Below are 57,671 nucleotides of genomic sequence, written 5' to 3'. Positions count from 1 at the left end.
TGCTTGTTTCGACAGGGCTTGACTGGCCAGAACCGCTTTGTCCAAACGGCAACTGGCGCGCCGCTAAGTGCCGGAAACGAATTTCAATATCCCATCCTTCCAAGGAAATACGCCGACTGATGTACAAACTGAAACCCGATAAGGTATAAAACGGGGCAATCAATACCATGGCAGTGTAAGATAAACTGTTAGCCAGCAATTCTACAAACTGTTCTTCCGACTCAATAAAACCCAACCAGTTAAAATCCACTTCTTCGGGAATAAACATATAGATCATTCCCACGGCTCCCAGCAATAGGGCCGCTTCCAAATGAATACAAACCGCTGTCAACCAGGTTGCGGCATTGCTGGATTCAATATGCAATACCCGTAAGCGCTGCCGTCTGGGGGTTCCTTTTAAACCTTCTAATAAGGTCACCGGCATATCAAAGGAACGACTAAAACTAAAGCGGCGCCAAGTAAGCCAGGCCAGGCTGTCTTTCCAGGCAAAAGACCACATGGCTCGAAGCGCGGCAGGAACGGTTACGGTTTCTCCAAACAAAGAACGACTGGCCATATACAATGGAACCCGATCCCAAATGGGTTTAAGCCACCAGGTAATCGTAATACCGATCCATAAGGAGTCATAAAACAACACAGTTAACAATACAAATACCGGTAAACTGGGTAACAGCCAAGCTAAGACCAAAGCACGATACTGTTTGCGCGCCAGCAACACACCCAGATCCAATGCTTCCCAGGCATTACGCTCCCGAGCAATAATACCGATGCGACTAAGATCCATGGCGCGAACCCCGGCCGGCGAAAACACAGTAAATGATCACCAGCAACCACAGCAGCGCACCCACGCCGTATTTAACTTGTGCAGGCAGTAACGAACTGGAGGACCAGAACGCTTCGAGAAAAGCGGCAATCACCAGAAACAAGGCCGCGCCATACATGATTTTTACCGCGTCCATGGACGCGAGTTTTAAAGACGTCATACGCGTATACTGGCCCGGCTGGATCAGCGAATAACCCAACTTAAGCCCCGCGGCCCCGCAAAATACAATGGCGGTCAATTCAAAGGCACCATGTCCAATCACAAACGGATAAAATGTGGAAACAAAACCCAATTGGGTCAAATGCCCTGATACACCGCCTAAAACAACTCCATTAAAAAGCAGAAAAAATATAGACCCCAAACCAAAAAACACGCCGCCGGCAAAAGTGCGAAAACCAATTCCGATATTATTCTTAATATAAAAACCAAACATCATCAGATCAGTATCCGATTCTCTTTCGCGCCCCACGATTTTCGCTGTGGGATCATACATGCGCTCCATGGATTGCACTTCACTATAAGCCATGGCACTGTAAATCATTTCTTCTTTCTGGTAGCACAGCAGCCCAAAGATCAAGGCAGGCCCGAGAAACAGTGCCAATGAGATGTAGACAAACGCTTTATTTCGACGTAATACTTGAGGAAATCCCGCGGCAAGAAAGTGCACCCAGCGATAACGAAACCGACCGGGACGTCGATATAAGTGATGGTGACCACGCATCACCAGTTGATTTAAATACTCCACCAAACCCGGTGTATAGCGTCTTTGCTTAGCCAGGGCCAAATCGTGACAGGCTTGGCGATACAGTTGCGGTAACTGTTCGGAACCTTGATGAGACTCCCGTGCAAACTTAGTTTTAGATAACTCTTTTAACAGCCTGTCCAGTTCCTCCCAGTGATGGCGGCAACTGTCTTCAAAATTCTGCTGTCTCATTTCGCCCCCAGCAACCAGGCTCCGATACCGTGAACCGTTTTGACGGCAGCCTCGTTCTCTTGCTTGATCACATCTTTTAAAATCTGTGCCAGTTCTTCCTGCCGGGCTTGAGTTAATTGCTTATGGCGCTGGGCAAAGTTTATAAAAGCAATCTGATCATCCAGTTCAAGAGCCACAGGTGCCATCACGGGCTCATGGTCCGGCAGTTTTTCCGCTTTTTTCAGTGGGCGTCGGTGAATCACAATGGTACCCGCGGCCAAATCCCCCAACCGTTGAAAGTTACGCCCCATACTCATGGCAACCAAACCAATAAGATAAGCAAACGGCATAAAATCCGCAGCCCTAAGCAGGTTTCGCGTCACGGAAGCACCCCAGGTCACCGGGGTCAGGTCTTCATTTACCACTGCCAGCTTCAGGCTGCGTTTGCCCGGTGTCTGGCCGCGGTAGAATACCTCGAAAAAGACAGGATAAAACCATTCCAGCAAAAAAGTCACTACTAAAAAAACACCCATGCCCATTTTGCCGAAGAACGCCAACACAATGAACAAACCAAATAAAATCAAACTGCGATAGAACACATCGATCGCATAAGCCAACACCCGGGGCACCGGCCCGGCTAACTGCGCTTCCAGGTCAATGCCTTCGGGTGTTTCAACAAAATAAGCCGTATCTACGGTTTCACGTTCCAAAAGTCATGTCCAAAATGCACCGGGCATTTTATGCAGCGTTGGCCGCCTCAATGCCGAAAATGTTTCTGTACACCACTCCAAATGCGATCAACATGAGTGGTACGGTCCAGATGAGCCCAATAAACAGTGGAATCACGCTGATGACGACAATTATCCAGACTAACAGACCCAATCCAACAAAACGGAACCAACACTTTGATACCGCTTTACGCGACGCTTCCAGTGCCTGCCAAGGGCTCAAACCTTTTTCCACCACCAAGGGCACCGCCAGGTAATACGCCACCATCAGATAAATACCCGGCAGAACGAGCAATATTAAGCCAATCGCAATCATGATATACATGATCAGTGCAGTGATTGCCAATGGTAAGGTTTTGTGGAAATAAGATACCACTTCCGTTGGCGACACGGCGACACCCGCAGCCATTTTGAGCCCCATCATAAACAATCCGGCACCCAAGGGTAATGACACCACAGTTACAATGACCTGGTTCAAAAATGCCCCAACAATCACGTCCGATGCAATGGGCTCTCCCGGTACCAATTCGGTTGCAAACCCCAAGGCTCCCAGAACAACAGGCACCAGGAATGTAACCGGTAAAACAACCACAAGGTAAAGAATTGCAGCCAAAAAAACGGTCAGCTTGTTTCCTTTGGTCTTTGCCCAAGCTTCATTAAGAATGTCATTGATAAAAAACTGAAACTGACCTGTAACGCCTCGCTCCAATGAACCGTATCCCTCGGTGGAAGGCGCTTCTGTCAACTGGGCCTCGGGCGCTTTGTAAATATCACTCATTGCAAACCTCCACTAACTTAATTGGCACGGGTTATAGCGTTCCTGATTGGGACATGACGGGAATAGCAATAGCCAAAACCATCCCGACGATCATGATTCCGGTTAATACCAGGGCCCAAACAGACCATTTTTTCTGCACACGGTTAAAATGTTCCAGACTGTCCCAGCGCTTATTTTTCCAGGCCCACTCCCTGCCTTTGATTCCCAATACAATTGCAACCACAAAGCCAATATAAGGAAGGAATGCCAATAAGCCGACCCAGGTTTTGTTGCCGATGGCCCAAATCCAGTTGAGTAAAAACGCTCCCCAACTCCAGCCCTTAACTCCAGGAGGACATTCGATAGCACCGCCCATACCGGAGTTGTTCTCGGTGTCAGTCATTAATTCTGCATCGGGTGTTTTGTACACGTCATTCATTTGTTTTTCCTCTGGCGAGTTTGTGATAACGGGCAAATAGCCATCAGGAACAGGACGTTACCACAGGCCCTGGAGATCACCTAGCAAGCCGTTTCTAAATGGTTATATTCACGTTTTAGCCGTGAACTGGTACTCCAAACCCATCTGAAATTTGTTTATTCCAAAAGATGGGTTCTTTTGGGTTTGTGCCATTAGCGGGTGGAAATTCTGTAAACTTTAGTTCAAATTCCAGTCGCCTACAGAATCGGAACCGATCAATATTTAGACAGCAAATAGGATTGGAACCATAACACGGAAGGATACGCCGAGATCCAGATCCAAAAAAACCGATTCAAACCAAACAAACAGGCATTAGCAAAGTGAAACACAGCGGCAATGCCCAAAGCCAGAATCATTGCCGGTCGAAACAATAAGGCCAAAGGAAACAACAATTCAAAACCCATGACACACCAAGACATGCCCCACAGCAAACGCGGCTGGGTGCTCCAATCTCTAAGGGACTCACTGACCGGGTAAGTTGAAAATCGAAACACGTCGACTAAGGCCAGGCCACTGCGCCAATCCGGGTTGAGCACTTTTACCCAACCGGAAACAAAATACGACAGGCTCAGTTGCACAGCCAAGTAAGCCAGTGCCAGCTGCTGCCAATAAACCCCAGGTGCCCAATAAGCTGCACACAAGCAACTCAAAAGGAGTAAGCTCATACGATCGGAGCCGCCGTTGTAGGGTCCTTGGAAGCGATGCAAAACCAACAAGCTCAGAACTAAGAGCAGAACACTAACCCAAGGGGTATGAACCCCTATCAGTAGCAACAGAGCCAAAACCAAGCGGGGAAAAAACAAGTAGCGTACGTTGCGGCAAGACTTTAAGTGTTCCAAGCTCTGCAAGCTAAACGCAAAACCCATTAACAGTTCGGTGGCACGCAGACTGTCCTCAAAGCTCATATCTCCGCCTCCAAAGCTTGCTCAAATATTCGCCAACGCTTTAGGCAGAGACATATAAGCCACTTCCTGTAGCAATTCTTGTCCCTGCCGGGACAAAAGCAACAAACGAAAGCGGATATGGCTTACACCCTGCTGTTTTGGATAGAGCAAGGTATGGTCCCTTTTTAATCGATACAAAATTTCCGCTTCACTGTGTGCTGGATTCACCCCGGCTAACAGTCGCTCGGCACAACTAACCACGAATAAGGTTTCATTCCACTTTGGGTTCCAAATCACGCGCCATAACATCGGAATTGGACTCACGTGCTTGGGTTGAGGTCGATAAGGTTGCCAGTGCGGTTGGGGCTCGCTTGCATTGCAGAGCAAGGCGTATTCTAACCGTGGTGACGGCGCAATTTGATCAAAAAACCGCCAAGAAGGTATCAAGGCTGGGAACAACAGTTTTAGTGAGTGCAACATGGCATCCGAGTCCGGTTTATCAGCCCATCCTGGCTGTATTGATTGTGATTCAAGAAATATTCCACAACCGACTTACGCTCCCGGAACCAAAAACCAAACCCGCCGGAGGCGCAAAAACCCTCCCTGAGGCAAGGCCGCTGATCGCCTCTCGCTTCCTGTGGCTAATGCGAATGGCTATAATCCATGAAACAACGCCATTACTGGCAATTCGGAGAAAAACATGTTCTGGACGACCAAACCAACACCGGAAAGCTATTTGGATGAGATAGACAAACTGCACATCAAAAAACCGGTTACATTGGAACAGTTAGACAGCATCTATCACAATACGGTACAGCGTGCCCTTACCGACATGCATTGGTACCAAAAACGGCAACGGCGCTGGCGCACCGGGTCACGTCTGATTCGAGGCGTGGTTTTTTTAATGTTATTGGTAGGCGCTGTGATTCCGTTGCTGCAACCGGACAAAGCTCAAAACGGCTATATCGCCCTGGTCATTGCCGGATTGAGTTTTAGTCTCGACAAGATTTTTCTGGTTTCGCAAACCTGGGTCCGCTATATGTCAGCAGAAATGGCCATCAAAACCCTGATCCTGGAATTTCGCTATGACTTTCTTATCACCCGGGCAGGATTAGACGACAACCGCGCCGATAGCTTATCGGAAACCATATTGGCCGGTTTTAAAACGTTTTTGCTCAAGGTGCATCAGGTGGTAACCGATGAGACCAACGCATGGTCCATGCAGTTGGATACAGCTCTGAAAATGTTGGGTGATACCATGAAGAAGCAAACCGAACTCAGCGAACAAAAAATGAAAACCCTGGAACAAATGGAACCGAAGCTGAGCGTGACGCCATCCAAAGGCAAGTCCAACGAAAGAAAAAAATCGAGCCCGGCTAAGCTGCTCGATACCATCGACCACAATTGAATGGTAACGGGAAAATGGCTATTAAGAAAAATCCGCATTTAAATGCGGGTAGAAAGGAACAAACGGTGAAGCTGAATGATACAGGAGCCTGAGTCATGAGAACCGCATTTGCACTGGCTTTTCTAGTGGTTTTGTACCTTTCTTTGGTATTTGAAACCGGGGTTTTTTATCATGCAACACAAAGGGTACTGGACTGGCTCAACCAACCACAAGGCAGTGGGTACATGGGCTGGTATATAATGCTAAGCTTGGGGGCCGGATTTTTATTTAAAATAACTTATTTCGACACACTGAAACTAAATCGCGTCACACGTCAATTGCTTGAACGCATCAAAACCCATGGAGCTACTGCGGAGAAAATGGAAAATTCCGGCTATGGCAATGTGCGATTGAGAGCAAACATCATATTCCAGGATTCCGGATTCCTGTTCACTATAAAACAGACCACCGGAAATACGGACAATGATGTATTGTTTTCCAGAAAGTTTCTCGACTGGAATTCCCTGCAACAGTTTATTGCGCGTGAAACCAGTTTTAATCTACACGATTTTATGCATGGTATAGAACCGCAAAACGGTGTTTAATGCCGCTATCACCAGCTCCATAAGCTGTCTGTCCCGGACCCTGTGCCAACGTTAAACGGCTCAACTAAAATCTCCGCTTACACGGTAGAATAACCACAGAAACCCATACACTCGATTAGAATCTTTCTAAAGCACTTCGTTCCGCGTACTCGGGAGCCTGGGGAAGACTGTTACAGTGTTATTAACATCACCGGCTGGTTGGCAATGACTTTAACGTTATTACAATTACGATAAACACGGATATCGAATATCACTATAGTATATAATTCCCTGGCACCTACCCAAGGTGCCTTGTTTCAAAGGCTGTTTCAATCCGGGCCCAATAGAGGTTAGAATATTGACACATCTGTAACATTTTTGTGGGAGAGATATCGTGTTCAGTAGGTTTTGCCGCATCGCTTTTGTTTTGTTACTAATATTAAATGTCAACATAGCCCACAGTGCACCCGAAGGAAAGACAACGACTAAGCAGTTCGTGGTTGGCTTCGCTCAAGATACCTTGAGTATTGACTGGCGCGCACGACAGGTAAATGAAGTAAAGCAAGCTTTGGCAACCCATCCCAATGTACAATTTATTGTTAAAGATGCCGGTGGGCATACCGAACAACAAATACGGGATGTAGAGAGCCTGGTCAATGAAGGCATCGATCTGCTCATAACCAGCCCAAGGGACGCACAGTCGCTGGCGCCTATTATCTCTAAAACTTATCTCAAGGGAATTCCAGTTATTTTGCTGTCTCGCAAAGTGAACACGGAAGACTACACCACTTTCATTGGCCCGGACGATGTCGCCATCGGTGTCAAAGCAGCACGACGGCTTGCCAACAAACTCAACGGAAAGGGAAAAATCATAATGTTGAGCGGGATTCCGACGACCACCACCGCAATGGAACGTGCCATAGGATTTCGTAACGGATTAATTGCTTTCCCAGGCTTACAAATCGTTGCTGAAAAATACGCCAACTATCAACGCTCCGATGCAATACAGGCTATGGAAGGCATCATTGAATCGGGTGTACGCTTTGACGCCATCTATGCCCAAAGCGACAGCATGGCAACCGGCGCTCGAATGGCGCTGCTTCAAGCCGGGATTAAACCAAGCAGTAAACAGATTATCGGCGGTGATTATATAAAGGAAGCCAGACAAGCCATACGCATCGGCGAACAGGACGCTACATTCACCTATCCCACGGGGGGTAAAGAAGGGGCACTATTTGCTTTAAAGATATTGAACGGTAAAAAAGTACCCAAGCACGTCGCCTTGCCCTCCGTAATAGTGGACAAATCCAACGTGGATTCTATTGAACCCATTTTCTGATTTAGCTTGTTCTATACTTAAGCCGGTATCGGCCTGAAATCAAAAGTTAATGATGGACGGCTTTTTGCAAAGTTCGCTGTCCCCCGGCAGAATTGGCCAAAAACCGACTTCAGGATGAAACTATGGACGTGCCAGCTAACGTATTGATCCGTATTATTATTTTATGGAAAATTCTAACGCTCGGATTGATAACCGGGCCACTGCAAGCATCAGAAAAACAATTCATCATTGGTTTTGCCCAAGACACCATGAGTAATGACTGGCGTATCCAACAAGTCAAAGATGTGGAACAAGAATTGGCAAAGCATTCCAAAATCCGCTTCATCGCGACGGACGCACAGGGCCAAACAGCAAAACAAATATTGGATATTGAAACCCTGGTCAAGAAGGGTATTGACCTCTTGATTACCAGCCCGAAAGACGCCTACGCCCTGACACCGATCGTTGCAGAAACCTACAAAAAAGGGATTCCTGTCATTCTATTGGATCGGCGCATCAACGGCGACCTTTACACCACGTTTATTGGCCCGGACAATATGGCCATTGGCGAGCTCGCGGCAAAACGAATAGCCACCCGGCTCAAAGGCAAGGGCCGTATCATAATGCTGGGAGGAATCCCCACGGCAACTCCGACGATAGAACGCAGTTTGGGATTTAAAAACGGACTGTTGGCCTACCCGGGATTAAACATTGTCGCAGAGAAAACCGCAAACTATTTGCGTGCCGACGCCATTCAAGCCATGGAAGAAATAATCCATTCAAACATTCAGTTTGATGCCATTTACTCACACAGTGACAGCATGGCCACCGGTGCCCGTATGGCATTGTCACAGGCGGGTATCGCTACAAAAAATATTTGCATCATAGGTATCGACTATATCGAAGAAGCCCGCCAAGCCATCCGTGCAGGAGAACAGGACTCGTCCTTTACCTACCCTACGGGAGGCAAAGAGGGCGCCGTATTTGCCCTGCGAATATTAAACGGGATGCCGGTTCCCAAGCATATCCCCATCGCTTCGATCATGGTGGAAAAATCCAATGTGGATAAAGTAAAACCCATATTCTAATCTGAAAATATCCACACAAGAGCCCATTAATGCCTCTACTAAACCTCAACAAACTTAACAATAAACTGCTATTGTTTTGGTCCGGCTCTTTGCTCCTATCCCTTTTGCTTATTGGCCTTTTGTTTCGATACATGCTCACGGAGTTGTATAGCAGTAACGCATCTCGATATATCACTCAAGCCTATATTTCCCTGCAGGAACAAATAGCCAATCGCATGGAGCAAACCAAAGACGTGGCCGCAATTTTTGCCTCTCGTTCTGAGCTGATCGCTTCGATGAATATGATCAACAAATACGAAGACCGCAACAACTACCAGGCCATACTTTTCGATGTAGAAAAAAGTCGCATCGCCCGTGAAAGCGGTCGACTCATCCAATCAAATAACATTGAACATGTTTTCATACAAAACGAGCATGCCGGCTTGGTGACCCTGGCAACGAAAACCTCCAGCGGTGACAACCATACCAAGGGCGCCGGCATCCATCTATACCATTCAAGCTATGACAGAGGTGAATTGAAATTTCTTCATACACAAAAAGAAAGCGGCACATTTACCCTCGCCTCGTACCCAAATTCCGCCATCACTATATCTGAACTCATTCGTATACCCTCTAAACCCCGTGCGCGTTTGTTTGTTGCAAACAATACCCTGCATATTGAAAGTTTGACACCCATTACTCAATCTAACCAGGGAGGAATCGTCGGCTGGATTCACTTGGTAGACACCCTGGATGAGGAATTTTTCAACAGTGTCATGCAAAGATATAAACTGGAGTATTTCATTAAATTACCTGGTGGAGAATCCAGCGGCAACCCAAGACTGCAGACCGCAGAACAGCACAACATACCGTTGCTAACCATTTCCACAAAAACAACGCCGCAATGGTATACAGAAAATATTAACAATTTCTTCACCGGCTCCACCCGGCTGCCATTGGACTCCGGTGAGACTGTATTGCTATCCATAGGAGTCAAAAACGAATCCCTGACATCGACTATCGAGCTGTTTTCCAAAGCCATGTGGCTGGCCGTGTTCTTTATTGTGTTTATATTGGCACCGATCGGTTATCTCTTTCTGCGCCGCTTTGTCTCCTCCCCTGTAGATAGTCTGGTCAACAGCATTAAATCGCTAAGCAAGGATACTGTAGACCTGAACCTAAAAGATGCTGAACAGGATGAGCTGTCTTTCCTAGCCGCTTCCGTACAATCCATGAGCCAGGCGATCAAGGAGCGGGAGGACGCTTTACAATACAGCGAGGCGAGAGTTCGAATATTATTGAACTCAACCGCAGAAGCCATCTACGGGATAGACACCAACGGGCTATGTACCTTTGCCAACCCCGCATGTGCTAAACTACTGGGGTTTCAATCCACGCAACAACTGCTTGGCCAATATATGCATCAATTGGCACACCATAGCGACACCAACGGTCGGGCTGTTGCATTTAAAGAATCTCATATCTATTTAACACTGAGCCGGGGAACAGGTACCCATTCCGACAAAGAAGTTCTGTGGCATCGCGACGGAACGTGTTTTCCTGCGGAGTATTGGTCATTCCCAATTTATGAAGATAAAAACATCAGCGGCGCGGTTGTAACTTTTATTGACATTACGGAACGCAAGCGAAACGAAAAAGAACTGAGCAACTACCGGGAAAACCTGGAAGAACTGGTAAATCAACGCACGCAGGAATTGATCGTTGCCCGCGACCAAGCGACCGAGGCGTCGCGAACCAAATCCGAATTCCTTGCCAATGTGAGCCATGAATTGCGTACGCCGCTAAACTCCATTATCGGCTTTACCGCAATTATTCAAGATGGCATGACCGGACCGGTGACTGAGGAACAATCCCGACAACTGGCTATGGTGTATTCCAGCGCCAAACACCTATTGGGACTAATTAACGACATTCTCAATTTGTCCAAAGTCGAAGCCGGCAAACTCAGTTTGTACAATGAAACCTTTGAGTTGCAAACATTACTGGAAGAGTTATTAAAATCTGTAGAACCCATGGCCGGAGTCAAGAACCTTAAACTCATCATCGAAATCCAAGATGCACCAAAATCCTTGTACAGCGACCGAGTAAAGCTGCATCAAATATTGCTCAACTTGGTGAGCAATGCCATCAAATTCACTGAAAAAGGTACCATAACCATTCGTTGCCTGTTGGCCCAAGCAAGCCCCAGGGAATTACTTATTGAAGTCATCGACACCGGTATTGGCATGGACGAAGAAAACCAACAACGCATTTTCGAAGCGTTTCAGCAAATTGATGGCAGCGATTCCCGGCGCTATGATGGCACCGGCTTGGGATTAACAATCAGTAAAAGTTACGTTGCTCTGATGCAAGGCACTATATCCGTAAGCAGCCAACTCGGAGCCGGCAGCTGTTTCAGCGTTCGCCTACCCATCGCAAAACCCCAAAAAGTCACCACCCCAAAAACCAATCAAACGGTCACACTACAGTAGCTCTATTTTGCCGCCTGATGGCACTTGTTACAATTGTCTTTAGGGGCAAAAGCGGGTTTGCCATTATGACAAGAAAAACAAAATTTCGTACCTGCTTCATGATCTGTCAGTTTAATTTGTGTAGTACCCTTTTTCATCTGGAACAGGACAGGATGGCATTTCTCGCAAGTAATACCTTTACCCGCATGACTGTCACCCTTAAAGGTTACTTTTCCCATTGGACTTTTGACAAACTCCACATTCATACCTTGAGGTACCGCAATTACCGAAGAACCGAACGCGAAGAAAACGGATACCATCAGCAGGGTGATAAGCTGTTTCATAGCAATCTCCTTTTCTCAATTAACACCGGACTCATGACAAACTTTACAATCCAACAAATCTCTGTGGCTGGTATGCATAAACTGTTTAAAATTTTCTCGCGCATGATTCATCTGCCTATGGCAGGCAAGACAGCTAACCAAATCCATAGTCTCCACAGTTGGGTGAGACGGCGAAAACAAGTGGCGCTGTTGATGACAGCTCAAACACAAGCCAGCTATCCCATTTTTCCTGGCCGAATCCGTGGTTTTGGGCAGACCGTGAGCCACTCCACGATGACAATCAACGCAGGATTTTTCCCCGCCACTGTCCATGGCGCGTGCATGAGCTTTACGAGCATGTAACCCCTGTTTTGCGGCAAGCATGCTTTCATAATTATGGCACAAAGTACACGGTTTCGAACCGTTGCGACGCAACTGCGACCAGACTTTTTCAGCCATGGCTGCACGTTTGCCTTCATATTTTTCCGTTGTATCGATACGGCCTAACATATGGTAATAAACCTCGGTAATCTTGGAGAACTTCGCCAACAATTTGGCAGGATAAGTCTGAGGCAAGTGGCACTGATGACACGCCGCCACAACACCACTGCGATTGGAATAATGTGGTGATTGCACATACTCCTTATAAGCCGTTTGCATCTCGTGACAATTCAAACAAAAATCGTTGGCACTGGTATATTCCATAACCTGATGTGTTCCGACTACAATAATCAACATCGCTGCCGCGCCAAAGAGCAGGCAGACAATTCGGCCTTTGATTTTCGAAAGAGTCAACATTTTCCCGATGGACTCAGCATCAAACCATACTCGCGGCACAGAACGTGAGCCAAAGCAGGTTTACAATCATTATTCCAATGGATGACTTTATTGCGACCGGCATGCACTTGGCTTTGACATACCAGGAACGAATACAGGCGGACACATAAAAGCTTAATGGCAGCAACAACACCGGGAAAAGTAGCGCAACTATGGGCAAGGAACCGTTCCCCACAGCAAAAAGAACAAAGGTCAATGCCAGCAAATTTGACGCCGTATACAATTTGGCACTGAACTTCACCCCGTACCTCACTGCTAAAGTTCGTTTACCGTGTTCGGCATCCGCCTGCATATCCGGTATACTATTGATCAATAGCACATTCGCCACCCACAATCCTGCCGGGACAGCCAGTAGCAATATTTCCCCGGAAAATTGCCCTGTTTGCAGCCATGCAGCTCCCACCACGGGAAGTATGCCGACGGCTACTGCCACGGCCACCTCCCCTAGCCCCAGACCTGCCAGATTGATCCTGGGGTCGGAATGCCCCAAACCAATCAAAAGACCCGCCAGGCCAAAAAACAAAACAATGATTCCTTTGTAAAAAACCAAAATACCCCCAACCACGCAGGCCGTGAGAAGCAATGCCGCGGCCCAATACTGCATTTGAGACAGACTGAGGATGTGTTCTTGAATCACACGGGAACCACCGGTAAAAGGCGCAATAAACTCTCTATTGGCCTGATCCGAACCATTGATCTCATCGCAAACATCATTGTACACATTGACGGCAGCGTTCACACAAACAACTGCCAGTATGGCCAGCAAAAACACGGAAACATTAATCGTTCCCAATTGTTGATACGCCAAAGCGGTTCCTAACAACAAAGGCATAAGCGGCGCTATGAAAAAGTGCGGTCGGGTAGCCAGTAAGTAATCGTGAATGGTTGAATGATGATGACTATGATGCGGAATACTCGTATGCATAACAACCTCGCAATCGTTTTATGACTCACGTTTCTCGGTTTCGTTTACATGCAATCCTGCGTTTCTCAGCAACATAAATACCTGTGCAACAGTTGCCAACAAACATAGCGAAGCAAGCAAACCCAATAGATAATCCGGGTGAGTTAAACGTTGCAGTATAATTTCACGCAAGGAACTCAACCCTACACTCATATCATGTACACCCGCATGTGCCCAAATCGCCGGACTGTAAACTCCAACGCTTATGAACACCACGAGTTTACGAATCCACCCGGTAACTCTCCAATTTTCCATAACGGCTCCTTTATCCGTCACATCACCTTTAGCCGCATAAGTTCCTGCCCTTGCGGATCACTAATATGTACGGCACAGGCAATGCACGGATCAAAACTATGTATTGTGCGTAGAATTTCCAATGGCTGCTTTACATCGTATAGCTTATGCCCAACCAAAGCCGCTTCATACGGACCCGGCTGCCCCAAAGCATCTCTGGGACCGGCGTTCCAGGTGCTGGGAACCACGGCTTGATAGTTGTCAATTTTACCATCCTTGATTACGACCCAATGGGCCAACGCACCCCTGGGCGCTTCCGTGTAACCCGCGCCCTTTGCTTCACTCGGCCATGTGGATGGGTCCCAATATTGTTCGTTAAAGGTTCTTAAATCTCCCCCTTTGATATTTGATATCAGCTGATCCAACCAGGATTGCATAGCATCTCCAATAATTTTGGTTTCCAAGGTACGTGCAGCCGTTCGACCCAGGGTGGAAAACAAGGCACTCACGGGAATGTCTAATGTTTTTAAGGTCCGGTTCACCAACTCCCGTGTGGCATCGTGTCCCGTGGCATATAGCGTCAACACCCGCGCCAGGGGCCCCACCTCCATCGGTTTACCGCGCCAGCGAGGCGCCTTTAACCAAGAATAGGATTTGTCTGTATCCAGAAATTCATACGGGGGAATAGGCCCGTCGTATTTCAGCTGGGTTTCTCCCACATAAGGATGCAAGGGCTTTTCCTTACCTGCACTGTAGTCATACCATGACCTGGCGACATATTCATGAACCTGTTCCGTATCATTGAGGTCCACGGGATACACTGTAGTTAAATCTCGATTCAGAATGGCGCCGCGAGGTATCAGCAACTTGTCCAGCTCATCCGTGCCACCCAAAGGAAAGTCGCCATAACACAGAAAGTTACCCGTCCCTTCCCCTATTGCACCCCAGTCTTTGTAAAAACCTGCAATTGCCAAAGTATCGGGCACATATACCTGATCCACAAAACTGCGCATATTGTCTATGACATTTTGCATTTCCTGTAGGCCGTTTTGATTTAACGCTGTTGCATCCGCACCGGCGAGTTCGCCACTGTCTGCAACAGGAGCATTAATACTAATCGCGGTGGGTGAACCGCCGACAACAAAATTGGGATGAGGATTTTTTCCACCCAAGATCGTATGCAATTGCACCACATTGCGCTGCCACTGCAAGGCCTCCAGATAGTGCGCCACTGCCATCAGGTTTGCTTCCGGCGGTAACTTGTACGCCGGATGGCCCCAATAACCATTGGCAAATATGCCGAGTTGCCCACTTTCCACGAAAGTTTTGAGTGTTTTCTGAGTATCTGCAAAGTATCCCGGTGAGGATTTGGGGTATGCCGGACTGACCGTTTGCGCCAAACTGGAAGTGGCTGCGGGATCGGCTTTTAAGGCAGATACCACGTCAACCCAATCTAAGGCATGCAAATGATAGAAATGCATGACATGATCGTGCACAAACTGGGCAGCTATCATTAAGTTACGTATCAGCTGTGCATTTCCAGGTATGCTATAGTTTAAGGCATTTTCTACTGCCCTAATAGAAGCCATACCGTGTACCAAAGTGCACACACCGCAAAACCGTTGCGTAAAAGCCCAGGCATCGCGCGGATCCCTTCCTTTCAGAATAATCTCAATACCCCGAACCATCGTACCGGAAGACCACGCCTCGGTAATGGTTCCCGCATCGCTGCGGGCTTCAATACGTAAGTGACCTTCAATTCGGGTTATGGGGTCCACCACTATACGTTCGCTCATGGTTACTCTCCACGTGTTACTGTCACGTCGTCGCGTTTTATCTGAGCGGCGATAATTTCGGTCAAGCCAGTCACTTGTATGTTGTCCATGTGATAGTACTCCAATCCATCTTCCAACATATTGCGGCAGTTGGAACAAGCAGTTACTACTCTATCAACATTCATCGGCTCCAACTGTTTTCGCTTACGGTTAAAAGCCACCAAACGCAAGGTCTTCGCCCGTTCATTGACACCCACACCACCACCGCCACCGCAACACCAGTTAAAAGTACCGTGGTCTTCCATTTCAACAAAGTTTTCCGCCACCTGCTGCAACAATTTACGCGGTTCCTGATTAATACCTCCCCTGCGTGCCAGCTGACAAGGATCATGAAAAGTCAAACGCCCCGATTCCCTGGTATGAGTGAGCAACTTACCTTCGTCTTGCAACTGAGATAAAACCTCCAGGATATGTTTCACCTCAAAAGGAAAGGATCTTCCCAACAAATTGGGACCCTCCCAACGCAAAGCCATATAGGCATGACCGCATTCCGGACTTATCACCGTTTGCACCTGCAGCCTCTCGGCCTCTGCCACAATGCGTTGTAATATCTGTGCCGCCAGATCACTGGAACCCATATGCAATGCAGCATTGGTGGCTTCAAAACAAGTAGAGCTCAAGGTCCAGCTCACCCCTGCTCGTTGGAATATCAAGGCTACGGATGACAGAAATTCCGGGAACTGAGCTACCTCAGCCGAAGACAGCAATAAAAGGTATTGCGCACCCTTTTGATCCTGAGGAATGGACCGACCCGTTTCCCGCTCTATGTGAACCACTTGTGCTTTTAAAGTTTGTGGCGTTACGCCCATGGGGCTGCCCTTGTCCAAGGTATTTTTTACACTATGTTTTAAATCTGAAGGGACGTAACCTGATGCGGCCATTGCTTCTCGCATTTTTCGCAACATATAGACAATATCATTTCCCATGGGACATACCAGAGAGCAACGACCACACAAAGTGCAACTATCATAAACCAGTGGTTCCCAACGCCGCAGATCCTCATCGTTGACCGCCCGACTCAATCCCAAGGCCTTAAACACTTTCCCCCAAAAGGTATACTCCTGCCACCACACCTTGCGCATCAACTCCAGTTTTCGTATCGGGGTATACAGTGGGTTTTGAGTTTCGGTATAAAACATACAAGCATCGGCACACATACCACAGTGTGTGCAACTGCTAAAGAAGCTGGCCACGGGACTGTCTATTTGTTCAATCAGAGTATGAACTGCCGGGTTGGTGTTCATGTTTTTACTCCCCTATACCCACCCAGGGCACCGTTATACCAACGCGATACAAACAAGGTAACCATATGGGTCAATTTGGTAAAAGGAATTACAACGAGAAGCATCTCAACGCTGGCTAAATGCAACACCATGGCCGCGGTATAGGAAATTCCCATAGGATGCATTAAGGCAAACCCGGTAAGCAGTGGCAGCACGGTTAAAATCCAGGCCAGGATATCCTGATAATTTGTCAATGCGCGAACCACCGGATCCAATATTCGATGAATTAGAATGGCAAACAGGGCGGTTATACTCACCAAGGTAGCCACATCAACAGCAAACGGTGGCAATGCCGGCCAGGATACGTGCAAAATACTTTTGAAAACCAGGATGTGTTGCTGCAGAAAAAATACGGCCAACAACAATCCTATATGAAAGGTGTAACCACTGATTAAAGTAAAATATCCACGGTGGGTCATGCCGGGATGAAAAATAGAACGTCTCACAATGCATAACAGGCCTTGCATAAGATACGGTTGGCGCGGCACAGACAAATCGCGACTTTTACCACTGCTGATAATGCGAATGACCCGGTATACCAGCCCAGCTAAAAAAATTACTAAAGCCCACTTTAGGCCTGGTCCACGTAACCACATGAGCCACTCAAGTCCGCTCATGGTTTTTCCTCCAAAGCTGCGACCGTCACTTTTTCATGTGTCTGCAAATGTTTGTTGCGCTTGTGGCGGTCATAAACACCATAGGCCCCGCCGATCGCCGCTCCACCTGCCACCGCAGCTAACGCTATTTTGCTTAACGGTGTACCCGGCTGAGCCAAGGGTTGGTAAAATCTGCCCATGTCCCAAAAATCCGGTTCCGAGCAACCTAAACAGGGATGCCCGGATTGGATAGGAAAACTAACGCCATTGTTCCACTTGCTGGTGGCGCAAGCATTGTGTGTCACCGGGCCACGGCAGCCTAACTCGTACAAACACCATCCTTTTCGGGCGCCCTCATCATCAAAGGTCTTGGCAAACTTCCCTTGATCGTAAAAGGGGCGCCGGTAACATCGGTCGTGGATGGTATCACCATAGAAAGAAATGGGTCGATGCAACTTATCCAAGGGCGGTATGGTTCCAAATGTCAGATAGTGCGCCAACACCCCGGTAATCACTACCGGTATGGGAGGACAACCTGGCACGTTAATAATTGGCTTATTTTTTACTAAATGTGTGACCGGTACCGCCCCGGTAGGATTCGGGCTTGCGTGAGGCAAACCGCCAAATGCGGCGCAGGTTCCCACTGCAACGATGGCAGCGGCTCCGGCGGCCACCTCACTTAGCATTTGCATATTCGTTATACCGGCGATGGTAGAATACACACCGCCGTCTTTGGTGGGTATGGCGCCATCAACAATGAGTAAATATTTTCCATAAGCCTCTGCCATGGCCTTGGTTCTGGCTTGCTCTGCTGCCGTACCGGCAGCGGCTTGAAGAGTATGGTGGTAATCCAGGGATACTGCATTTAAAATCAGGTTCTCCACGGAAGGTTTGTTAGAGCGGGTTAGGGATTCGGTACAGCCAGTGCATTCTTGAAACGACAACCAAATAACCGATGGTCTTCTGGTCTGTCCTAACGCTTTGGCAATGGCCGGCGCCATACTCGGAGGCAAAGACATAAGTCCGGCCATGGTGACACAAAATTTCAAGAAAGCCCGACGCGATACACCCTGATTCCGGAGAATTTCCGCTATGGTGAGATTGGACATATGTTATCCTCCGCTCGTTCAGCTCAGGAATATGTGTACGGCCGACTAACTGCAAACACCAGAATGCAGTTTCGTTAATGACTCCTGCACATCCATAAGTTGGGTTTCGACAATTTCCGGTACCAGTGCCATTTCCAGTAATTCTGATACCAAACCTCCGCCAGGCTCATAGTGGCGCACCCACCATACCCCGGATACGGCCGTTTCCAGAATGGCCGTTTTACCCAACACACCAATATCCACGCGCACCTCACCCTCGCCCAGAATTTGCTGCAGCACCTGCCTATCATTTGGTGTTAGTGGTAAATGCGTGAGGTCAATACAGTGGGTTACTCGCAGATCCAGCAACGACTGCAATGCCCGAGTAATCTCCTGTAACAACGATTGAATCCAAGGTGAATATACGGGAACGGTGGTCTCGTGAATGGTCAATCCGGGGGGGTATGTTGTTGCCATTTAATCGCTCCACGATATCCTTGCACTCTTTGTTGACCCTTTTGTCCTTATTTTGTCCTTATTTTTTCCCTGCTATTGCTGCCAATACTTTACCAGTTTAATAACCGAATTCACCGCAGCGGGTAATGCCTCCTGCAGCACCCCACTCAATTTTTCGCTCCAGTCAATGACAGCAGGCTGAATTCCCACTAACGCTCTTTTTTCAGGCATTCGGTTGGTCAGCCGCAACACGTCAAACATATCCAGCAGGCTGAGATCATGAACACTACGATGGCTGCATTGGTTAAGAAATCGATCGATCTCTTCACCTATGAATGTTTTATGGTTACCGGGTTGTTGCTGCAGTTGCGCAGCATCGAGCACAATGAGTTGCTCGTGTGTGGCTACGGCTTCCGCCAAAGTAAAACTGAGGGTTCCACCATCCACACAATGAATATGTTTCGGACAAGTGGGAAGACTTTCCAGGTAGCGCACAGCATGAACACCGACGCCTTCGTCCGCCAGTAATGTGTTGCCGATCCCGAGTACCAGGGTACTCATAACACACCACACCCTTCAATAAATCGGTTTGCCAAGTATAACAACCCTACTGTGCACATTGATTGCTCATATGCACACTATTATAAGTGTAAACCAAACCTACAATTTGTAATTGATTTTAGTCAAGGGAGTCGTCAGCCGTTTGACCACCGCCGCTTAGTTCCGATAAAAATGCGCCCGGACAATTTCTTCCTGCTCCTGTTCCTCCAGCGCACCCAGCAGTTCACGCAACCCTTGTTTCATTTCCGGAATAATTACATTTTCCAACGCCCTGGCGCGACGTTCGGTGCGACTGTACTCCTGCATTAAACGATAGAGGTTCCCTGAAACGCCCGCAAGAACACAAGCTTGATGCACTAACCGGGTAAAGACTTCGGTACAATGCTCCGCCTCAGGTGAGAGATGATTTTGGGCCTTTTGGTAATCCCTTTGGGATAATAGCAAACGAGTTTGTGTCAGAGTTATACCAATGAATGGCAACCTGTCCAATTCAACCCGGGCATCTTCCAAATAGTCAGCGGGATAAACCTCCGTTCCCTGCAAGCCATGGCGCTTCACACATTGCAGCAATGCCAGTTCCGCCTGCTCCCGGCTGATATCGTAGTGCTGACGTAATTGTTCATAGTGCTTCATTTGCCGCAGCAATTCAGCGGCCAATAGTAAGCGTTTTTCATCTAAAAAATCGTATGCCTCCAGTACAACCTGCTGCTCACGACGTAGTTCCATGACTTCCGACAGGGTCGCCGCTCTATCCCGTTGTGGCATGTTGCGCCTCCCTGCCGCGGATATACCGGTCAATCTGCGAGTCACTCAAGCGGGTTAATTCAGTGATGGGGATGGTCTGCAATAAACGCCAACCCAAATCCATACTTTGTTCCAGGGACCGGGCTTGTTCCTGTTTGATAAACTCCATCTCAAACTGTTCTCCAAACGCCAAATACAGTCGATCGGTATCGGACAGACCTTCTTCACCCATCACACTGGCAAGCAAACGCACATGCACCGAACGTGCAAAAGAAGCGTACAATTGATTGGCCAAAGCTCCATGATCGGCGTGGGTAAAACCTTTACCGGTGCCATCTTTCATCAAACGCGACAAACTGGGCAATACCTTGACCGGCGGAAATACATTGCGTCGATCCAGTTCTCTATCCAAAACAATTTGGCCTTCGGTAATGTAACCGCTGAGATCCGGTATAGGGTGGGTAATATCATCTGCCGGCATGGTCAAAATCGGTAATTGAGTCAGCGTACCGGATATCCCCTTAATGCAACCGGCCCGCTCGAAGATTGCCGCCAAATCCGAATACATATACCCCGGATAACCCTTACGGCCCGGTACTTCGCCATGACTGCTGGAAACTTCCCGCAGTGCTTCACAATAATTAGTCATGTCGGTCATAATGACCAAAACATGCATATCAAGGGAATATGCCAGATACTCCGCGGCAGTTAATGCATAACGAGGCGCCAATAGCCTCTGGGTACTGGAATCAGACGCCAAATTTAGAAATAACACCGTGCGTTCCAATGCGCCGCTGTTTTCCATAGATTTTCGAAACTGATCCGAAACATCATGAGAAACACCGATGGCGGTAAAAATAACAGCAAACCTACCGGCAGCCTCACCTCGCAATCGGGCATATTGGGCTATCTGAGTCGCCATACGATCATGGGGTAGTCCGCTGGCGGAGAAAATCGGTAACTTTTGTCCTCGAACCAAACTGTTGAGTAAATCGATGGAAGATATACCGGTTTCGATAAAATCCGTCGGTTTTCTGCGTGCCACCGGATTGATTGGCAAGCCGTCAATACGCAATCTCTGTTGTGCGGAAATGGGAGGCCCCTGATCCAAGGGACGACCCACCCCGTCCAAAACTCGCCCCAATATGTCCGGTCCAATATTAAAATGCAATGGCTCTCCTTCAAACCGCACCCGAATATTGTGCAAGGACAAACCCGTTGTCGACTCCAGAACCTCTATGATCAAGTGCTCATGATCCAGGGACGCCACCCTTCCCAAACGACGGTGACCATCATCTCCGATCACTTCTACCGCATCATTCAATCCGGCATCCACAGTGCGTTTCAGAAACAACAATGGCCCATCAATTTTTTCCACTGTATTGCTGCTGTACACTTCACTCTTCATGGGACGATTCCTGTTGCGGCAGGGTATTTACAGTATTGTCGCCGGCAACCTCCCGGTCGTATTCCCTGCGACTCATTAGTTGTGAAAACACCCTTTCCATTTCGTTGTTCAAGAGACCAAAGCCCGGCAAATCATCCTCTCCGATTTCCTCGCCCATTCGACGAATGCGCCTCAATATAGGAAGAGAATGAATGCTCTCCATGCTCACCTGCTGTTGCACCGCGTTGGATGAAAGCTCAATGAAGCGACTCAATAACTGCATCATTAGTACTTGTCGTTCCGGCGAACAATAACGATCTTTTTCTGAAAAAGCGGACTGACGTAAAAAAGCTTCATTGACCAGATCGGCACATAAGAGAACATGTTGTTGGCGCGGTGGCAGAGCGTCGACTCCCACAATACGCGCCATTCGTTCCAAATGGGTTTGTTCCTCCAACAAAGTCAAAAACTGCTTTCTTTGAACCAACCACTGGGAATGATTGTGTTGTGTCCAAAAGGATTCCAGGTCCTCCACATCTCCGGAGTAGGACTGTAGTGGATGAATGGCTGGGTAAAACCGCGATTGGGCACGAACCGAATCCAACACCCAAAACACTCTAACGTAGCGCTTAGTGTGGGTGGTTACCGGCTCTGAAAAATCACCGGAGGGGGGACTGACGGCTCCAATCAATGTCACCGAACCCACTTTTCCGCACAATGCTCTCACATGCGCCGCTCGTTCATAAAAATCCGCCAGCCGGCTACTGAGATAAGCCGGATACCCCGACTCACTGGGTATTTCACCCAGGCGCCCGGAAACCTCTCTTAGTGCCTCCGCCCAACGGCTGGTGGAATCTGCCATCAGCGCCACCCGCAATCCCTGATCTCGAAAATATTCCGCGACTGTTACCGCGGTATAAACACTGGCTTCACGAGCTGCGACAGGCATATTGGATGTATTGGCAATAATCACCGTACGCTCCATCAATGAACGACCGGTACGTGGGTCTGTCAAGTTCGGTAGATCCTCCAGCACACCGGCCATTTCATTACCCCGCTCACCGCACCCGACGTAGACGATAATGTCGGCGTCACACCATTTGGCGAGGGTTTCCTGTAATACGGTTTTGCCGGTACCGAAACCTCCCGGCATGGCGGCACGCCCACCACAAGCCAGTGGAAATATGGAATCCAAAATTCTTTGCCCGGTAAACAGTGGACCCCAAGTGGCTATTCGCTTAGTCACTGGACGGGGCTTACGAATCGGCCAAAGGTGACTCATGCTAACACTATGCTCCAATCCATCCACATTTTTTATTCGGCAAACTTCGGCATCATCCGCATAGGAACCGGCTTTTGCTATACTGACAACTTCACCGCACACATCAGGTGGAAGCAAACAGCGCTGTGGAAATCGTCCCGTCTCCCTGGTCATACCAAATATGGCTCCATTTTGCAGTTTCTCACCCAAACCGACTCTGGCTTCAAACTCAAAATGTAAACTGGTTTGCCGGTACATGCCTCTGCGTACAAATCTCTTTGTATTCCCAAGGGGTCGCAACAATCCATCATAGATATTCCCCAACAAACCCGGCCCTAGTTTTACAGCCAGCGGCGAGCCGCTTCCCACAAGCGCATCACCAGGACGTAAGCCGGTGGTATCCTCATACAACTGCACGACAATTTCATCATTGTGGAGTCGAATCACTTCACCCAGTATTTGGTGCTCCCCTACATAAACCGCCTCATTGATATGAAAGGGTAGATCTGTGTTCGCCCGCAACACAGGACCGCTGATCCAGCGAAGGGTCGCTTTGTTTTCTACGGTGGAATGTCTTTTGCCAGAGTCAAAGTGTTCCATCATAAAATCTCATTTCCAGCTATAAACCTATATTCTGCCGATACACAGCGAGAATCTGCGCTTCGATCTGCAGCCGTGATGCCAACAAACCTTGTAGGCTGCCATCCACGCCGGCTCCATGCCCATGAATTATGAGACCTGCCTGCAAAGTTGCCACTTCTTCAATCTGCGGTTCTGTACCTGTTAAACTTAGAACGGTTTTACTGACATGCGTACGTTCCTGAGAGTGAAAACCCGGAGCAAACTGCATGAGCCACTGAGTAGACAATAAGCTGTTGGCCGCAGTATGCACTACAGCATCAATCCATTGTTGTCGACTTTGTTCCTGTTGCCAACGTTGTATTAGCGCGCCGGGAAGTAGGGCCCACACTCTTTCCAGTACCCGGGCAACCGTGGCGTATTCCTGGTGTTTTCGAATTCTAAGCTGCTTGGTCATAATTCGGGCCGACTCGGATTTCAAGAAATCTCGACTGTTGCGAATTTCTTCTTTAAGGCGTGCTCTTGCAGTTTCATACGCTTTGGAAATAACCGCTCTCGCTTCTACCGTATCCTGCTCAATGCGTTCCTGGCAAAGCTTGTTCTGATAAGTCTCCACAACTTCCATAAGGCGCATCATCTGTGCCTCCACAATACTGGAGGGAACAGATCGGTGCGGCTCTTTCTTCCGGTTCATTCCAATACTCCTAAACGACTTCTGAGCTGAGATAACAAGTCGAACCCACTTTGCAAAGAACGAATTTCGGGCAACATTACAACCGGCGGATAAAGTCTGCTAAGATAGCCCTGTAGTTCTGCCTCCGTCAGCTGCATCGCCATGGTTTCACTTAACATCACCAGGGATGCGTTGTCGCAGGCCCATGCCAGGGTTTGAGCCACGTCCTCACTTTTTGGCGTGCGAATCCGTACCCCTGCTAAACGGAAACCCGCTGCACTGATTTCATCGCCTATATATACCGGAGCCGGCATTACAGCACCCGATTCAAAATCAGAATAGAAATAATGAGCCCATAGATGGCAATCCCTTCCGCCAATCCCACAAAGATCATTACTCTGCCAAACAATTCCGGTTTTTCCGCTAATGCACCTATGGCAGCACTACCTACTGCTGCCACCGCGTAACCGGCCCCCAGTGCCGCCAATGCAGTGGACAGCGCCGCAGCCAGGAAACCCCACTTGACAATGTCGGGATCCATGGGCGCCGTCCCATGTGCAGTTGTTTCCTGAGAAAACACCGGCCCCACCCACAGAAACACCATCAGCAGCGTCGCCAACAATCCGACAATGACGCTTAACACGATGATCACTCTATTTGATTTCATGCTTTTCTCCTGCTGATTTATCAACGTGATGTAACGGCGCTCTCAAAGGCTGAAACAAGCGGCCGCTGCCACGTAAAAACCGAATAAAGAATTCAAACAGAACCAAACGGGTAGTTTGTATTGAAACCACCAACCCTTCCAGAACAATGATAAAAATATTCCCTATCACAGCGATCATTGCGGCAAATAAACTGTTATCGACGATCTGCATCAACACGATAACCGCCACTGACAATCCGGCATGAGCCAATGCAAAAGCACCTACACGAATAAAGGACACGGTATTGATAATGAGTTGGAACATACTTTCCAGCAATTGGCCCACTGCAGTTGCCAGAGTTTTTAATACAGCAGTTGTCGCTACAATCACACTACCCGAAAAATACCATACCGCACTGACGACAAAGAACCAGGCCGCTGAATCATTAACAAATGACGCCAGTGCACTTAAATACATAAACACCACTGCAGCTTCCACCAATAGCCAGCGACGCATTTCACCACGCCAATAGGATTGAATTCCGTTCAACATCAAACCGATTAAAAGAATTGCTATACCGCCCCCCAGGGGTACGAATAAGACCAACAACGGTTCATGCACCGGACTGACCCACAGGGGCTCGATCCATCCTTCAAAGGCGAACACACTGCCAAACGCAAAACCAAACAGCATTGAAACCAAACCACAGGGAATCAACATTTTAATGACCGGATACTGCTTTTGAAAAAATACACCAATCAAAAATAGCACTACACCATGCCCGACATCCCCGAACATATATCCAAACAGAACGGGAACCATCAGGGCGACCAGCATTGAAGGATCCAATTCATTTTCACCGGGAGTACCAATCAAAGCCGCAAATATTTCAAAAGGTTTGGACCAACGAGGATTACGCATTACCATCGGAGCCTGCAGATCTTGTGGCGGCTGCGGGTAATGAACTACCGCTCGAACCGACAATTGTTCCAGAATTCTGTGGATTTCATTCTCACTGACATCGCTGGTCCACCCCGTAATCCAAGCGAAGTTTTCAGATACCGGTAAACTGGTAATATGAGTTATAAACCATTCAATTTGTCGAATGTTACCCAAAGTTTCCCGCAATTGATGTTCTTGCGCCACAGAAACCAAGCGGCTATTCAGACTTTCTATCTTGGCTGTAATATCCAAAAACCGTTGTTGAATCTGCTCCATTACCTGCTCCCCGCCCCCGTGTAGCCAATTCGGCAGCACTACGGCTCTTCCTTTGTTAAGCAGCATATCTCTTTGCAGCGACTCCATATTCTCTTCACTCCCAACCGCAAGAAGAAATAAGCGAGTTGGCGACTTTGCCCTGACTGACAGCACCGCCGGCGGTAAATGACTGAGATGTGTTTGCGCAGGCAAGACATACAATCTTGCTCTAAGGCTTGGGCCGGCTTTAGCCAGTAAACCAAAATCCAGCCTGTTTCCACTACCCTCTTTGGAATGGCTCAAGCCTTGAGATTGTTGCCAAACCTGAAGCATCTGATTTAACAGGTTCAACTCCGTTTGCTCGTTCTCCAGCTGTTCCAGTTGCGCAATCAATGCCTCGGCATCTTGCGTCCAGATACGCAGTGTTTTCAAGGCTTGATCCATACGTTCACCAATCTCCCCAGGGACCTCCGTTGGGTACAGGTCCTGAGCCGGCCAGTAAAGCTGATAACGTCTGGCCAGACGATTGTATTCCTCCATACGGTCGCGCAAGTCCGGAATCGCTGCATGGCGGGTTATTTCACTGGTGATTTCCAATTGTACCTTGCCGCTTCTAGCCAACGCGTCAACCACCTTGAGCAAGTCCTCTTTTGCCACCAAAATCTCAAACCAACGCGTTGAAGTGGAACGCAAACTCATAAGTGTTCCTTGATATGTGCGAACAAACTTCGGGACACAATATCACCGCGCAGCCGTTCCAAATCAGCCGCAACCAGCGCTAAATGTATAAATAGCGCAACCGGCTGAAAAGTGTATCGATGAAACATATGCGTCAGTTGTTTGAACAACGCCTCTCGTACGGACCCTGCTTGTGCAGGGTCGGATTGCGCAAAATGCTCCTTGTGTTCCTGCAACACATTAACGAATGCTTGAACCCCCTCATTACTTCGGCTATCGAGCTGCGGCATAAGGTCGTACCAGTGGTATAGCCAGGCCTGAGTTAGTGTCATTCCGCCCTGCCACCCTTCTAACAAAGGGCGAAATGGCAAGTGACTCAATGCTTCGATTCTTTTGTCCATGGTGACGCTCCCGGCCGCTTGCAAATCCGACTGGTTCAGCATCCATTGTGGAGCGGTCCGTCCATCCAGCAAGAACTGCACAGAGGGTATTTCGGTGAGTACGCACACCCAGAGTACAGCATCTCTCCAGACAGGTATCCAACGGGCAAGTTGTTCAACATAGTACTTGTATTGATTAAGCAAGGCCGATTCCATAACGTGAGCAGGATCACCGGCATGCAGTGCCAATACCCAGGGCCTGAGTACCGTTTTTCTCGCACTCAATAAATACACCGACAAATCCGTTTGCGCCTGCAATTGTCGCCATACCGTTTCATCGGGTCGCATACCCTGCCTTGCATACAAACGGCTTTGAACATACGCGTATTTTGCAGGCGGGTTCATGATTTCCAGCCGGTTTTGCCTGGGGTACTCAGAAGCTCGGCAATGACCTGAGTCACCCGAGTTAGTACTTGTTCGTCCACGGATAAAGCGGGATCCTGAAGCTCCCCCCTTTGATGTTTGATCTGCGTTTTCGCATCAGTGACAGCGCGACGGCAACGTTGGTGCACCCAACTAATCCGGGCACCGGCCCTGGCGGCAATAACATTGGCCTGTCGACGCGACTGTTCCAGATTCTGCTGCGATTTCAGATAGCAATCGCGGACAATTTGCTCAGCTTCACGTTCAGCCAACAAGACGCGATTGATGGCCTGCTCCACACTCAAGTCAGTATTGTCCGTCAGCGCAGTTCCTTGACTATTTGTAGAGGTCGGATTTGTCAGGGTGGAACTTATTTGGATAGTGGTAGACAATGGATTGGTTACGGATGGCTTCGTTGGATCCGATTCCCCGGGCGATGCGTTCTCATGCATCTGCTTAGTCGTATTTGATTGATCCGCCATAACCGCTGCTCCCAATTCACGTTCAACATATCCTCGGCAAAGGATCATCCTCCAGTTCTTCGAGAAACCGCTCACCCCCTAAAGTGGTGATTAATCTGACATGATGAGAATTCGAGTCTATGGTCCCAATAATTTGCGCGGATTCGCCCTGAGGTAACTCACGCCACAAGTTTAGCGCCGTAGCCGCGCTTGTCGCTGCAACAACCGCCACGACACGACCTTCGCAGGCAAGGTACAAGGGGTCGTATCCTAAAATTTCGCAAACCGCGCTAACCGACTCATGGACGGGTATGGCTGATTGCTGAAGCTGCATCCCCAAGCCGGTGCCTTTCTGGATTTCATGCAGCACCGTAGCCAAACCACCTCGTGTAGGATCTCGCATGAAACGTAATCCGGGTAACGAAATCAGTGTTTCGCACAGCGGCAGTACATTGGCACAATCGGAGCGTACATCACCGCTCAAACCAAACTGTTCTCGCGCCAACATTATGGCGGTACCATGATCGCCTACCGGACCACTGACCAATATGCTGTCCCCGTCACGTATATTGTTCATTCCCAGGCACGAACCCGGAATGCGCGTACCTATACCCGCCGTGCTTAAATACAAACCTCCTGCCTGCCCACGAGGCACCACCTTGGTATCGCCACACGCAATCATCACACCGCTTTGCACCGCCGCTTGAGCCATGGATTGCAACACACGCTGTAACAACACCAGTTCCAGTCCCTCTTCAATAATAACGGACAAACTCAAATACTTTGGTCTGGCACCGGCCACTGCCAAATCATTTACCGTTCCGTATACCGCCAGGGTTCCAATATCACCCCCGGGGAATTCCAAGGGCTGTACTGTAAACCCATCAACAGTCATCATCACGCTACCCTGAATATCCGGCAGGCCAACCGCATCTGCGTCCGTGGCTAACACCGGGTTATGCAACACCGCAGCAAACACCTCCTCAATAAGTTGCCGCATATGCCGACCACCATTTCCGTGCGCCAGACTGATACGGGTCATTCTCCCCCCTCTGCAGCATCGTACTGCTTACGCCTTGCCTGTAGCCATAATCCATTGAGTTCCACAATTTGACCAAAGCTCAATCCGGCATCATTCAACGGCACCTGCTCCGGCAGATAACAACGGAAACCCTGCTCCCGTAACAAGCGCAAAGTCAGTTCAGTTAACAAACGATTCTGAAACACACCACCGCTTAAACCCACTGCAAACTCACCTCCCTGGCGACGCACCGCTAAGGCTTGCGCCACGATCGACATCCCCAGGGATTCATGAAAACTGCGCGCCCGGTCCGCCGGAGCGATGGACTCATCCATCAATAGAGGTAATAAGGGGCGCCAATCCGTCTGGAATAGACCGCCGCAATGATGCAACGGCAGGTGTAGCGCCTGCCCCCGGCCTTGTCGCGCCAGGTTTTCCAGCAGCATAGGTGCTTGTGCTTCATAGCTCGCATCTTGCACCAATCCCAGCAAGGCGGCAGCCGCATCAAACAATCGTCCCACCGCGCTGCTCTGAGGACAGTTAAGCTTTCGTTGCCAGGCTTCATAAGCTAACCCCACGTCCGTGTGATTACGCCACGTTAACCCGGCTTCCCAACACAGCGATGCGGCACTACGCCAGGGTTGCCGTGCCGCTTTGTCACCTCCGGGCAGATAAAAAGGTTTAATTGAACCTACGCGCTGCCACGCACCCGGCTCGCCTAACAAAGCTTCCCCACCCCATAAGGCGGTGTCTTCTCCCAAGCCGACACCATCCCAGGTAAAAATCAACCAACGCGATTCCGCTGCAAACTCGCCGGCCAATTGAGCTGCATGGGAGTGGTGGTGATACACGGATTGAACCGGCAATCCGCTGTTTTTCGCCCATCGGTGACTGGCATAGCCCGGGTGTGCGTCACACACGACTATCTCCGCATCAACGTGATATAGACGTTGCAGCTCGGTTATGGTTTGTTGAAACACCTCCATACTTCGAACTGAACTCAAATCACCGATGTGCGGAGAAATGAGTGCCCGCCGTCCCCATGCCAAAGCAATAGTGTTTTTACTGTGTCCTCCCACAGCTAACACCACCTGATCCAGATGAAAAGGAAGATCCAATTCCAGTGGTGTGTTACCTCGCCCCAGACGAATCGGTCTGGGTTTTTTATCAATCACGCAATACACCGGATCATCCGCCGGTCTTTGAATAGGGCGATTGTGATGCAAACAGGCATCGCAGACACTGCCCAACAACTTTTCCACCTGGAGATTTTCAGTAATAACAGGCTCACCACTAAGATTGGCCGATGTAGCCACCAAAGGGCCGCCAAACTGCTGCAACAGCAAGTAATGCAGGGGACTGTAGGGCAACATAAGCCCCACCGTTTCCAAGCCGGGAGCAATATATTTGGAAAGCCCACTGCATGACGCTTTTTGTACCAGCACAATAGGTCGGGAGATTCCCAGTAAACACTGACTCTCTACCGCAGTTACCGTAACGTGAGCCGAAAGCTGCTGCGGTAGCAGCATCACAGCCAAGGGTTTGTCCGGTCTGGGTTTGCGCTCTCGCAATGATTGCACCGCACGATCATTACGGGCATCACACATGAGGTGGTAACCACCTACTCCCTTAACCGCAACCGTTTTCCCTTGGTTAAAGGCCTCTATGCACTGACCCAATGCATGATCCCGGCGGCCTACAAGAGGAAAAACCGAATCCTTAACCGCGAACTCGATATGCGGCCCACATTGAGGACAGGCAATAGGTTCGGCATGATACCGTCGCTGCATGGGATCAAGGTATTCCCGTTGACAGAATTCGCACAAAGCAAACGCGTCCATGGTGGTATTGCAGCGATCGTAGGGCAAATCCCGAATCAGAGTATAGCGAGGACCGCAATTGGTACAGTTAATAAACGGATAGAGATAGCGGCGGTCGTGAGGATTGTACAGCTCACCCAAGCAGTCTTCACATAAAGGCAAATCCGGTACAATACCAATATCCGGGGACTGGGTAACCCGGCTGGCTCGAATGCTGAACGAATCAAATCGCTCAAGTCGTACCTGCCGGCTGCTGCAAATGTTTGCTCGTGCATGGTATGGTGCATCGCTGAGTAAATGGCGATGAAAACTTTTCAAGATACGTGCACTGGCCTCCGCATGAATGGCAACCTGCCCCATGCGATTTTCTACCCAACCGTTAACACCGTAACGCCGTGCCAAACGGTAGACAAAAGGCCGAAAACCCACCCCCTGCACATGCCCGTTCAGCAGCGTGAATCTGGCACACAACGGTTCGGAGACAGTCATGCAGATACCTCCGGCAAATCCGTCGGAGCTGTTTCTCTCACACCACCGCTCCACCAGATACGACAGGCGCCTTCGTCGGATACCATACACGGGCCTACCGGGCTACCGGGACGGCAGGCCTTTGCGTACAAGCGGCATTGGTTGGGGGCAATTTGACCCAGCACCACTCGAGCACAATCGCAACCCGGAGGCATTTGCCCGGCGCGGCGGCGCATACCACAGTCGTCGTCGGCGTATAGACGCTGCAAATAGTTGCGGAAACGAATTCTGGCGTCGAAGTGCTCATAGGCTTTTTGCAGACAAAACCCGGAACGGGAAATAGTTCCTACACCGCGCCAATTGGCATCCTTAACCGCCATCACCTGATACAAAATATGTTGCGCTTTGACATTGCCATGCGCACTCACCACCTCTGCATAACAGTTGTCCAGCATGGGTCGCCCTGCTTGGATCTGACGCAAGCAGCTGTAAAAACCGGCCAATAAACTTTCCGGAGAAAAACCGGCAACCGCACTGGCAATACCGTACTGGCGCGAAACAAAATCCCATTCCTGGGCTCCCATCACTGTTGCGACATGTCCGGGGGCAATTAATGCGTCGAATCCCGACCTTCCCGATTGTAACAACATTGACACGGCGGGCCAGGTGAGACGGCCGGATAATAGTACCGTTAAATTATCCGGCGCACCGGCACACAACATAGCGGCCACCGGAGCCATGGTGGTTTCAAAACCGGCTGCGAAAAACACCACTTCCATACCCGGATTGTGACTTGCAACGCTCAAGGCTTCCATGGGAGAAGCAATGGGTTGGATCCTGGCCCCGGCGGCTTTGGCTTGTTCCAAGGATCGACACTGACCTTTGGGTACGTTGACTGGTACACGTAACATGTCACCAAACGCCAATAAAATTATTTCCTGATGCAAAGCCAGTTGAATCGCATCATAAATATCTTCTTCCGGACAAATACAGACAGGACACCCCGGCCCCGGTATCAGCTGTATTGTTTTCGGCAGTACAGACCGCAAGCCCGCCATGGTAATGGCCCGCTCATGCCCCCCACACACATTCATGATACGTAGGGTCTGAGGCAATTGAAGTTGCCTTATTCGTTCCAACCAAAGCGACGCATTAGTCATACATCACCCGGTATCTACCACCTCAACACGGCGTTTCTCATGCTCCGAAGCGTGAGCAGCAACATGAGAGTGTTGATATACTCTCGGTAAAAAACCGCTTTTTTGGTTCACAGACTGACGATAGTCCAATAAAGTTCTGTCCAACCAACGCAACCATTGCTCCATGCCGGTTCCGATTTTTGCGGAAACGTGGAAAACCGGTGCAGGATTGGCCAAACCGCGTAAGCCTTGTTCGGCCCGATCAGGATCGAAATCGTCCAACCACTGCAATAAATCTGTCTTACTGAAGATCACTGCATCACTACCGCGGAACATCAGCGGATATTTTTCCGGCTTATCATCGCCCTCTGTAACACTGAGAAGGCTCACGTTTCGATGATGCCCCAGATCAAACCCGGCAGGACATACCAGATTTCCGACATTTTCAATAAAAATGATATCCAAATCTTCTAACGGTAATTGGTGCAATGCATGATGTACCATATGGGCATCTAAATGACAGGTGCTGCCCGTTACAATCTGTACCGCCGGGATGCCTTTGGCTCGAATGCGGCGGGCATCATTTTCGGTTTCCAGGTCACCTTCTATCACAGCCATGCGGTAATGCGGTTTCAAAGCATCAATGGTAGCCTCAAGTAATGCGGTCTTCCCCGAGCCGGGCGAAGACATCAGATTTAGCGCCAAAATGCCATGTGCCTGTAAATGCTGCCGATTATGTTGTGCTTGATGGTTATTCTCTGACAGCAAAGCCTCCAGGATGTCCACCGCCTTTTTTTCACTTCCAAACCCGGACAGTTTACCGTCAGGCTCAAGTAAATGACGATTGGCTTCACTTACATTACATCCGCAGGTATCACACATCGCTTTCTCCGTTTAGGATGGTATTTCCATTTCAATTCGTTCCAATTGCAGTTCATCACCACTCAATAAGGTGGTGTGCCAGTCTCCGCATACGCCGCAAACGAGACGATTGATACTTGCTTCTGTGGCAACATGACAACGGCGGCATCGAACTTGTATGGGACTGGATTGGATCAATAAAACCGCGTTCTTAACGAGCGAATCCGTTTTTGCAACTGTGAAAGCTGTCTGCAAAAGTTCCGGTACCACCCCGCTCAAAGGACCCACTCGCAGATGAATGGTGTCAACTTGTATCGCATGATGTTGTCGGGCGATATTATTTACCTGAGATAACAAGCTTTGGCAGATAGACAACTCATGCATGCCCTGACTCCGAGGTCACTGCCAGGATCTCATCATATAACTCCCAGGCAGAACGGGCATGATCCGGGCTGACCTTTTGAATGGCGTAGCCGACATGTACCAGCACATAATCCCCCACCCCTAATGCAATATCCTGCATTAAAAACAGATTGACATGACGACCCACGCCTTTCGCTTCGCAATAGGCGTCGTATCCTTCCATATTGACAATCCGCATCGGAATACCTAAACACATCAGACTGGAAGCCCCATGTTTTCATATAAGTATATGCCTGATCGGTGATTTTTCCCATGATGATCGAAACAGGCATTGATCCTCGTCAAGATTCGAATTTGCATTGTTTTAACATTTACCTTCTACTGCAATAAAATCAATCCCAAACAAATTATCCCTTTGATTTTCAACAATTCGTAACAATTCAAACTGATTTTCACAGCAAATAATCCGATAAGTAACTAACAACAAAAGGAGTTATTGTGATGCCGAAGCGGTTAGTATTTACCCTGTGTTTGTTAATTGTGTTCTCGTCCTGCGCGGAAAAAGCCCCTGATGCCCCAATACGTTTGGGCACCAATGTCTGGCCCGGTTACGCTCCCCTGTACCTTGCCTCGGAGTTGAATGGCTGGCCGGAAAAAAACATACAGTTAATCGAATACCCGTCTGCCAGCGAAGTACTACGCGCGTTTCGCAACAAAACCCTGGAAGCCGCCTCTCTCACCATGGACGAGGTTCTGTTATTGCGGGAAGTGAACATCCCCGCCAAAGTCATTTTAATCCACGACATCTCCGAGGGTGCCGACGTCATCTTGGCCAAGCCGGAAATAAAGAGCGTCACAGACTTGAAGAATAAACGTGTAGGGGTCGAAGCCGGAGCATTGGGTGCCGTAATGATTACCCGAGCATTGGAAACCCACAAGATGTGGCTGGGTGATATACAGGTTGTGAATATCCCGGTTAATCAACACGCTGATGCTTTCATGTCCGGTAAGATCGACGCTGTGGTTACCTTTGAACCGGTTCGAACCCAACTACTGAAACAAGACGCCAAAGAAATTTTCACCAGCAAAATGATTCCCGGCGAAATAGTCGATGTGCTGGTGGTGCATCAAAATATTATTAGCGATCAACCGGAAAAACTACATACTATTGTCAACGATTGGTTTGCTGCCCTAGGGTACATGAAACTGGACCAACAAGATGCACACCGCCGCCTGTCGAAGCGATTGGCAATTAAACCGGGGGAAGTCAGCGCCAGTTATGAAGGACTCACTCTACCGGATGCGGTAGTCAATCGTCAGTTCTTAAACAAGAATAGCGGTAATCTCAGCACCACAGCCAAACATCTGCACGATGTGATGCTGGACCACAAACTTCTGAGATGGGAAATACCACTGGAATCTTTGTATACCGACAGGTTTATACCCTGATTTTCCGTAATCACTAAACTTGTATTCAAGACTACTTGGACCTCCTAAACAATAGCGGTATACGCCAGAGCAAAAACAACGCATTGCATGAACATTTACAGAAAAATATTCAGCCTCCGACTTGTTCTACCCGGAGTTTTGTTGGCATTCATTGCCACGCTTGTGTATCTGTACCAAGGGACAATAGAGCGCTCAACTATCTCGCAAACCCGAAAAATCCAGGCTAAGGAGATCCATAACACTTTGAGTTTCTTGCAAGGAAGCATTCTAACCATTTTAAATACAAAGGAAACCAACAACATTAAACAAATCATCAGCAATATGGCCGGTGCCAGAGACTTGAATGTAATTGTGGTTGTAGACGCTGCAGACAACATCATTGCCTCAAGTGATTACCGCATCGTCGGGGAAAGTTGGAATACCACGGATTTACAAATCAACCATGACCTTCTGAAAGCTGCTCGGGACTATCAATCCATCGAACTGGAGAACAGCTCTCAACGAGAATTTCTAAACGGTTATGCCGGTTTGTGCGTAAGCACAATCGGCTTACGCCCCACAAACTGTGGTTTTATCTTTTACAGCAAAAACCTTGATTACCACAACAAACTCGCAATTCACAGTCTTCGCAATAGCATTAATAAAGTCTACATTATCCTTTTTTCAGGCTGCGGCTTACTGATGCTGCTCATACATATACTGGTCACTTTTCGTATAGGCCGACTGGTTAAGCTGATTCACAATTTTTCTCAAGGCAACCGCCATCAACGCATCCACTGTTGGGGGCAGGATGAGATCAGAACTCTGGGTGACCAAATCAACGCTCTTTTTGACAATATTTGCGACAACGAAAAAGAAATTCTGGAGCGAGAAAAACATCTGGAATCCATGTCTAACTCTGTCACATACCCAATCCTGGAGACCGACAAACACGGCATCATACGTAACGCCAACCAGGCGGCGGAACAACTCTTTAACACCGCTCAATTACAACTGATTGGAAAACCCATTGGCAAATTCATTATTCTGAAATATGAAAATATTGCACAGTTATGGGATGCGCTTCAATCAGAAAACGATAGGCAATTTAACACTATGGCAACCCGAGAAGACGGATCACAATTTTCAGCAAAGATCTCTCTCCAGCCCATTTATCAACAAGACATCTATATTTTTGCTGTAGACGAATCCTCGCCAACGAACCGGCGCAAAACCTCAAATGTGGTTGCCGGCACCAACATGAGCCGCCAGATCAAGTTAATCGACCAACAATTGAAGTCATCCGCAACAAAAGACGCGCTGACCACGCTGAACAACCGTCGTGTATTTGATAAAACCCTGGAAAGAGAATTGCAACAAGCGTTGCGTTCAAAAACCCCCCTATCCTTGGTTATTGTGGAAATCGACTTCTTTGACCGATACAATGCTTTATATGGACATGAATCCGGGGACCGCTGTTTACAACAAATCGCCGAAACACTGAATCTATGCTACAGAAGATCAAATGATACGGTAGCTCGATTTGGAGGGAAAACCTTTGCGGCCATACTACCGGACACAGACCAAGGTGCCACAAAACAACTAGCCGAAACCACATTGGAAGTCATCAGAGAATTGGATATCCCCTACCTGGATTCCGAAATCAGTACCAGCGTCACCATCAGCATCGGCACAGCCACCCATGATGGCTCCAACCCAGCCGGCAGCGCTGATATCCTAAGACAAAAGGCTGAGCAAGCACTTACCAAAGCCAAATCAGACGGTCACAACCGTTACGCCGCATAAAAGCAAGGCCGTAAATAGTCAGCCCTCAGGTTGCCCGACCACCGTTAAATCTATACTATAGGTTTTCCGGTTGCTGAGGGGACGGATTTGAAAAAAATATTCATTCTTTTATTGTTACTGTGCATACCTGTGTTTTTGGGACTATTTTACGGCTTGCAACTGGACCAGGCATTAACACAAGCTCCGCCAAGACAAGCCGACCGACATGATTTAAAACCAGTAACATCCTTCGTCAGCATTCCATACAGCATTGATCTTTTGGAATTGCAACAAAAACTGGACGAATCGATCGCCAACCCCATAGATACTATCAATAAAGAATGCAAACTCATAAAAAGCAAGTACGTTAAGGCGAATGCTCAATGCATTGGCGAGATTACCAAGCGCGGCCCCATCACCGTAGTAGGACATGAAAATGGAATAACTGCCAGTTTACCTATCGCCTTTCGTCTTACCGCCAGGACGCGCGGCCGTATCAAAATGCAAGAAACCGCTACAGGCGCGATGACCGTTAACGCTACTATTACCCCCGGTATGTTGGAAAACTGGGAACCCAACACCACATTGTCAGCCAACTTCCATTGGGACAAAAAACCACAGATAAAAGTATTCGGTATGAGTATTACCTTCGCCGGTCTGTTAGAACCTAAACTACGGGAAAATCTCAACAAAGCCGTAGAGCGATTCAATCAGCGTTTGAAAGAAAAACTGGCACTGCGTGACAAAGCACAAAAGACCTGGGACAAACTTTCTACCGCAAAAAACATACGCAAAGACCCTGAAGTCTGGCTGACGACTCAGTTAGAAAAAGTGTATTTTGAACCTTTTAAAATTAACAGCACCACACTCTCCGGCAGCATCGGTATGAAAGCGAAAATCCTAACCGTTTTTGGAGAACCCCCGCCGATCAGCACCGCAGCGTTGCCCAAGCTGAATTTAAGCCGCTATGCCGACGGCTTTGCCTTACGAGTGCCCTTGGTCTTAAAATTCGATGCACTGCGGGATTTTCTAAAAGAAAAAGTCGCCGGTAAAACCGTACCGCTGACTGGTAAAGACGGGGAACTGACGCTGTATATCAAAGACGTGGACATCTACCCATCCGGCGATAACATCGCCATGGCCGTCTTCTTTAAAGCGGCTGCGCAAAACCAACTGCTGTCAACAAGCGGCAGTTTTCATATCACCGGAAAACCCGTTTTCGAAGAAACCACCGTCAAAGGCAAGCCCAAAGTGACCATTGGACTGGTCAATGTGCAGTTTGGCCGTCAAGTGGACAGCACTGTTCTTGATGTAGGCACCTGGGTACTACAAGACACCGTACGTGAGTACCTGGCAAAGTCCTTTATCATCGATGTGACCGATAAATTTCTAAACGTCCGCCGCAAGGCTGAAGCACAACTGAATCAACGCATGGATAAGGGTCAAATCAAAGGTCAGTTGAACAAAGCCACATTGGAGAATATCTTGATCTATGAAAAGTGGCTGATGATTAACACCGTGGTATCCGGGAAGTTTGGGGTGGAATTGGATGTTTAAGACGCAAGAATTAATTGCAAAGTTTTCCTATCAATCCCTTTAACAAATCCACTGTAGGTTCCAACGTGTCCTCACTGATAAACTCATCCGGCTGATGCGCCTGATCAATATGCCCCGGCCCCATGATCACCGTCTCCAATCCCATGGCATTAAAATAGGGACCTTCGGTACAAAAAGCCACGGCACCGGCATCGACCCCGGTGAGCTCCTGAGCTGCTGTAACAATCTGCGATTGAGCTGGAGTTTGCATGGGTGGTGTACCGTCACACAATGAAAACATTTCCCAACTGATACGACTTTTATCAAACAATCGACTCAAACGATGATTCAATACGTGCCGCAGCTCCTCAAGTTCCATCCCCGGCAGTGGGCGCATATCGATATGCAATTCACATTGACCGCAAATACGGTTTGGGTTATCACCACCATGAATGTGCCCCAGGTTCATGGTGGGTACAGGGACGGCAAAATCCGGGTTACTATTAAAAGATTGCAGTTGCCGGCGCCATTCCAGCAGATCACCAATTACGGCATGCATGGCTTCCAGGGCGCTGACCCCCAGAGAAGGATCGCTGGAGTGGCCGGATAAACCCCGTAGCCGTATCCCTTCCATCATAACACCCTTGTGTTGACGAATAGGCTTGAGCCCGGTCGGCTCTCCGATGAGCGCGTAGCGGGCCAAAGGCAAACCCATTTCCATAATAGCTTTCGCGCCGTCCATAGAACTTTCCTCATCCGCCGTGGCAACAATAAACAAAGGCTGTTTGAGACTTTTTTTATCAAACTGACTCGCCGCTTGGATTGCCAAAGCAAAAAAGCTTTTCATGTCCGCAGTACCCAGTCCATACAGCCGTCCATTACGCCGAGTCAAAGCAAACGGGTCGCTGCTCCACCGGTCCGCATCAAAGGGTACGGTATCCGTGTGCCCAGATAGCACCAACCCACCGTTGCGCTCGCTGTTACCGGCACTATCACTGTCACCTTGCAAACAGGCAACGAGATTGGCTTTCTGTGGTTGTGAAGCCAGCGGTAAGATTTTCACCTCAAACCCTGCATCCACCAACCATGTGGCCAAAAGATCCACAACAGCTCGGTTGCTTTGATCAAATTGTTTACTGACACTGCTGACGGACGGAGTCGCAATGAGCTGTTGCAGCATAGAAATTAAGGGAGGGTGTTTCATAGGGTTGCTCGGATAAAAAATAATAGAACATAGTTTGGACTGAACGGATGGTTTTGGCAAGACCGCCCCACCCTGCACAGATCCAACGGACACGCCAAAAACTCATCGACCTGATGACGATTTTGGGAATGTATCGGATCGAGCAGGAATGTATCAAAAAATAAATCCAGGGAACCTCTGATTAATTCCCGGATCAGCAGAGATGAGGACTAAATCGTCAAGTGCAAGGCGAAAAGCCTAGTCTTCCCTTTCGTAATAAATACGACTGCTGCGACAATAAACACCTTTAAGCTCATCGGGCTCAGCTTGCAAAATGTCGACATGTTCCGCGAGTATATTGGCTTGCAAGCCCGGCTCTTCAATACGGCGAATGTATCTCAGCGCCTCGCCTTCATTGTCGGCCACCACTTGATAATTAACAATGTATCCTACAACCCCATGGTATTTATTGTTGATTTCCGGTAGCTTACAACTTACGGTGATAGCATAGCAATGGGATTGCCGGGACACTTGGGAATCTATTTCACGAAGCAAGGCCAACAATGATTGGCTGGTGGGATCCAAATATAAGTACTGCAGAGCCAGCTCCCTGATTTCACCAACCTCCTCATTCTGAGCCAGACACACTCGTCCCAAAGATGCGGCTATACGACCCAACAACTCGCATTGATCGGCATCCGGTTTGTGGCCGTCCGGTGAAACCCAGCTATTCAGTACACTACGGGCCAACTCATCCGCTTCCGCAAAACGTTCTAAGGCCACCAAAGCAAAAACTTCCACTTCGGAGCGGTGCAATAGTAACTCCGGATCAATACAGCCGGACAAAAACTCCAGCGCTTCTGCATAGTGACCGCATCGATTGGACAGTATCGCTTGATTCAAGCAAACAGACGAGCGCCACACATCAGGACATAATAAGGATTCGTCATAGGCGGTAAAAGCTTCTTCATAAAGTTCGGCGTCGGACAAATAATTACCCAGTAATTGCCAGATCAGCCAACACTTTGGCGCCAAACTTACCCCTTTTTTCAGGTAGCTGATTGCCTCGTCCAGTTCCCCCAACTCATAATGGGCTAAGGCACCCAACTCGAATGCACCGGTGTAACACAGTGCTTCCAGTTTTGCGGCAATCTCCAGTGCTTTGGAAAACTCACCATCAGCTAAAAATTCAAATCCCTGATCGCTCAGCTTGTCTGTCTTGATTCTTCGTATGTCGTCAACATTTTGTTTCATAGCTCGAACTCGCAAACAGGGAAAGAAATACACCGGGATACCAATATCCCAGTCGCAAAAACTGGTACACGCCCACCCTAGCGCACCACTCCTGTCTTGCTCCTTAACAATGGAAAGCATCCTGACTTTTGAATAAAACGATCAGATGCCTGTCTGGAATGTCCGATTCCAATAATTCGGCAGAGAAAACCGCTACGCGGCGAGAACAAGCTACTGTTTTAAAACGCTTTCGATTGTAGTGATATTATCCAGCGGTGCCTGTCGCGCGAAACTATCATCAACAACGCCTTCCACATCAATACTATCGGTCAACCCAAACTGTTTCATTAGCCTTACAATTTTTCGCATTTCATCCATTTGCGGAACATAGCGGTCAAAATTGGTACGATTGGGGGGATTTTCCAAGGCATAAGTTACCAATTCCAAGGGTTGGTTCCAGTATTTGGACGAGATTTTTGCTGCTTGGGTCTGATTCCGTTTCGCCCACTGTACGGCACGTACAGCACCGTGAACCAGGGCCTTCACCGCGGCGGGGTCTTTATTAATAAAATCCTGCTTGACCAAAGTAAGATTACTGAAAAAGTGCGGCCAAACGTCTTCAGCATAAAACAGGAGTTCCGAATCACCGGACTTTAAGGTCTTGATGGCGAAAGGTTCACCCACATAATAAGCATCCAATACTCCGCTTGCCAATGCAGACGCCATATCGGGCGGATTCATTTCCACCACTTTGATTTCACCCTCAAGGCCGTTTTTGTTGATCAATTCCAGGATGCTGAGGTTGTGCCCTGAATAGCGCATAGGTACCGCAACCTGCTTGCCGCGCAAATCATGCAATGACTTTATATTTAGGCCTTTGCGTGTCACCAAGGTACTCTCATTACCGTTTCCGAACAACACTACTTTGATACTCTCACCCTGCTGATGCAACACGATGGACAAGGGGGCGATCATAAATGCTGCATGAATTTCCCCATTGCGCAACGCTTCCGCCATTTCGGCGAATGAAGAAAACTTAAGAGCCTTAAACCGGTATTTGCCGTTCTCTTTACTGGCTTGATCTAAAATTGGAGCCGCCATATTGCTGATAACGGGCATGTAGCCCATGCTAATAACCTGACGCTCACCTTCATCCACATTGATTTTAAAGTGAAGCACACTGATCAGCACAAACCAGGCAATCGTACCAAAGGTAAATTTCCACGGAGCTGGAATCGCGGCAATGATATTGTTAAGCCCCACATTCATGCAGTTGCTCCTTCACACAGCATAACTGACACCCAGGGTAAGAAAGATTTCATCACGCAAATCCTGCAAGCCTTTTTCTTTCACCAGGTTTCGGGGTCGACCGTAATCCAATTTTTGCTGTAACCGTACTTGCGTGGGCCTTTCACCCAAAACAACAATGCGGTCCGCCATAATCAGGGCATCCTCAATAAAGTGTGTCACCATTACCATTGTTTTACCGATGTACTCGTGAATATTGACCACTTCTTCGCGAATTTTCAGCTGAGTCAGATAATCCAGACCTGTAAAAGGTTCATCCATAAACAGCATTTCGGGTTTTACCGCCAGCGCTCGTGCCAACTCTGCGCGCCGTTGCATTCCTCCGGATAGTTGATGTGGAAAGTGGTGCTCAAAACCCAATAGCTCGACCAATTCCAGATATTCTGCTACCCGTTCCCTTTTCTCATCCGGTTCCAATTGCCGTAAACCCAGTTCCAGATTTTGCTCTACGGTCATCCAAGGAAGCAATCCGTTACTTTGGAACACAAATATATTGTCCGAACTGGGCCCGGTTACCGGTTTATCGTCTATGAGTACCCGACCTGAACTGGCGGTATCAAATCCCGCCATGATTCGCAACATAGTGGATTTGCCGCAACCCGAGGGTCCAAGGATACAAATCATTTCACCGTCTTCAAACTGCAAATTGATATCATCCAAAACCGTTATCCAATCACCGGGGCCGGGGTCTTCCAAAGTACGTTTGCGTTTGCGCCGGTTCAGATACTTTTTGGAAAGTGATTCTATTTTGATTTGTCCCATTAGTATGCCACCGAAATCATTTAAACCGTCCCCACATGATGGACTCTGCCGTTGAAACACGAATCATAATGTAATCCAACAACAATCCGATCATGCCGATCGCCACCATTCCCACCATTACATAGTCCATACGCAGAGCATTGCGTGAATCCAGAATCAAGTATCCCAACCCGGACTGAACCGCAATCATTTCCGCAGCCACTACCACCAACCACGCAATGGCAACGGTCAATCGCAACGCTGTCACCACAGAAGGCAGTATGGCAGGCAGCACCACTTTGCTGATTATTTCTCTGCGGGTAAAATCAAAGTTGGCGGCCACTTGAAAATACATGGGATTAATATGATCCACAGCCACTGTCGTAGACACCACCAATGGGAAAAAGCTTGCTAAAAAAATCAGAAAAATTGCAGGTTGATCACCAATTCCAAACCACAACATTGCCAACGGTATCCAGGCCAGTGGTGATATTGGTCGGAGAAACTGCACCAATGGATTCACCAGGATTTTCACCATGGTCAATCGACCTAGAATGATACCCAGTGGAATCCCCAACAGGGCCGCCAAATAGAAACCCACGGTCACCCGATACAGACTGGCTACTGAATGCTTCAGCAAAGTCCCATTTGCCGTCAATTCATAAAAAGCCCCTAGGACCGTAAGTGGTGGAGGAAATACTTGCGCACTCCAGCCACTAAACCGTGTCACCAGATCCCAAAGCAGGACAACACAGGCAAAAGATATGAGCGCATAAATGGTTTGTTTATTCAAGATATTTCCTCACCGAAAGCAATCAGGCGCACCGGAGTGACTCGATTTCTTTGGCTAAATCGAAGTATTGCAACCCGGCTCTACTGTTCTTATCGTAAGCCATGGTAGGCGTCAACAGTATTTGCGATTGCTGAACGATTTCATCCCTTTCAATAATGGTCGAAAATACACTACCGTAGTAGTCATGGTTCAACTTATTAAAAATTACCCGGGATGCCGTATTACTTCTATCGAACATGGTCACCAAAACATGAAAATCTATTTTATGATTGGCTTTTGCCTTTATCACATCCACCATATTGCGAATATGACTAATCCCGTTCATAGATAAGTACTCGCATTGTGACGGTACGGCAGCAATATCGGATGCCAACAACGCATTCAGGGTATAAAAATCGCCCGATGGCGGTGTATCGATGATAATGTAGTCAAAAAAATTCTTTATCGCCGCCAACTGGTCTTTGAGCATGTACTCAAAATGCTTCTCCCGCATGTGGTTCTTTGCCAACAAAGACAATCGGCTATTGGCAGGAAGCAACCAAAAATCGTGTCCCGTTTTGACGATGTAAGACGATAAATCAGATTCACCGGATTGAATAAAGTCATAAAAGGAATCACAGTGGTCACTTTTCAACAGACTGGACAAATTGGCCTGCACATCAAAATCGATGAGCAAAACCTGTTTACCCATCATAGCCAGCGACGTCCCCAAATTAAGACAAGTGGTTGTCTTGGCAACACCGCCTTTTTGGTTGCACACGGTAATGACTTTGCTGGATGACTCTGCAGCGCGTTTGCGGGTACCTTCAATATGTACCGGCGCTGACGGAACACGAGTCGAAGCAAGCTGTACCGAAGCGGCTTGCGTATTACCATAAAATTTTGGGTTTAGCACGGTAAATCCGTGATTACAATAGCTGCACCTGGCTCTGATTTCAGGCTTCTGAATCAATGAGTCATTTACATCATATTTTGTTTTACACTTATCACAGACAATGATCATATATTTAAACGCCGGCTTTTGTACTGTTGATTCTTGCCATAGGACTAATACCCTATGCGTTCATTACCCTTTCGTCGGAATCCGTATTGACTACGGTAGCGATCTTACTGTGTAAGTCGCCATCGTTGGCGACAAAATCCACTACGCCATATTCAATGGCACACTGAGTCAAATTGGGATAAACACAAGTTTCGGTATTCTGTGCAATGGTTACCCCTGATTTTTTCTTAATGTGGGAAAACCCTTCTTCTCCATCATTACCCACTCCGGTAAGCAACACACCGACAGTATTCTGTTCAAAAACATCTGCCGCTGACTGGAATAGCGCATTCAGGGGTTTTTTACCATTGGTTCCGCGCATCAGGCAGGGTTCTTGATTGGAATTAAGTTGTACGATCATGGGCTCACTGTAGGAACACACATAGCAAACACCCTGTTCCAATATCGTGCCTTCCTTTCCTTCTTCAACCTTCCAGGCGGTATATTCATTAAATTCTTTAACAAACGCAGGTAGAATTCGCGGTTCAATCTCCTGTATCGCCACCACAGCCATAGGCAAGTCCGGCGACAACTCGGACATGATGCGAATAACCGTATTAGGTCCACCCAAGGTAGTACCTATGGTAACCAGGTGATCCAACATCTGAAAACCGTATCGCTCCACCAACTGGTCTCGCACATCCACTTTGTTGAGCTTCACCCGATGAACGTTTCTGATATTCTCTGCGGCTGCAATTTTGACTCGATCAATTATTTGGTGACCCTGACTATGTATGTCTGTTGAAATTGCTCCGGAAGGTTTAGGTAGAAAATCCACCACGCCCAAACGTAAAGCCTCAAATGTGATATCACCATGAGAAAACAGCGAACTCAACATCACAATAGGTATCGGGCACTTGATCATAATGTGACGAATCGCGCGGACACCGTCCATAACCGGCATGTCCACATCCAGCGTTACCACATCCGGTTGCAACTCAGGTATTTTGTCCAATGCGTCCTGACCATTCCTGGCACTGCCCACCACTTCGATTTCATCGTCCGATTCCAGAATATCCCTCAGGGCTTTCACCATAAATGAGGCGTCATCAACGATCAGTACTTTGATTTTCTTTGCCATATTGGTTCCCAGTGGTTCCTTTTAAGCGGTAAACCGGCTTGTTGTGTTCATGTTATCAAACGGCATTTTGACGTGGTTTATTGCGAATCCTGGATTTAAGCTCAATCGCCTGTGCTTTGTGTTTCCTGGCTTGACGATTCGCTGTCATTTTCACTAATTCATACGCATCTAAAATCAAGGAGATACGCCCGTCCCCCACGATGGTGGCTCCGGAGAATCCACTCTTTTCTTGCACATAATCGGCCAACGGTTTGATGACCACTTCTTCCTGACCAATTAACTCATCCACAACAAAACCGGTCCGTTGCCCTTCAGTGGATACAATAACCACAAATGACTTTTCAGAGTCCACATCACCACTTATGTTAAACAACTTAGACAAGCGAAACATAGGCAAGGCACGACCGCGTAAATGTATAACCTCAACACCTTCCACCATGGAGGTCTCGTTACCGAATATACGCACTGTCTCATCCACATTGGCCAGAGGGATCGTAAACAAGTCTTTACCCACCCGCACCATCAAAGCGTGGATAATCGCCAGTGTCAAAGGAATCTTCAAACGCATCATGGTACGTATACCGGGTTTGGAATCTATATCCAACGTACCATTGAGTTTTTCAATGTTCCGCTTAACCACATCCATACCCACACCTCGGCCGGAGGTACCGGTGATTTTCTCTGCGGTAGAAAACCCGGGCGCCAGAATCATTTGAGTGATATCTCTGGGAGCCATACGCTCCAACTCTTCTATTGTCACCAAGCCTTTTTCCAACGCTTTACGTTTTATTTTATCAGGATCTATACCACGACCGTCGTCAACCACCTCTATTACAATGTGATTACTTTCCTGGTATGCTTCCAAACTCAAAATTCCAGCTTCAGTTTTACCCTTGGACTTACGTTCATCCATGGACTCCAATCCATGATCCACCGCGTTTCTAATGATATGAATCAACGGATCGGACAATTCCTCCACAATCATTTTATCCAATTCCGTATCTTCACCGCGGATCACCAGGTTAACTTTTTTGTCGGTACCGTGGGTCAAATCTCGCACCAAACGCGGGTAGCGATTAAAGATGTGAGAAACCGGCAACATGCGCATCTTCATCACACCTTCCTGCAACTCATTGGAAGTTCGTCCTAAAGCAGCAATGGCCTCACCCAGTCGATACGTTAAAGTGCGTACCATTTTGATATCCTTCTGATCGATACCGGGTACGTCCTTTAAATAACTTTGCAGTCCACGCATTTCATTGAACAACTGGAAGAAATAAGACCGGTCTACAACCAGCTCACCCACCTGATTCATGAGGGTATCGATTTTTTCTGCATCCACGCGCATGCTTTTCTTGATTTTCCGATCTGCTTCTCCGGGGTTTCTGCGTTTGTCATCCCCCGCTTTCTGCTCCAGACGCATACTTTGTCGCCCGGGAGGCTTCTTGGCCGCTGATTCTTGAGATACCGGTTTCTGTTCAGGACCGTTACTGACCAGTTCATCGTAGATCTGGTTTAGTGACTCTGTGTTTGCCTTGGGTTGAGTACTGCTATCCAATGCAGCAAGAAGTCGTTCTTCCAGTTCCGATGCTTTTGAATTTTCTGCAGGAGCGGCTCCTTTGGGTGCTGTGACCGGTGAATCCATATCTCGGTAGGCCGGCTCAGATGGTTCCTGATCTTGCTCTACTCCATACCCTTCCAATTGCGGAAACAAATCGATAAGAGAATCTATGTAGGGCTGAATGAAATCCGGATCCGCGTAACCTCCCGCGACACAAGACTGACGAGCACGATCCACTTCGTCACCCCATTGACGATAGTGGTCCTTAAGCTGCTCATATCCCATATAATTCGCGGCATTCCACAAACCATCCAAACTTTCATAAATTGCTGCAAATTCATTTTCCGCTGTTTCCGACGTCGGAATACGTTTCAATGCGTGTTGGATTACCCTTAGCTGACCTTCCACATGGTCCAGGAAAATACTGAACAATTCTTGGTCATTTTCTTCGTCATATTCAAAAGAATCGTTTGTATCCTTGGATTCACTAGTAGACTCCATTTTTGCGGACGACTCAATACCAGCCGTAGTGGGTACAGCAGCATTGGCACTTGGCGTTTCCGGCACACTTTGGTCGGAATCAATTGCACGAGTTAACCGCCGCACCAATTCGCTGACTGAAGAGACTTCCCGATTGGATTGCTCCAACTCATTAACCAATTGCACAATGCGGTCACGGGTATCTATGAGTAAATCCACCACATCGGCACTGGATTCTTTTTCGCCCTGGCGTAGCATATCCAGCAAATCTTCCCAGCGATGCGCCAAACGGGAAATTTTTTTCAGTCCGGTTATCTGTGATCCACCTTTGATGTTATGCACCGGCCGAAAGATGTCGTTAAGCACTTCCAGATTATTGGGATCTTCGCCCAACTGCAGCAACAGAGTTTCTATCTCATCAAGGTGCTCCATGGCTTCCACAATGAAATCAGGAACCAATGCCATGTTGATGTTAGCGAAATCTTCATCTGTATATTCGTCTTCGTCTTCTTCATACATTTCAGCGCTGTCAACTACCACATCCGCTGTAACTATACGTTCAGGCACCAATGGTTCATTCAGCTCCGCTTCCAGTTCTTCCACTTCAACTTCCGGCACCGGCTCGAAATAATCCGTTTCCTCCTCGACGATGGACTCATCAGGAAGCTCTTCTGATGTCACACTATTTTCATCGTGTTTAGACTTAGGGTCGTCAAACTGTGCAAATGCATCCAGTACAGAAGCCGTAACATCTGCCTCCGATTCATCGTCCTGGGACAACGCTTCACTCAAATAATCCGCTTCGCGGTCAATATCGTCATCCATTGATAACTCATCTGAAGCTGCGTGTGTGGATTTTTCCGCCATCACACTTGCAAGCTGCGGAAACAAACTGTCAATTTGAGACAGCTCGTCAGAAATAAACTCCAAATTAACCGGCTCACCTTTTCTGATCTGGGAGCCGACATCCACCAATGATTCACGCCAATGAGAAAACAGTCGGGATAGTTCGTCATATCCCATGTAATTGGCAGCCATCCATAAACTGGATACTGATTCAGAACACTGTTGCAGTAAGTCTTCTGAAGGATAATTTTGCAGTTGTGGAATGAACTGGCGCAACAACACCACTTGTTCATGCAGATGATCCAGAAAAATACAGAACAGTTCCGAGTCCTGCTCTTCATCGTAGCGAACTGTCACATAATCCACATCCAAATCGGACGCAAGCAAGGGCGCTTTCGATCCTGCATCCGGGTCAAAGTGTTGTTCCTGCGAATCTAAAGGAAATTCATCCGTACTGCCGGATTCTTCACTGTCTAAGGATATTTCAACGGTCTCAACTGTATCATCCGACGAGGATAGTGTATCCTCCTGTTCAAAAGCAGTAATTTCTATTAAATCCGGTTCGTCTATGCTCTGAAGTTGGTCTTCCTGAGATTCTGCTTCCTGAAACTCAATTATCTCCGGCTCAACTTCTATCTCCGGCGCAGCTACCAGCGCAACATCTTCTCTCTCGATCTCGAAAGTTAAACGGTCTACCAAATCATCAACAGGAGTCAGCTCCTCTTGAGTTCGTTCCAATTCATTCACTAACAGAACTATACGGTCCCGTGCATCAATCAGTAGATCAACGATTTCTGCGTTGGACGTTTTTTGTCCCTGGCGCAATAGATCCAACAGGTCTTCCAATCGGTGCGCCAATGCAGACACTTTTACCAAACCGGTAATCTGGGCACCACCTTTGATATTATGTACCGGCCGGAAAATGTCGTTAAGGACTTCCAGATCTTCCGGATCTTCCCCCAGATGTAACAATAGGGCTTCGATTTCATCCAGGTGTTCGCCGGCCTCGATTATAAAATCCGGGAGCAATGTTGTATTGATTTCAGTCATGTCTATTTCCTTGCGGCAGGCCTATGCGTATTTGCCCTTAACCTTAACCTTCAATAAGCTTCAAAATCTTTTCGGATTTGTGCTTATTAACCAGACCGATAGCACCGATTCGTTCCACTTCACCCCGGTATTTATCTTCATCCATATTGGACAAAATCAAAATTTTGGCGTTTTTATCACGGCTCAGTATTTCCTTCGCAGCAGTAATCCCATCCATACCTCGCATGGTAATATCCATAGTAACCAGATCCGGAAGCAGATCACCGTATTTCTGAATCGCCTCATCACCACTACTGGCCTCACCCACGACTTGGTGACCGGCCTCTTCCAAGGTTTTGGTTATTACTCTCCGCATCATTGTGGAGTCTTCTACGATTAAAATGCGTTTACCCATTAGCGTATCCTGTTAACCACGATTCAGACAGTCGGCGCATTATTGCGTTACCGCATCGTCCCCAAGAATCAATTCGTTATAGTTGGCATCTTTCAGCAGATAGTATTCTTCATTAAACAGAATTCGTTCAAAATTCAGAATAATTAACAGGTTATCATTCACATCACATACACCTTGTATGTACTGATTTTCCAAACCTGCAATAACTACATCCGGCGCCGGCTCCACGTGATTGTGAGCGACTTTCAATACTTCCGTTACCCGATCGACGATGAAACCGATGACTCGATCACTGATATTTAGAATCAATATCCAGTTGCGCTCATGATTGTCTTCGCGAAACAAAAACAATCGCTTACGTAAATCGATCACAGGTATAATATCACCGCGCAGGTTAATTACCCCTTCGACAAACTCCGGTGAATTGGGTACGGCGGTGACTGGAGCTGAACGAATGATCTCCTGAACCATTAATATATTGACACCAAATTGCTCCTGATTGATTCCGAAACCAACCAGTTGCATTTGGCCTTCTTGGTCAGTGTCGTCGAATCGATCACTTCTCCCGGTCATGCCAGCTATAGCCATGATTGCATCTCCTGTTACACCTTAAGCTCTTGATACGTCACACAGCCGCAAAATCTGCGGCTGCAATCGTAGTTGGTTTAGATGTCTGTCTTAAACTGACGTACCTGTTCGTTCAATACTTCTGACTGATGTTTCAAGCCATCCATAATCGACGTTACGATACCCGCGCCTTCTACCGTTTGCGCCGCGGTAGCCGCCGTTTCCTGCGCCAGTTTGGTAATTGCCTGGGAACGTTGCGCCTGAGCCGCAGTCATCTGGCCCATTTCACCCCCTCGACGTACCACGCTTTCCATTTCCTGACCGATGGCTTTAGCACTTTGGTTGGTCTCTTCTACCAACCGGGTAATCTTGGATGAGTACTCCAACATAACGCGGAGCGCGTCTTCCGCTACCTCACGTCGGGTACCGGACTCACCTGCCATTAAGGCGATCTTTTGTGCCAAAACGTTCAAGTCTTTCATATATCCCGTTACCTGACCGGTGGTGGAGTTCAAGGCCTCCGCCGAAGTGGCGATTTCCTCGATAGCCGTCATGTTGATTCGACCACCTTCGTCGATTTTCAGCAGCGCTTGCTGGGATTTATCTGTCAGTTTTACCCCTTCACTTACGCTGTTGGTTGAGTCTTTAATTAACTGGGTAATTTCTTTCGCAGCTTCGGATGAACGCTGCGCCAGCTTACCTACCTCGTCCGCAACCACCGCGAAACCCTTACCGTGTGCCCCCGCTCGAGCCGCCTCTACCGCAGCGTTCAAAGCGAGCAAGTTGGTTTGTTCCGCGATTTCCGTGATTACCCCGATGATTTCAGAAATCTGCTCGGAGGATTCAGCAATTGCGCGCATACCATCTACCGTCGCGGCTACCGATTGACGGCCCTCTTCCGCAGCATTCAAGGCCGAACGACCGTAATCGGTGGCTTGTCCTACCGCCTTCTGCATATCGTCCACCGCCGACACCATTTGTTGGATGGCTTTATTAACGGTGCCTACCATCTCTTCCTGCTCCAACGCGGTTTTTACAACGCGTCCGGATGTTTCACCCATTTCGGATACACGAGCCAGGGTTTCCGCAGCCTCTCGGTCCTGTGCCTGTGCTGACTCAGCCACGTCACCCATTTTATCGAGAAGTTCCTGTACAGCATTCTGTGATTGCACCGCAGAATCCTGCTGCGCTTGAGCCGCTTTGGTTACCTGGCCCGCGGTCAGACCCATTTCCGTGATTACTTTCTCGGATGTTTGTGCACGCTTAAGCTGATCTTCTGCACGATTCCTGTTACCCGATGCTCGTTGGAAGGCATCGTCCGAATAGGTCACCACTTCGCGAGACGCTTGGTACACTTCCGCAAACGTGTTGTTTATCAAACCCAACATCTCATTCAAGGTAGTCGCCATTACACCGATCTCATCCGAACTTTCTACTGGTAGGCGTATCGTGAGGTCGCGATTCTCTGAAATACCACGAATAGTGTTTACCGCACGTAAAATCGGACCGGCAATGGCTCGGGTCAGCAATATAATCAAAAGGACACCCGCAACCACGGAAACACCCATCAGCGTCCAGGACAAGTTAATGGTTTCCGTTACGACATCTTCAAGATTTTGTGCATCGTCAAGTAGTAATTTTTTCTCGTGGCTGGACATTTCTTTAAGTATACCGGTGAGTTCCGCGGCAATGGGAGCCGCTCGAGTAGCCAACCAAAAGTTCGCCAAGTTCCACTCCGCACTACCGCGTATCTCAAACATCTTAGGCGGTAAACCCTCAAATTCGGATCGAACTTGCTTAAATTGATCAAACGCGCTGCGTTGTGCCGGTGTCAAATGGGTATAAGCATTTTCCAGATCACGAAAACGTGTCGTGTTCTTCTCCCACAAACTATCGAATTGTTTTTTGAAAGACTCGTCACCGGATAATAAGTAAGCTCGAATTGCCGCCAGACCCAGACCGGTGGTACCTCGAACGTCCGCCATCATATACAGGATATTTTTGCGTAATTCCGTACCCGGTTGCTGACCTTCCAAGTCGATCATACGCGTGATCAACGACGACAACTGGGCGGCTCGTGGGGCCGCATCCTGGAACAGAATTTTTGACGCGGGCTTCTCATCGATGGTATTCGCAATATCCTCTACTTCCTGTTGGTAATCGCGGAACAATTTCAATTTCTTATCGATAATAGCCAGGTTATTTATATCGTCCTTGTCGTCCCAGTCTTTGGCCAAACGCTTCATTTCCCCCAGCGGTTTATCAAGATACTCTGACCAGGTTTCCGCACGGTCTTTCTTGAATTGTTCCTTACCCAAGAGCATCCAACCGCGCAAACCGGCGAGCGACTGGTTGATCCCGTTTAACATGTCGATACTGACCAATGCTGTAGGTACACGTGTATTTACCACGCGCTCAGACGTCGTGTTAATTATGGTAACCTCGTAAACCGCAATACCGAGGGCGACCACCAACAGCAACACCATGACACCAAAGCCGGTGCCTAGTTTCATTGACAGTCTCAGGCCTTGAAAGAGACTATAATTTCGTTTTTTAGCCACCGTAAACTCCTCCGTTCTTGATAAGTGGTATCCTGGATACTAAGCTAGACATTGATATAACTCCCGATTTAAACGACGTGTTAGGTCGTAAAACATAACCCATGTGTTTGCCTTGACTTTAACTAACATTAGCTAACAAGACTGTTCACCTTATCTGCGATTTCACTGTCCGAAATCACCCATTCCACATCACTGCGTTCCAGAGCCGCCAGCGCCATGTCTTTGGAGAGGCAACTGTGGGGGTCCTGTACGATGGCTTGACCACCCATGCGGATCACTTCCTCCAGCCCTTCGGAACCATCTGCACCGGAACCCGATAAAATCACACCGATACAGTTTTCTTCCGTGATGTCCGCCGCTGAAAACATCAACATATCCACTGCGCCTTTGCGCGAAGCGAACGGTGCTGGATTGATATGCAACGAGTAGGCCATGTCTGTTTTATGAACAGTCATGTAGTCCGACCCCACATTGAGGTAACACACTCCGGGTTTGATTTCTTCACCGTGTTTAGCTCGTTTCACGAACACAGAACTACAACTATTGAGGTATTCGGTAAAAGCGTCCACATGCTCCGGTGTAGCATATATGCTGGCCATATAAGCCGTATTATCATTGGCTTGCAGATGGGGAATGATTTTTAGCATGGAACCATAACCACCTTCGGCCGCGCCGAAAGTCACCACCTTTTTACACGAGCCGGTCAAAGGCGCATTCAGGGCCTGACCATTTGGATGATTGCGACGTATATACTTGATGGCATTCACTTCAACACCGGCAGCAAATCGAACCTTGCTACGGATATCTTCTACCTGATGCTCTATAGTGCTGCCTTCCAAAGCGGAAGGTTTGGAGATAAAATCCACCGCGCCATAGCGTAAAGCATCGAAAGTAACCGTAGCACCCACCACGGTTAAACTGCTTAACATGACCACCGGTTTGGGATTCTTGATCATCAAATGCTTTAAAGTGGTTATACCGTCCATAACCGGCATCGCCACATCCATCGTGATCACATCAGGATTGTATTTTTTCACAGCCTCGAGCGCAGAGATCCCATCGGCAGCTTCGCCCACCACGTCGATGTGCGGATCATCTTCAAACATGGTACGTATAGCATCACGCATCATTTTGGAATCATCCACTACCAACAGTTTCAATACAGTGTTATTATCCATCCACGCGCTACTCTTTGAAGGTTCTGTCCACACAAGCGTTTTTCCAATGTTTTCCACTCAGTTTGCTATCCCAAGTACTTATCAATCTTTTGCAACAACTCTGCGGGTTGAAACGGCTTGGTCAGATACTCGTCTGTACCGGACATCTTGCCTTTCAATTTGTCAAACAAAGTATCCCTTGACGTCAGCACTATCACCGGGATATCTTTTTGGCGTTCGTCTTTTTTCATACGTGCCAAGACTTCGTAACCGTCCATTTTGGGTAAAATCAAATCCAGCAACACCAGGTCGGGGTTCTCCAGTCGCAGCATAGTCAGCGCCTCAACACCGTCTTTTGCTTCCACGATGCGATATTCTCGGCCATTTAAGGCATGTATGATGGATTTACGGGCCAAACCGCTATCGTCGATAACCAGGATTTTGGCCAGGCCACCGCCCAACTCTTCATTAAAATCCACACCCAGCTGTTTGAAGATCTCTTCAGTGGACAAACCGGTATTATTGCTCTGGGTCGAGGGATTGTTTCCTGGGTCGCGATCGCCTTTGAAAAAGAAACGGGCTGACTCCACATTGCGCAGATCCTGCAGAGCTTCAACACCACGGACATTACGGTAATACAGGTCCATGATCTCACCCTTGTTAATGGAGAAAACTGCGCCATGACCTTTGTCTGCATACACATACATGGCGCCACTTTTATGTTCCTTGCACAGCCTCAGCAAAGCCAGTACCGCTTCGCGAAAAGCAACAAATTTATCTTTGGACACGGTCCGCATCTCCTGCTAATAACCCTGTCATCTTTACCAGCATGACCCCGAATGGAATTCATCAATGTGAGTATCGGCAAACACTGTGACGACTTTAACGATTTAAAATTAAAACTGAGTCACCCTAACGGTCGGTAACTTTTCTTAAACATTTCGATTACCTTGCAAATTGCCTCACACGTGACATGGATCACAAAATGCACAAAGTGTACCCCTTTCTAACAAATATACCGGGGAGTCACACAGCACATTGATTCAATGTTAATTTTTTTGTCACAGTTAGGGCGCTAAATGCATAACAAAGCAAGTATTTGTGATACATCTATTGCTCAATTTTCATTAAGCCCTGCCGATAGAAAGACAATGGATCAACCCTATAACCGGACGCAAGCCATTCATGAGCGAACCAACTCCATCAAGCGAGAACACCGAGCCCAACGAAACCGGTATGGACGAGCACAAGCAAATTCTGCTTGATGAGCTGGAGCGATCGCATGTATTAGAGGAAATAAAACAAGATGTTGAAGGGTTACAAACCGAGCCCTTTGAGCCTGCGTCTTTAAACTTTGATGACGAGCCAAGCGATGAGCCCGATCCTAAAACCGAATTCCAAGAAACTGAAACCGGGGAACCGGAGGCCGCTGAATCCTATACCACTGATGAAGATGTTGATATCGTACAACGAGTGTTGCAAGAAATTGACGCCAAAAATCTTTCCAAAGACCAACCCACACAACCAAACACAGAAAGTGTGGGTTTAGATCCTGAACCCTCCCGCCCTGCTTATGAAAATACTATAGACGAAGTTATTGCCATTCTGAGTCAAAGCAATCACCACCTGGATCAATCGCAGTTGGATTCATTGATTGGCAACATAGAAGCCCTTTGGTCGGAACTAAAGTCTACCTGGCAACGCTGTGAAGAGCGCCCCCATATCGTCGCAAAAATTGAAGAACTGTGGTCTACGTTAAAGGATGCCGAGGCTTCAGGCATTGACACCAGCTTATTAAAGCAATCGCTAGGAGTTTCCGGGTATTCCGAATCCGGTGCCTCAACTACAGATCAACAGCTGTCAACAGAGCCACTGGATTCTTTAAGCGTTACTGATAGCAACTGGAATAACGATGAGCCTGCATCTTCTGTGACGGCGAACCATACCAACAGCGCAATGCCAACAGAGTCTATGGAGGATTCTCTGGCTGCCATTCTAAAATCACTGGAAGAACTACCCGCAGCGACCACGCAGAAAACCGATGGCTTACCGGAAACCATTGCCAGTAATATGTACGATGTCAATTCCGAAGAACTCGTTTACAGTGACAGCATTTCCCAGTATTTCATTGCAAAACACCAACACGGTGAGAATAGTCAGCCAGTTGCTTTAGGTCCTGAGGAAATTAATCCGGCAAGCGGTTTGGAACAATCTGAAGATACAGACAGCACCGCAAATGAAGTAGCAGAAATCCTGCGCCGGTATGCCACGCCGGATTCCACCTCTAACGCTACCGATACCACAGCAACGACCTCGGGACCGGAGTCACTTGGCTACTCGATTGGCACAACCAACTTGCCGGAATCTTTTGATGACGCTGCCAACCTGGAAATTGTCGAAACGGCGCAAAGCTTGATAGATGAAACGACTGCGTATGAATTTGAGAAGAAGCCGCAATATGGCGCAAATGCAGATGCTGACACAGAATTCTTAACCGATCCCTCAGGGGATATCTTGTCACGGGATAGCAACCCAAATGACACCTTTGCGGGTTATTCCTCCAACAGTTCACAGGAAATACTGACAGAAATACCGGATACTTCTGATATACCGGACCAGAATTTCACTCAGCCCGATACCGGATCAGTGATTTCAGAAGATGAGCAAGCGTTACTGATGGACATTCTCGCAAGCGAAAAGCCGGGTACTCCGGCACGCAGTAGCCACAGTGCCACCCAAGTATTTAACTCCAATGCTGATTCCTACGATACTCCCGGAAATATGGGAACATCTTCTCTCGACTATCAATTCAAACATCAATGGGAAGACGAAGAACGAGCAACGGAAAAAGATCTTTTGGATTATTACGCCGACACAGAGGAGCGTTCACTGTGGGTTCCGGGATTAATTGTCGCCGCATTAATGATTGGAGGGGTTTTGCTATGGCTGTTTCTCAGTCCCAACACCAAAACCAATACCACCAAGGCGGCGATCAGCAAACAACAAGTAGATAATAGAAGTCGCAAAGATGTATCCAGTGAGTCAGTGTTGAAAACGGAAAATAGCACCTTCGACACTGAATTGCGAAAAACACCCAGGAAGCTACGCCAAGGCCCATTAGCCACTAAGGGAACTGAGGGCTCTTCACCCGCTGATGGCTCTTCACCCGCTGATGGCTCTTCACCCGCTGATGGCTCTTCACCCGCTGATGGCTCTTCACCCGCTGATGGCTCTTC

Annotated in this window: 54 protein-coding genes (1 of these 54 running past the window's edge); 9 read left to right on the top strand and 45 right to left on the bottom strand. The window is 48.1% G+C overall.

What is annotated here, in order from left to right:
* The 7 genes from OEY58_04395 to OEY58_04365 all read right to left on the bottom strand — a co-directional run.
* Nucleotides 1–784: the beginning of a DUF4129 domain-containing protein gene (locus OEY58_04395; protein MDH5324683.1), read on the bottom strand. It extends 845 nt beyond the left edge of the window; the window shows 784 of its 1,629 coding nt (coding positions 1–784); it begins with the start codon at nucleotides 782–784; its stop codon lies beyond the left edge, outside the window.
* Nucleotides 774–1,757 carry a stage II sporulation protein M gene (locus OEY58_04390; protein ID MDH5324682.1) on the bottom strand — a complete coding sequence of 328 codons (984 nt, stop codon included), beginning with the start codon at nucleotides 1,755–1,757 and terminating at the stop codon, nucleotides 774–776. The genes OEY58_04395 and OEY58_04390 overlap by 11 nt, the downstream gene beginning before the upstream one ends.
* Nucleotides 1,754–2,446, bottom strand: a complete 693-nt coding sequence (locus tag OEY58_04385) for an RDD family protein (protein ID MDH5324681.1) — start codon at nucleotides 2,444–2,446, stop codon at nucleotides 1,754–1,756. The genes OEY58_04390 and OEY58_04385 overlap by 4 nt, the downstream gene beginning before the upstream one ends.
* Nucleotides 2,447–2,474: 28 nt before the next feature.
* On the bottom strand, nucleotides 2,475–3,242 hold the full coding sequence (locus OEY58_04380) for a DUF975 family protein (GenBank protein ID MDH5324680.1): 768 nt from the start codon (nucleotides 3,240–3,242) through the stop codon (nucleotides 2,475–2,477).
* Nucleotides 3,243–3,273: 31 nt separating this feature from the next.
* Nucleotides 3,274–3,660, bottom strand: coding sequence for a hypothetical protein (locus OEY58_04375; GenBank protein MDH5324679.1), 387 nt, complete (start codon nucleotides 3,658–3,660; stop codon nucleotides 3,274–3,276).
* A 254-nt stretch (nucleotides 3,661–3,914) separates the two neighbouring features.
* Nucleotides 3,915–4,604, bottom strand: coding sequence for an HTTM domain-containing protein (locus OEY58_04370; protein ID MDH5324678.1), 690 nt, complete (start codon nucleotides 4,602–4,604; stop codon nucleotides 3,915–3,917).
* A gap of 21 nt (nucleotides 4,605–4,625) precedes the next feature.
* Nucleotides 4,626–5,063 carry a hypothetical protein gene (locus tag OEY58_04365; GenBank protein MDH5324677.1) on the bottom strand — a complete coding sequence of 146 codons (438 nt, stop codon included), beginning with the start codon at nucleotides 5,061–5,063 and terminating at the stop codon, nucleotides 4,626–4,628.
* Nucleotides 5,064–5,283: 220 nt separating this feature from the next.
* Here OEY58_04365 and OEY58_04360 point away from each other — a divergent pair, with 220 nt between their 5' ends.
* The 5 genes from OEY58_04360 (at nucleotide 5,284) to OEY58_04340 (ending at nucleotide 11,431) form a co-directional block, all read left to right on the top strand.
* Nucleotides 5,284–5,991, top strand: a complete 708-nt coding sequence (locus OEY58_04360; protein MDH5324676.1) for an SLATT domain-containing protein — start codon at nucleotides 5,284–5,286, stop codon at nucleotides 5,989–5,991.
* 95 nt (nucleotides 5,992–6,086) lie between these two features.
* On the top strand, nucleotides 6,087–6,575 hold the full coding sequence (locus OEY58_04355; GenBank protein ID MDH5324675.1) for a hypothetical protein: 489 nt from the start codon (nucleotides 6,087–6,089) through the stop codon (nucleotides 6,573–6,575).
* A 373-nt stretch (nucleotides 6,576–6,948) separates the two neighbouring features.
* A complete protein-coding gene (locus OEY58_04350; GenBank protein ID MDH5324674.1) occupies nucleotides 6,949–7,893 on the top strand; it encodes a substrate-binding domain-containing protein in 945 nt (314 codons plus the stop codon).
* Between the two features lie 122 nt (nucleotides 7,894–8,015).
* The gene (locus OEY58_04345; protein MDH5324673.1) at nucleotides 8,016–8,960 is read left to right on the top strand and encodes a substrate-binding domain-containing protein; all 945 of its coding nucleotides are present in this window, start codon (nucleotides 8,016–8,018) and stop codon (nucleotides 8,958–8,960) included.
* A 29-nt stretch (nucleotides 8,961–8,989) separates the two neighbouring features.
* Nucleotides 8,990–11,431 (top strand): ATP-binding protein, encoded by a 2,442-nt coding sequence (locus tag OEY58_04340; GenBank protein MDH5324672.1) that lies wholly within the window; start codon nucleotides 8,990–8,992, stop codon nucleotides 11,429–11,431.
* A 2-nt stretch (nucleotides 11,432–11,433) separates the two neighbouring features.
* Here OEY58_04340 and OEY58_04335 read toward each other — a convergent pair whose 3' ends face one another.
* From OEY58_04335 to OEY58_04215, 25 genes are all read right to left on the bottom strand, one after another.
* Nucleotides 11,434–11,754: a cytochrome C gene (locus tag OEY58_04335; GenBank protein MDH5324671.1), complete on the bottom strand. Its 321-nt coding sequence runs from the start codon at nucleotides 11,752–11,754 to the stop codon at nucleotides 11,434–11,436.
* A 15-nt stretch (nucleotides 11,755–11,769) separates the two neighbouring features.
* Entirely contained in the window at nucleotides 11,770–12,531 is a 762-nt protein-coding gene (locus OEY58_04330) for a NapC/NirT family cytochrome c (GenBank protein MDH5324670.1), read from the bottom strand.
* Between the two features lie 19 nt (nucleotides 12,532–12,550).
* Nucleotides 12,551–13,495: a prenyltransferase gene (locus tag OEY58_04325; GenBank protein MDH5324669.1), complete on the bottom strand. Its 945-nt coding sequence runs from the start codon at nucleotides 13,493–13,495 to the stop codon at nucleotides 12,551–12,553.
* Nucleotides 13,496–13,513: 18 nt separating this feature from the next.
* Nucleotides 13,514–13,789 (bottom strand): hypothetical protein, encoded by a 276-nt coding sequence (locus OEY58_04320; protein ID MDH5324668.1) that lies wholly within the window; start codon nucleotides 13,787–13,789, stop codon nucleotides 13,514–13,516.
* 17 nt (nucleotides 13,790–13,806) lie between these two features.
* Complete coding sequence (locus OEY58_04315; protein MDH5324667.1) at nucleotides 13,807–15,564, bottom strand: nickel-dependent hydrogenase large subunit; 1,758 nt, start codon at nucleotides 15,562–15,564, stop codon at nucleotides 13,807–13,809.
* Nucleotides 15,565–15,566: 2 nt separating this feature from the next.
* Nucleotides 15,567–16,847, bottom strand: a complete 1,281-nt coding sequence (locus OEY58_04310) for a (Fe-S)-binding protein (protein ID MDH5324666.1) — start codon at nucleotides 16,845–16,847, stop codon at nucleotides 15,567–15,569.
* The gene (locus OEY58_04305; protein MDH5324665.1) at nucleotides 16,844–17,503 is read right to left on the bottom strand and encodes a hypothetical protein; all 660 of its coding nucleotides are present in this window, start codon (nucleotides 17,501–17,503) and stop codon (nucleotides 16,844–16,846) included. The genes OEY58_04310 and OEY58_04305 overlap by 4 nt, the downstream gene beginning before the upstream one ends.
* A complete protein-coding gene (locus OEY58_04300) occupies nucleotides 17,500–18,591 on the bottom strand; it encodes a hydrogenase small subunit (GenBank protein ID MDH5324664.1) in 1,092 nt (363 codons plus the stop codon). Before OEY58_04300 ends, OEY58_04305 begins: the two co-directional genes overlap by 4 nt.
* Before the next feature lie 45 nt (nucleotides 18,592–18,636).
* Nucleotides 18,637–19,047: a hydrogenase expression/formation protein gene (locus OEY58_04295; GenBank protein ID MDH5324663.1), complete on the bottom strand. Its 411-nt coding sequence runs from the start codon at nucleotides 19,045–19,047 to the stop codon at nucleotides 18,637–18,639.
* Nucleotides 19,048–19,119: 72 nt separating this feature from the next.
* Nucleotides 19,120–19,587 (bottom strand): HyaD/HybD family hydrogenase maturation endopeptidase, encoded by a 468-nt coding sequence (locus OEY58_04290; protein ID MDH5324662.1) that lies wholly within the window; start codon nucleotides 19,585–19,587, stop codon nucleotides 19,120–19,122.
* 156 nt (nucleotides 19,588–19,743) lie between these two features.
* Nucleotides 19,744–20,352, bottom strand: a complete 609-nt coding sequence (locus OEY58_04285; GenBank protein ID MDH5324661.1) for a V-type ATP synthase subunit D — start codon at nucleotides 20,350–20,352, stop codon at nucleotides 19,744–19,746.
* Entirely contained in the window at nucleotides 20,336–21,739 is a 1,404-nt protein-coding gene (locus OEY58_04280; GenBank protein MDH5324660.1) for a V-type ATP synthase subunit B, read from the bottom strand. Before OEY58_04280 ends, OEY58_04285 begins: the two co-directional genes overlap by 17 nt.
* On the bottom strand, nucleotides 21,729–23,582 hold the full coding sequence (locus OEY58_04275) for a V-type ATP synthase subunit A (GenBank protein MDH5324659.1): 1,854 nt from the start codon (nucleotides 23,580–23,582) through the stop codon (nucleotides 21,729–21,731). The genes OEY58_04280 and OEY58_04275 overlap by 11 nt, the downstream gene beginning before the upstream one ends.
* A 16-nt stretch (nucleotides 23,583–23,598) precedes the next feature.
* Nucleotides 23,599–24,252, bottom strand: a complete 654-nt coding sequence (locus OEY58_04270; GenBank protein ID MDH5324658.1) for a hypothetical protein — start codon at nucleotides 24,250–24,252, stop codon at nucleotides 23,599–23,601.
* Entirely contained in the window at nucleotides 24,249–24,545 is a 297-nt protein-coding gene (locus tag OEY58_04265) for a V-type ATP synthase subunit F (protein ID MDH5324657.1), read from the bottom strand. The genes OEY58_04270 and OEY58_04265 overlap by 4 nt, the downstream gene beginning before the upstream one ends.
* Nucleotides 24,545–24,898: an ATP synthase subunit C gene (locus OEY58_04260; GenBank protein ID MDH5324656.1), complete on the bottom strand. Its 354-nt coding sequence runs from the start codon at nucleotides 24,896–24,898 to the stop codon at nucleotides 24,545–24,547. The genes OEY58_04265 and OEY58_04260 overlap by 1 nt, the downstream gene beginning before the upstream one ends.
* Nucleotides 24,885–26,774 (bottom strand): hypothetical protein, encoded by a 1,890-nt coding sequence (locus tag OEY58_04255; GenBank protein MDH5324655.1) that lies wholly within the window; start codon nucleotides 26,772–26,774, stop codon nucleotides 24,885–24,887. The genes OEY58_04260 and OEY58_04255 overlap by 14 nt, the downstream gene beginning before the upstream one ends.
* Entirely contained in the window at nucleotides 26,771–27,538 is a 768-nt protein-coding gene (locus OEY58_04250; GenBank protein MDH5324654.1) for a hypothetical protein, read from the bottom strand. Before OEY58_04250 ends, OEY58_04255 begins: the two co-directional genes overlap by 4 nt.
* Complete coding sequence (locus tag OEY58_04245) at nucleotides 27,535–28,038, bottom strand: hypothetical protein (GenBank protein ID MDH5324653.1); 504 nt, start codon at nucleotides 28,036–28,038, stop codon at nucleotides 27,535–27,537. The genes OEY58_04250 and OEY58_04245 overlap by 4 nt, the downstream gene beginning before the upstream one ends.
* Nucleotides 28,039–28,060: 22 nt before the next feature.
* A complete protein-coding gene (hypE, locus tag OEY58_04240; GenBank protein MDH5324652.1) occupies nucleotides 28,061–29,059 on the bottom strand; it encodes a hydrogenase expression/formation protein HypE in 999 nt (332 codons plus the stop codon).
* Nucleotides 29,056–31,347, bottom strand: a complete 2,292-nt coding sequence (hypF, locus tag OEY58_04235; GenBank protein MDH5324651.1) for a carbamoyltransferase HypF — start codon at nucleotides 31,345–31,347, stop codon at nucleotides 29,056–29,058. Before hypF ends, hypE begins: the two co-directional genes overlap by 4 nt.
* Complete coding sequence (hypD, locus tag OEY58_04230; protein ID MDH5324650.1) at nucleotides 31,344–32,486, bottom strand: hydrogenase formation protein HypD; 1,143 nt, start codon at nucleotides 32,484–32,486, stop codon at nucleotides 31,344–31,346. Before hypD ends, hypF begins: the two co-directional genes overlap by 4 nt.
* Nucleotides 32,487–32,489: 3 nt before the next feature.
* On the bottom strand, nucleotides 32,490–33,347 hold the full coding sequence (gene hypB / locus OEY58_04225; GenBank protein ID MDH5324649.1) for a hydrogenase nickel incorporation protein HypB: 858 nt from the start codon (nucleotides 33,345–33,347) through the stop codon (nucleotides 32,490–32,492).
* Between the two features lie 12 nt (nucleotides 33,348–33,359).
* Nucleotides 33,360–33,710, bottom strand: coding sequence for a hydrogenase maturation nickel metallochaperone HypA (locus OEY58_04220; protein MDH5324648.1), 351 nt, complete (start codon nucleotides 33,708–33,710; stop codon nucleotides 33,360–33,362).
* Nucleotides 33,703–33,945 (bottom strand): HypC/HybG/HupF family hydrogenase formation chaperone, encoded by a 243-nt coding sequence (locus tag OEY58_04215; GenBank protein MDH5324647.1) that lies wholly within the window; start codon nucleotides 33,943–33,945, stop codon nucleotides 33,703–33,705. Before OEY58_04215 ends, OEY58_04220 begins: the two co-directional genes overlap by 8 nt.
* Nucleotides 33,946–34,190: 245 nt before the next feature.
* On the opposite strand from OEY58_04215, the gene OEY58_04210 reads away from it, so the two are divergent.
* The 3 genes from OEY58_04210 (at nucleotide 34,191) to OEY58_04200 (ending at nucleotide 38,459) form a co-directional block, all read left to right on the top strand.
* On the top strand, nucleotides 34,191–35,138 hold the full coding sequence (locus OEY58_04210) for an ABC transporter substrate-binding protein (protein ID MDH5324646.1): 948 nt from the start codon (nucleotides 34,191–34,193) through the stop codon (nucleotides 35,136–35,138).
* A 243-nt stretch (nucleotides 35,139–35,381) separates the two neighbouring features.
* Nucleotides 35,382–36,923: a diguanylate cyclase gene (locus OEY58_04205; protein ID MDH5324645.1), complete on the top strand. Its 1,542-nt coding sequence runs from the start codon at nucleotides 35,382–35,384 to the stop codon at nucleotides 36,921–36,923.
* Between the two features lie 87 nt (nucleotides 36,924–37,010).
* Nucleotides 37,011–38,459 carry a DUF4403 family protein gene (locus OEY58_04200; protein ID MDH5324644.1) on the top strand — a complete coding sequence of 483 codons (1,449 nt, stop codon included), beginning with the start codon at nucleotides 37,011–37,013 and terminating at the stop codon, nucleotides 38,457–38,459.
* 10 nt (nucleotides 38,460–38,469) lie between these two features.
* Here OEY58_04200 and argE read toward each other — a convergent pair whose 3' ends face one another.
* The 13 genes from argE to OEY58_04135 form a co-directional block, all read right to left on the bottom strand.
* Nucleotides 38,470–39,642, bottom strand: coding sequence for an acetylornithine deacetylase (gene argE, locus OEY58_04195; protein MDH5324643.1), 1,173 nt, complete (start codon nucleotides 39,640–39,642; stop codon nucleotides 38,470–38,472).
* Between the two features lie 237 nt (nucleotides 39,643–39,879).
* Entirely contained in the window at nucleotides 39,880–40,875 is a 996-nt protein-coding gene (locus OEY58_04190) for a hypothetical protein (protein ID MDH5324642.1), read from the bottom strand.
* 210 nt (nucleotides 40,876–41,085) lie between these two features.
* On the bottom strand, nucleotides 41,086–42,123 hold the full coding sequence (locus OEY58_04185; protein ID MDH5324641.1) for an ABC transporter substrate-binding protein: 1,038 nt from the start codon (nucleotides 42,121–42,123) through the stop codon (nucleotides 41,086–41,088).
* Nucleotides 42,124–42,135: 12 nt separating this feature from the next.
* Nucleotides 42,136–42,924 carry an ABC transporter ATP-binding protein gene (locus tag OEY58_04180; GenBank protein MDH5324640.1) on the bottom strand — a complete coding sequence of 263 codons (789 nt, stop codon included), beginning with the start codon at nucleotides 42,922–42,924 and terminating at the stop codon, nucleotides 42,136–42,138.
* A gap of 16 nt (nucleotides 42,925–42,940) precedes the next feature.
* Nucleotides 42,941–43,696, bottom strand: coding sequence for an ABC transporter permease (locus OEY58_04175; GenBank protein ID MDH5324639.1), 756 nt, complete (start codon nucleotides 43,694–43,696; stop codon nucleotides 42,941–42,943).
* 22 nt (nucleotides 43,697–43,718) lie between these two features.
* Nucleotides 43,719–44,591 (bottom strand): ParA family protein, encoded by an 873-nt coding sequence (locus tag OEY58_04170; GenBank protein MDH5324638.1) that lies wholly within the window; start codon nucleotides 44,589–44,591, stop codon nucleotides 43,719–43,721.
* Between the two features lie 160 nt (nucleotides 44,592–44,751).
* Nucleotides 44,752–45,819 (bottom strand): response regulator, encoded by a 1,068-nt coding sequence (locus OEY58_04165; GenBank protein ID MDH5324637.1) that lies wholly within the window; start codon nucleotides 45,817–45,819, stop codon nucleotides 44,752–44,754.
* 55 nt (nucleotides 45,820–45,874) lie between these two features.
* A complete protein-coding gene (locus OEY58_04160; GenBank protein ID MDH5324636.1) occupies nucleotides 45,875–49,756 on the bottom strand; it encodes an Hpt domain-containing protein in 3,882 nt (1,293 codons plus the stop codon).
* 43 nt (nucleotides 49,757–49,799) lie between these two features.
* Nucleotides 49,800–50,150 (bottom strand): response regulator, encoded by a 351-nt coding sequence (locus tag OEY58_04155; GenBank protein MDH5324635.1) that lies wholly within the window; start codon nucleotides 50,148–50,150, stop codon nucleotides 49,800–49,802.
* A 39-nt stretch (nucleotides 50,151–50,189) separates the two neighbouring features.
* Complete coding sequence (locus tag OEY58_04150; GenBank protein MDH5324634.1) at nucleotides 50,190–50,675, bottom strand: chemotaxis protein CheW; 486 nt, start codon at nucleotides 50,673–50,675, stop codon at nucleotides 50,190–50,192.
* A 140-nt stretch (nucleotides 50,676–50,815) separates the two neighbouring features.
* Entirely contained in the window at nucleotides 50,816–53,230 is a 2,415-nt protein-coding gene (locus tag OEY58_04145) for a methyl-accepting chemotaxis protein (protein ID MDH5324633.1), read from the bottom strand.
* 176 nt (nucleotides 53,231–53,406) lie between these two features.
* Nucleotides 53,407–54,456, bottom strand: coding sequence for a response regulator (locus OEY58_04140; GenBank protein MDH5324632.1), 1,050 nt, complete (start codon nucleotides 54,454–54,456; stop codon nucleotides 53,407–53,409).
* A 65-nt stretch (nucleotides 54,457–54,521) separates the two neighbouring features.
* The gene (locus tag OEY58_04135) at nucleotides 54,522–55,223 is read right to left on the bottom strand and encodes a response regulator (GenBank protein MDH5324631.1); all 702 of its coding nucleotides are present in this window, start codon (nucleotides 55,221–55,223) and stop codon (nucleotides 54,522–54,524) included.
* 397 nt (nucleotides 55,224–55,620) lie between these two features.
* Here OEY58_04135 and OEY58_04130 point away from each other — a divergent pair.
* Nucleotides 55,621–57,671: hypothetical protein (locus OEY58_04130; GenBank protein ID MDH5324630.1), on the top strand; the 2,051-nt coding region annotated here is incomplete at its 3' end.

It is taken from the genome of Gammaproteobacteria bacterium, from assembly GCA_029882975.1.
Lineage (GTDB): Bacteria > Pseudomonadota > Gammaproteobacteria > SZUA-152 > SZUA-152 > JAJDNG01.
Note: the sequence above shows the minus strand (reverse complement) of the source record. Positions and strands in the feature narration are given on the sequence as shown.

Bases quoted from the DNA above. Each gene is read 5' to 3' on its own strand.
- OEY58_04390 (MDH5324682.1), bottom strand. From the start codon at position 1,757: ATGAGACAGCAGAATTTTGAAGACAGTTGCCGCCATCACTGGGAGGAA.
- OEY58_04380 (MDH5324680.1), bottom strand. From the start codon at position 3,242: ATGAGTGATATTTACAAAGCGCCCGAGGCCCAGTTGACAGAAGCGCCT.
- OEY58_04375 (MDH5324679.1), bottom strand. From the start codon at position 3,660: ATGAATGACGTGTACAAAACACCCGATGCAGAATTAATGACTGACACC.
- OEY58_04370 (MDH5324678.1), bottom strand. From the start codon at position 4,604: ATGAGCTTTGAGGACAGTCTGCGTGCCACCGAACTGTTAATGGGTTTT.
- OEY58_04365 (MDH5324677.1), bottom strand. From the start codon at position 5,063: ATGTTGCACTCACTAAAACTGTTGTTCCCAGCCTTGATACCTTCTTGG.
- OEY58_04360 (MDH5324676.1), top strand. From the start codon at position 5,284: ATGTTCTGGACGACCAAACCAACACCGGAAAGCTATTTGGATGAGATA.
- OEY58_04355 (MDH5324675.1), top strand. From the start codon at position 6,087: ATGAGAACCGCATTTGCACTGGCTTTTCTAGTGGTTTTGTACCTTTCT.
- OEY58_04345 (MDH5324673.1), top strand. From the start codon at position 8,016: ATGGACGTGCCAGCTAACGTATTGATCCGTATTATTATTTTATGGAAA.
- OEY58_04340 (MDH5324672.1), top strand. From the start codon at position 8,990: ATGCCTCTACTAAACCTCAACAAACTTAACAATAAACTGCTATTGTTT.
- OEY58_04335 (MDH5324671.1), bottom strand. From the start codon at position 11,754: ATGAAACAGCTTATCACCCTGCTGATGGTATCCGTTTTCTTCGCGTTC.
- OEY58_04330 (MDH5324670.1), bottom strand. From the start codon at position 12,531: ATGTTGACTCTTTCGAAAATCAAAGGCCGAATTGTCTGCCTGCTCTTT.
- OEY58_04325 (MDH5324669.1), bottom strand. From the start codon at position 13,495: ATGCATACGAGTATTCCGCATCATAGTCATCATCATTCAACCATTCAC.
- OEY58_04320 (MDH5324668.1), bottom strand. From the start codon at position 13,789: ATGGAAAATTGGAGAGTTACCGGGTGGATTCGTAAACTCGTGGTGTTC.
- OEY58_04315 (MDH5324667.1), bottom strand. From the start codon at position 15,564: ATGAGCGAACGTATAGTGGTGGACCCCATAACCCGAATTGAAGGTCAC.
- OEY58_04310 (MDH5324666.1), bottom strand. From the start codon at position 16,847: ATGAACACCAACCCGGCAGTTCATACTCTGATTGAACAAATAGACAGT.
- OEY58_04305 (MDH5324665.1), bottom strand. From the start codon at position 17,503: ATGAGCGGACTTGAGTGGCTCATGTGGTTACGTGGACCAGGCCTAAAG.
- OEY58_04300 (MDH5324664.1), bottom strand. From the start codon at position 18,591: ATGTCCAATCTCACCATAGCGGAAATTCTCCGGAATCAGGGTGTATCG.
- OEY58_04295 (MDH5324663.1), bottom strand. From the start codon at position 19,047: ATGGCAACAACATACCCCCCCGGATTGACCATTCACGAGACCACCGTT.
- OEY58_04290 (MDH5324662.1), bottom strand. From the start codon at position 19,587: ATGAGTACCCTGGTACTCGGGATCGGCAACACATTACTGGCGGACGAA.
- OEY58_04285 (MDH5324661.1), bottom strand. From the start codon at position 20,352: ATGCCACAACGGGATAGAGCGGCGACCCTGTCGGAAGTCATGGAACTA.
- OEY58_04280 (MDH5324660.1), bottom strand. From the start codon at position 21,739: ATGAAGAGTGAAGTGTACAGCAGCAATACAGTGGAAAAAATTGATGGG.
- OEY58_04275 (MDH5324659.1), bottom strand. From the start codon at position 23,582: ATGATGGAACACTTTGACTCTGGCAAAAGACATTCCACCGTAGAAAAC.
- OEY58_04270 (MDH5324658.1), bottom strand. From the start codon at position 24,252: ATGAACCGGAAGAAAGAGCCGCACCGATCTGTTCCCTCCAGTATTGTG.
- OEY58_04265 (MDH5324657.1), bottom strand. From the start codon at position 24,545: ATGCCGGCTCCGGTATATATAGGCGATGAAATCAGTGCAGCGGGTTTC.
- OEY58_04260 (MDH5324656.1), bottom strand. From the start codon at position 24,898: ATGAAATCAAATAGAGTGATCATCGTGTTAAGCGTCATTGTCGGATTG.
- OEY58_04255 (MDH5324655.1), bottom strand. From the start codon at position 26,774: ATGAGTTTGCGTTCCACTTCAACGCGTTGGTTTGAGATTTTGGTGGCA.
- OEY58_04250 (MDH5324654.1), bottom strand. From the start codon at position 27,538: ATGAACCCGCCTGCAAAATACGCGTATGTTCAAAGCCGTTTGTATGCA.
- OEY58_04245 (MDH5324653.1), bottom strand. From the start codon at position 28,038: ATGGCGGATCAATCAAATACGACTAAGCAGATGCATGAGAACGCATCG.
- hypE (MDH5324652.1), bottom strand. From the start codon at position 29,059: ATGACCCGTATCAGTCTGGCGCACGGAAATGGTGGTCGGCATATGCGG.
- hypF (MDH5324651.1), bottom strand. From the start codon at position 31,347: ATGACTGTCTCCGAACCGTTGTGTGCCAGATTCACGCTGCTGAACGGG.
- hypD (MDH5324650.1), bottom strand. From the start codon at position 32,486: ATGACTAATGCGTCGCTTTGGTTGGAACGAATAAGGCAACTTCAATTG.
- hypB (MDH5324649.1), bottom strand. From the start codon at position 33,347: ATGTGTGATACCTGCGGATGTAATGTAAGTGAAGCCAATCGTCATTTA.
- OEY58_04220 (MDH5324648.1), bottom strand. From the start codon at position 33,710: ATGCATGAGTTGTCTATCTGCCAAAGCTTGTTATCTCAGGTAAATAAT.
- OEY58_04215 (MDH5324647.1), bottom strand. From the start codon at position 33,945: ATGTGTTTAGGTATTCCGATGCGGATTGTCAATATGGAAGGATACGAC.
- OEY58_04210 (MDH5324646.1), top strand. From the start codon at position 34,191: ATGCCGAAGCGGTTAGTATTTACCCTGTGTTTGTTAATTGTGTTCTCG.
- argE (MDH5324643.1), bottom strand. From the start codon at position 39,642: ATGAAACACCCTCCCTTAATTTCTATGCTGCAACAGCTCATTGCGACT.
- OEY58_04190 (MDH5324642.1), bottom strand. From the start codon at position 40,875: ATGAAACAAAATGTTGACGACATACGAAGAATCAAGACAGACAAGCTG.
- OEY58_04185 (MDH5324641.1), bottom strand. From the start codon at position 42,123: ATGAATGTGGGGCTTAACAATATCATTGCCGCGATTCCAGCTCCGTGG.
- OEY58_04180 (MDH5324640.1), bottom strand. From the start codon at position 42,924: ATGGGACAAATCAAAATAGAATCACTTTCCAAAAAGTATCTGAACCGG.
- OEY58_04165 (MDH5324637.1), bottom strand. From the start codon at position 45,819: ATGGCAAAGAAAATCAAAGTACTGATCGTTGATGACGCCTCATTTATG.
- OEY58_04160 (MDH5324636.1), bottom strand. From the start codon at position 49,756: ATGACTGAAATCAATACAACATTGCTCCCGGATTTTATAATCGAGGCC.
- OEY58_04155 (MDH5324635.1), bottom strand. From the start codon at position 50,150: ATGGGTAAACGCATTTTAATCGTAGAAGACTCCACAATGATGCGGAGA.
- OEY58_04150 (MDH5324634.1), bottom strand. From the start codon at position 50,675: ATGCAACTGGTTGGTTTCGGAATCAATCAGGAGCAATTTGGTGTCAAT.
- OEY58_04145 (MDH5324633.1), bottom strand. From the start codon at position 53,230: ATGAAACTAGGCACCGGCTTTGGTGTCATGGTGTTGCTGTTGGTGGTC.
- OEY58_04140 (MDH5324632.1), bottom strand. From the start codon at position 54,456: ATGGATAATAACACTGTATTGAAACTGTTGGTAGTGGATGATTCCAAA.